At 53.6% G+C, this 56,901-nt stretch carries 54 protein-coding genes and 1 other RNA gene (2 of these 55 only partly in view); 22 read left to right on the top strand and 33 right to left on the bottom strand.

The window, feature by feature from the left end:
- From atpD to argC, 17 genes are all read right to left on the bottom strand, one after another.
- On the bottom strand, positions 1-1,052 hold the 5' portion of the coding sequence (atpD, locus tag ACT3T6_RS06500) for a F0F1 ATP synthase subunit beta (RefSeq protein ID WP_087107046.1). The gene continues 328 nt to the left of window position 1, outside the view; the window shows 1,052 of its 1,380 coding nt (coding positions 1-1,052); the start codon lies at positions 1,050-1,052; the stop codon falls past the left edge of the window.
- Between the two features lie 73 nt (positions 1,053-1,125).
- Complete coding sequence (atpG, locus tag ACT3T6_RS06505) at positions 1,126-2,013, bottom strand: F0F1 ATP synthase subunit gamma (protein WP_087107044.1); 888 nt, start codon at positions 2,011-2,013, stop codon at positions 1,126-1,128.
- Between the two features lie 65 nt (positions 2,014-2,078).
- Positions 2,079-3,623 carry a F0F1 ATP synthase subunit alpha gene (atpA, locus tag ACT3T6_RS06510; RefSeq protein ID WP_087107042.1) on the bottom strand — a complete coding sequence of 515 codons (1,545 nt, stop codon included), beginning with the start codon at positions 3,621-3,623 and terminating at the stop codon, positions 2,079-2,081.
- A gap of 16 nt (positions 3,624-3,639) precedes the next feature.
- On the bottom strand, positions 3,640-4,176 hold the full coding sequence (locus ACT3T6_RS06515) for a F0F1 ATP synthase subunit delta (protein ID WP_087107040.1): 537 nt from the start codon (positions 4,174-4,176) through the stop codon (positions 3,640-3,642).
- 11 nt (positions 4,177-4,187) lie between these two features.
- Positions 4,188-4,658, bottom strand: coding sequence for a F0F1 ATP synthase subunit B (locus ACT3T6_RS06520; protein ID WP_087107038.1), 471 nt, complete (start codon positions 4,656-4,658; stop codon positions 4,188-4,190).
- Between the two features lie 77 nt (positions 4,659-4,735).
- Positions 4,736-4,963: a F0F1 ATP synthase subunit C gene (gene atpE / locus ACT3T6_RS06525; protein WP_018918432.1), complete on the bottom strand. Its 228-nt coding sequence runs from the start codon at positions 4,961-4,963 to the stop codon at positions 4,736-4,738.
- Between the two features lie 67 nt (positions 4,964-5,030).
- Positions 5,031-5,858: a F0F1 ATP synthase subunit A gene (gene atpB / locus ACT3T6_RS06530; RefSeq protein ID WP_087107036.1), complete on the bottom strand. Its 828-nt coding sequence runs from the start codon at positions 5,856-5,858 to the stop codon at positions 5,031-5,033.
- 12 nt (positions 5,859-5,870) lie between these two features.
- The gene (locus tag ACT3T6_RS06535) at positions 5,871-6,269 is read right to left on the bottom strand and encodes an ATP synthase subunit I (protein ID WP_087107034.1); all 399 of its coding nucleotides are present in this window, start codon (positions 6,267-6,269) and stop codon (positions 5,871-5,873) included.
- Positions 6,270-6,476: 207 nt separating this feature from the next.
- Positions 6,477-7,406, bottom strand: coding sequence for a ParB/RepB/Spo0J family partition protein (locus ACT3T6_RS06540; protein ID WP_192526780.1), 930 nt, complete (start codon positions 7,404-7,406; stop codon positions 6,477-6,479).
- A gap of 27 nt (positions 7,407-7,433) precedes the next feature.
- Positions 7,434-8,201, bottom strand: a complete 768-nt coding sequence (locus tag ACT3T6_RS06545; protein WP_192526779.1) for a ParA family protein — start codon at positions 8,199-8,201, stop codon at positions 7,434-7,436.
- Positions 8,202-8,882: a 16S rRNA (guanine(527)-N(7))-methyltransferase RsmG gene (gene rsmG / locus ACT3T6_RS06550; protein WP_192526778.1), complete on the bottom strand. Its 681-nt coding sequence runs from the start codon at positions 8,880-8,882 to the stop codon at positions 8,202-8,204.
- Positions 8,879-10,783: a tRNA uridine-5-carboxymethylaminomethyl(34) synthesis enzyme MnmG gene (gene mnmG, locus ACT3T6_RS06555; protein WP_192526777.1), complete on the bottom strand. Its 1,905-nt coding sequence runs from the start codon at positions 10,781-10,783 to the stop codon at positions 8,879-8,881. The genes rsmG and mnmG overlap by 4 nt, the downstream gene beginning before the upstream one ends.
- A 580-nt stretch (positions 10,784-11,363) precedes the next feature.
- Positions 11,364-12,134 (bottom strand): amino acid ABC transporter ATP-binding protein, encoded by a 771-nt coding sequence (locus ACT3T6_RS06560; RefSeq protein WP_192526776.1) that lies wholly within the window; start codon positions 12,132-12,134, stop codon positions 11,364-11,366.
- Positions 12,135-12,148: 14 nt separating this feature from the next.
- A complete protein-coding gene (locus tag ACT3T6_RS06565) occupies positions 12,149-12,817 on the bottom strand; it encodes an amino acid ABC transporter permease (protein WP_192526775.1) in 669 nt (222 codons plus the stop codon).
- A 102-nt stretch (positions 12,818-12,919) separates the two neighbouring features.
- Complete coding sequence (locus ACT3T6_RS06570; RefSeq protein ID WP_192526774.1) at positions 12,920-13,687, bottom strand: transporter substrate-binding domain-containing protein; 768 nt, start codon at positions 13,685-13,687, stop codon at positions 12,920-12,922.
- A 156-nt stretch (positions 13,688-13,843) separates the two neighbouring features.
- Positions 13,844-14,197 (bottom strand): iron-sulfur cluster insertion protein ErpA, encoded by a 354-nt coding sequence (erpA, locus tag ACT3T6_RS06575; RefSeq protein WP_087107018.1) that lies wholly within the window; start codon positions 14,195-14,197, stop codon positions 13,844-13,846.
- Positions 14,198-14,300: 103 nt separating this feature from the next.
- Entirely contained in the window at positions 14,301-15,335 is a 1,035-nt protein-coding gene (argC, locus tag ACT3T6_RS06580) for an N-acetyl-gamma-glutamyl-phosphate reductase (RefSeq protein WP_192526773.1), read from the bottom strand.
- 134 nt (positions 15,336-15,469) lie between these two features.
- On the opposite strand from argC, the gene ACT3T6_RS06585 reads away from it, so the two are divergent.
- From ACT3T6_RS06585 to ACT3T6_RS06620, 8 genes are all read left to right on the top strand, one after another.
- Positions 15,470-17,296 (top strand): chloride channel protein, encoded by a 1,827-nt coding sequence (locus ACT3T6_RS06585; RefSeq protein WP_192526772.1) that lies wholly within the window; start codon positions 15,470-15,472, stop codon positions 17,294-17,296.
- 9 nt (positions 17,297-17,305) lie between these two features.
- Entirely contained in the window at positions 17,306-17,737 is a 432-nt protein-coding gene (hemJ, locus tag ACT3T6_RS06590; RefSeq protein WP_192526771.1) for a protoporphyrinogen oxidase HemJ, read from the top strand.
- Entirely contained in the window at positions 17,737-18,546 is an 810-nt protein-coding gene (gene thiD, locus ACT3T6_RS06595; protein ID WP_192526770.1) for a bifunctional hydroxymethylpyrimidine kinase/phosphomethylpyrimidine kinase, read from the top strand. The genes hemJ and thiD overlap by 1 nt, the downstream gene beginning before the upstream one ends.
- Before the next feature lie 36 nt (positions 18,547-18,582).
- Positions 18,583-19,863 (top strand): glutamate-1-semialdehyde 2,1-aminomutase, encoded by a 1,281-nt coding sequence (gene hemL, locus ACT3T6_RS06600; RefSeq protein ID WP_192526769.1) that lies wholly within the window; start codon positions 18,583-18,585, stop codon positions 19,861-19,863.
- A 42-nt stretch (positions 19,864-19,905) separates the two neighbouring features.
- Positions 19,906-20,514 (top strand): RdgB/HAM1 family non-canonical purine NTP pyrophosphatase, encoded by a 609-nt coding sequence (gene rdgB, locus ACT3T6_RS06605; protein ID WP_192526919.1) that lies wholly within the window; start codon positions 19,906-19,908, stop codon positions 20,512-20,514.
- Positions 20,507-21,673 carry a radical SAM family heme chaperone HemW gene (gene hemW / locus ACT3T6_RS06610; protein ID WP_192526768.1) on the top strand — a complete coding sequence of 389 codons (1,167 nt, stop codon included), beginning with the start codon at positions 20,507-20,509 and terminating at the stop codon, positions 21,671-21,673. The genes rdgB and hemW overlap by 8 nt, the downstream gene beginning before the upstream one ends.
- Before the next feature lie 31 nt (positions 21,674-21,704).
- Positions 21,705-22,379 carry an OmpA family protein gene (locus tag ACT3T6_RS06615; RefSeq protein WP_192526767.1) on the top strand — a complete coding sequence of 225 codons (675 nt, stop codon included), beginning with the start codon at positions 21,705-21,707 and terminating at the stop codon, positions 22,377-22,379.
- Positions 22,380-22,467: 88 nt separating this feature from the next.
- Positions 22,468-23,313: a 23S rRNA (adenine(2030)-N(6))-methyltransferase RlmJ gene (locus ACT3T6_RS06620; RefSeq protein WP_193053436.1), complete on the top strand. Its 846-nt coding sequence runs from the start codon at positions 22,468-22,470 to the stop codon at positions 23,311-23,313.
- A gap of 151 nt (positions 23,314-23,464) precedes the next feature.
- Here the strand turns inward: ACT3T6_RS06620 and mnmE are convergent, their stop codons facing one another.
- From mnmE to rpmH, 4 genes are all read right to left on the bottom strand, one after another.
- Positions 23,465-24,835 (bottom strand): tRNA uridine-5-carboxymethylaminomethyl(34) synthesis GTPase MnmE, encoded by a 1,371-nt coding sequence (mnmE, locus tag ACT3T6_RS06625; RefSeq protein WP_193053435.1) that lies wholly within the window; start codon positions 24,833-24,835, stop codon positions 23,465-23,467.
- Between the two features lie 100 nt (positions 24,836-24,935).
- A complete protein-coding gene (gene yidC, locus ACT3T6_RS06630) occupies positions 24,936-26,624 on the bottom strand; it encodes a membrane protein insertase YidC (protein WP_193053434.1) in 1,689 nt (562 codons plus the stop codon).
- A gap of 115 nt (positions 26,625-26,739) precedes the next feature.
- On the bottom strand, positions 26,740-27,141 hold the full coding sequence (gene rnpA, locus ACT3T6_RS06635) for a ribonuclease P protein component (protein ID WP_192526761.1): 402 nt from the start codon (positions 27,139-27,141) through the stop codon (positions 26,740-26,742).
- A 13-nt stretch (positions 27,142-27,154) separates the two neighbouring features.
- Positions 27,155-27,289, bottom strand: a complete 135-nt coding sequence (rpmH, locus tag ACT3T6_RS06640) for a 50S ribosomal protein L34 (protein WP_172118745.1) — start codon at positions 27,287-27,289, stop codon at positions 27,155-27,157.
- Positions 27,290-27,821: 532 nt separating this feature from the next.
- Between rpmH and dnaA the strand changes: the two genes are divergently transcribed.
- The 4 genes from dnaA to gyrB all read left to right on the top strand — a co-directional run bounded on the left by dnaA (position 27,822) and on the right by gyrB (position 34,108).
- On the top strand, positions 27,822-29,285 hold the full coding sequence (gene dnaA / locus ACT3T6_RS06645; protein ID WP_193053433.1) for a chromosomal replication initiator protein DnaA: 1,464 nt from the start codon (positions 27,822-27,824) through the stop codon (positions 29,283-29,285).
- Positions 29,286-29,343: 58 nt separating this feature from the next.
- The gene (dnaN, locus tag ACT3T6_RS06650; RefSeq protein WP_087106978.1) at positions 29,344-30,447 is read left to right on the top strand and encodes a DNA polymerase III subunit beta; all 1,104 of its coding nucleotides are present in this window, start codon (positions 29,344-29,346) and stop codon (positions 30,445-30,447) included.
- Positions 30,448-30,544: 97 nt separating this feature from the next.
- Positions 30,545-31,648: a DNA replication/repair protein RecF gene (gene recF, locus ACT3T6_RS06655; protein WP_193053432.1), complete on the top strand. Its 1,104-nt coding sequence runs from the start codon at positions 30,545-30,547 to the stop codon at positions 31,646-31,648.
- Positions 31,649-31,687: 39 nt separating this feature from the next.
- Positions 31,688-34,108: a DNA topoisomerase (ATP-hydrolyzing) subunit B gene (gene gyrB, locus ACT3T6_RS06660; protein WP_193053431.1), complete on the top strand. Its 2,421-nt coding sequence runs from the start codon at positions 31,688-31,690 to the stop codon at positions 34,106-34,108.
- A gap of 102 nt (positions 34,109-34,210) precedes the next feature.
- Here the strand turns inward: gyrB and gmhB are convergent, their stop codons facing one another.
- The 4 genes from gmhB to glyQ all read right to left on the bottom strand — a co-directional run bounded on the left by gmhB (position 34,211) and on the right by glyQ (position 38,862).
- Positions 34,211-34,774, bottom strand: a complete 564-nt coding sequence (gmhB, locus tag ACT3T6_RS06665; protein WP_193053430.1) for a D-glycero-beta-D-manno-heptose 1,7-bisphosphate 7-phosphatase — start codon at positions 34,772-34,774, stop codon at positions 34,211-34,213.
- Between the two features lie 11 nt (positions 34,775-34,785).
- Positions 34,786-35,526, bottom strand: a complete 741-nt coding sequence (locus tag ACT3T6_RS06670) for a hypothetical protein (RefSeq protein WP_193053429.1) — start codon at positions 35,524-35,526, stop codon at positions 34,786-34,788.
- Positions 35,527-35,836: 310 nt separating this feature from the next.
- Positions 35,837-37,903: a glycine--tRNA ligase subunit beta gene (gene glyS, locus ACT3T6_RS06675; protein ID WP_192526756.1), complete on the bottom strand. Its 2,067-nt coding sequence runs from the start codon at positions 37,901-37,903 to the stop codon at positions 35,837-35,839.
- A complete protein-coding gene (glyQ, locus tag ACT3T6_RS06680; protein WP_172118752.1) occupies positions 37,903-38,862 on the bottom strand; it encodes a glycine--tRNA ligase subunit alpha in 960 nt (319 codons plus the stop codon). Before glyQ ends, glyS begins: the two co-directional genes overlap by 1 nt.
- 111 nt (positions 38,863-38,973) lie before the next feature.
- Here glyQ and rfaD point away from each other — a divergent pair, with 111 nt between their 5' ends.
- Both rfaD and waaF read left to right on the top strand, forming a co-directional pair.
- Positions 38,974-39,930, top strand: coding sequence for an ADP-glyceromanno-heptose 6-epimerase (gene rfaD / locus ACT3T6_RS06685; protein WP_087106966.1), 957 nt, complete (start codon positions 38,974-38,976; stop codon positions 39,928-39,930).
- Positions 39,923-40,969: a lipopolysaccharide heptosyltransferase II gene (gene waaF / locus ACT3T6_RS06690; protein ID WP_193053428.1), complete on the top strand. Its 1,047-nt coding sequence runs from the start codon at positions 39,923-39,925 to the stop codon at positions 40,967-40,969. The genes rfaD and waaF overlap by 8 nt, the downstream gene beginning before the upstream one ends.
- Here the strand turns inward: waaF and ACT3T6_RS06695 are convergent.
- Positions 40,959-42,611 carry a sulfatase-like hydrolase/transferase gene (locus ACT3T6_RS06695; RefSeq protein WP_193053427.1) on the bottom strand — a complete coding sequence of 551 codons (1,653 nt, stop codon included), beginning with the start codon at positions 42,609-42,611 and terminating at the stop codon, positions 40,959-40,961. The genes waaF and ACT3T6_RS06695 overlap by 11 nt on opposite strands.
- Positions 42,612-42,965: 354 nt before the next feature.
- Between ACT3T6_RS06695 and ACT3T6_RS06700 the strand changes: the two genes are divergently transcribed.
- Both ACT3T6_RS06700 and ACT3T6_RS06705 read left to right on the top strand, forming a co-directional pair.
- Complete coding sequence (locus ACT3T6_RS06700) at positions 42,966-43,901, top strand: glycosyltransferase family 2 protein (RefSeq protein ID WP_193053426.1); 936 nt, start codon at positions 42,966-42,968, stop codon at positions 43,899-43,901.
- Positions 43,902-44,002: 101 nt separating this feature from the next.
- Positions 44,003-44,767: a glycosyltransferase family 2 protein gene (locus tag ACT3T6_RS06705; RefSeq protein ID WP_193053425.1), complete on the top strand. Its 765-nt coding sequence runs from the start codon at positions 44,003-44,005 to the stop codon at positions 44,765-44,767.
- Here the strand turns inward: ACT3T6_RS06705 and ACT3T6_RS06710 are convergent.
- Positions 44,747-45,787, bottom strand: coding sequence for a glycosyltransferase family 9 protein (locus ACT3T6_RS06710; protein ID WP_193053424.1), 1,041 nt, complete (start codon positions 45,785-45,787; stop codon positions 44,747-44,749). The two genes, ACT3T6_RS06705 and ACT3T6_RS06710, sit on opposite strands and share 21 nt — an antisense overlap.
- A gap of 84 nt (positions 45,788-45,871) precedes the next feature.
- Here ACT3T6_RS06710 and ACT3T6_RS06715 point away from each other — a divergent pair, with 84 nt between their 5' ends.
- Entirely contained in the window at positions 45,872-46,999 is a 1,128-nt protein-coding gene (locus tag ACT3T6_RS06715) for a glycosyltransferase (protein WP_193053423.1), read from the top strand.
- On the opposite strand, the gene ACT3T6_RS06720 is transcribed toward ACT3T6_RS06715, so the two are convergent.
- Positions 46,972-48,018, bottom strand: coding sequence for a glycosyltransferase family 9 protein (locus tag ACT3T6_RS06720; protein WP_193053422.1), 1,047 nt, complete (start codon positions 48,016-48,018; stop codon positions 46,972-46,974). The two genes, ACT3T6_RS06715 and ACT3T6_RS06720, sit on opposite strands and share 28 nt — an antisense overlap.
- Positions 48,019-48,124: 106 nt before the next feature.
- Complete coding sequence (locus ACT3T6_RS06725; RefSeq protein ID WP_193053421.1) at positions 48,125-48,868, bottom strand: 3-deoxy-D-manno-octulosonic acid kinase; 744 nt, start codon at positions 48,866-48,868, stop codon at positions 48,125-48,127.
- Between ACT3T6_RS06725 and ACT3T6_RS06730 the strand changes: the two genes are divergently transcribed.
- Genes ACT3T6_RS06730 through waaA form a run of 3 tightly spaced genes read left to right on the top strand, consistent with a single transcriptional unit; the run spans position 48,867 to position 52,679 of the window.
- Complete coding sequence (locus tag ACT3T6_RS06730) at positions 48,867-49,964, top strand: glycosyltransferase family 9 protein (RefSeq protein ID WP_193053420.1); 1,098 nt, start codon at positions 48,867-48,869, stop codon at positions 49,962-49,964. The two genes, ACT3T6_RS06725 and ACT3T6_RS06730, sit on opposite strands and share 2 nt — an antisense overlap.
- Positions 49,954-51,384, top strand: a complete 1,431-nt coding sequence (gene hldE, locus ACT3T6_RS06735) for a bifunctional D-glycero-beta-D-manno-heptose-7-phosphate kinase/D-glycero-beta-D-manno-heptose 1-phosphate adenylyltransferase HldE (RefSeq protein ID WP_193053419.1) — start codon at positions 49,954-49,956, stop codon at positions 51,382-51,384. Before ACT3T6_RS06730 ends, hldE begins: the two co-directional genes overlap by 11 nt.
- On the top strand, positions 51,384-52,679 hold the full coding sequence (waaA, locus tag ACT3T6_RS06740) for a lipid IV(A) 3-deoxy-D-manno-octulosonic acid transferase (RefSeq protein ID WP_193053418.1): 1,296 nt from the start codon (positions 51,384-51,386) through the stop codon (positions 52,677-52,679). Before hldE ends, waaA begins: the two co-directional genes overlap by 1 nt.
- Positions 52,680-52,683: 4 nt before the next feature.
- Here waaA and rpiA read toward each other — a convergent pair whose 3' ends face one another.
- Positions 52,684-53,355: a ribose-5-phosphate isomerase RpiA gene (gene rpiA, locus ACT3T6_RS06745; protein ID WP_193053417.1), complete on the bottom strand. Its 672-nt coding sequence runs from the start codon at positions 53,353-53,355 to the stop codon at positions 52,684-52,686.
- 181 nt (positions 53,356-53,536) lie between these two features.
- Between rpiA and ilvA the strand changes: the two genes are divergently transcribed.
- Positions 53,537-55,051, top strand: a complete 1,515-nt coding sequence (gene ilvA / locus ACT3T6_RS06750) for a threonine ammonia-lyase, biosynthetic (RefSeq protein ID WP_172118926.1) — start codon at positions 53,537-53,539, stop codon at positions 55,049-55,051.
- Positions 55,052-55,441: 390 nt separating this feature from the next.
- Here the strand turns inward: ilvA and ACT3T6_RS06755 are convergent, their stop codons facing one another.
- The 3 genes from ACT3T6_RS06755 to ACT3T6_RS06765 all read right to left on the bottom strand — a co-directional run bounded on the left by ACT3T6_RS06755 (position 55,442) and on the right by ACT3T6_RS06765 (position 56,611).
- Positions 55,442-56,068, bottom strand: a complete 627-nt coding sequence (locus tag ACT3T6_RS06755; RefSeq protein ID WP_192526742.1) for a 5-formyltetrahydrofolate cyclo-ligase — start codon at positions 56,066-56,068, stop codon at positions 55,442-55,444.
- Positions 56,069-56,074: 6 nt separating this feature from the next.
- Positions 56,075-56,258, bottom strand: a non-coding RNA gene (ssrS, locus tag ACT3T6_RS06760) — 6S RNA.
- A 53-nt stretch (positions 56,259-56,311) separates the two neighbouring features.
- Positions 56,312-56,611, bottom strand: coding sequence for a cell division protein ZapA (locus ACT3T6_RS06765; protein WP_192526741.1), 300 nt, complete (start codon positions 56,609-56,611; stop codon positions 56,312-56,314).
- Positions 56,612-56,772: 161 nt separating this feature from the next.
- Here ACT3T6_RS06765 and ACT3T6_RS06770 point away from each other — a divergent pair, with 161 nt between their 5' ends.
- Positions 56,773-56,901: the 5' end (the start) of a UPF0149 family protein gene (locus ACT3T6_RS06770; protein ID WP_087106933.1), read on the top strand. Its footprint extends 450 nt past the window's final position; the window shows 129 of its 579 coding nt (coding positions 1-129); it begins with the start codon at positions 56,773-56,775; the stop codon falls past the right edge of the window.

A 56,901-nucleotide genomic window follows, 5' to 3' on the forward strand; every position in this document is an offset into this window, starting at 1 on the left:
TGCTCATCACCCACCACCAGCGGATCCAACTGACGAGACGTTGAGTCCAGCGGGTCGATGGCCGGGTAGATACCTAGCTCAGCAATGGAACGGGCCAGTACAACGGTCGCGTCCAGGTGCGAGAAGGTGGTTGCCGGAGACGGATCGGTCAAGTCATCCGCCGGTACGTATACCGCTTGTACGGAGGTGATTGAGCCTGATTTCGTCGAGGTGATACGTTCCTGCAGAACACCCATCTCTTCAGCTAGCGTCGGCTGATAACCTACCGCAGACGGCATACGGCCAAGCAGTGCAGATACTTCTGTACCGGCCAGGGTGTAACGGTAAATGTTATCGACGAACAGTAGAACGTCGCGGCCTTCATCACGGAATTTTTCAGCGATGGTCAGACCGGTCAGCGCAACGCGAAGACGGTTACCGGGCGGCTCGTTCATCTGACCGTAAACCAGCGATACCTTATCGATAACGTTGGATTCGGTCATTTCATGATAGAAGTCGTTACCCTCACGCGTACGCTCACCTACACCGGCAAATACGGAATAGCCGCTGTGCTCGGTGGCGATGTTGCGGATAAGCTCCATCATGTTAACGGTTTTACCAACACCCGCACCGCCGAACAAGCCAACCTTGCCACCCTTGGCAAACGGGCAGACCAAGTCGATAACCTTGATACCGGTTTCCAAAAGCTCGTTAGAAGCTGCCTGGTCGGCATAGCTGGGTGCTTTACGGTGGATAGGCATACGCTCTTGCTCACCGATCTCACCCGCTTCATCAATCGGCTCGCCGAGTACGTTCATGATACGACCCAGCGTTTCCTTACCTACCGGTACGGAAATCGCGGCACCTGTGTTGGCTACGTCCAAGCCACGCTTTAAGCCCTCAGTGGAGCCCATGGCAATGGTGCGTACCACGCCGTCGCCCAACTGCTGCTGGACTTCGAGGACAGTCTCTTTCTCAGAGACCTTCAGCGCGTCGTAGACCTTGGGCACAGAGTCCCGCGGAAACTCTACGTCAATCACCGCGCCGATGATTTGTACGATACGTCCGCTCATCTTGGTTCCTCTCAAAAACCTGCAAATGAAACCTGTCTGCCGGGAGCCGCTTTATTGGGCAGCTCCCTAGGCGTTATACGGCTGAAGCGCCGCCGACGATCTCAGAAATTTCCTGGGTGATGGCGGCCTGACGGGCCTTGTTGTAAACCATCTCCAGATCGTCGATCAGGTTGCCCGCGTTATCAGTGGCACTCTTCATAGCGATCATCCGGGCGGCCTGTTCGCACGCACCGTTTTCGACTACCGCCTGATACACCTGCGATTCGATGAATCGAACCAACAGGCTGTCTAGCAACGCCTTGGCATCCGGTTCATACAGGTAGTCCCAGCTTTCGGGACGGGCGTTTTCTTCGTCATGTTTAGCGTCTGCGCCCATATCAGGCGACAGAGGAAGAAGCTGACGCACAACCGGCCGTTGCGTCATGGTGTTAACGAATTCGTTGTACACCACGTACAGGCGATCAAGACGTCCTTCATCGTACGCTTCGAGCATGACCTTGATACTACCGATCAGACCCTCGACCGTGGGTGCTTCACCTAATCCGCTCTTGGCTGCAATCAAGTTGCCGCCATAGTTACGGAAGAAAGCACTGCCTTTCGCGCCAAGGGCACAGAAGTCCAGCTCAGCGCCTTCCTGGCTCCAGACACGGGCATCTTTCACCACGGCCTTGAACAGGTTGACGTTTAAGCCGCCGCACAAACCGCGGTCGGTAGACACCACAATGTAGCCTACGCGATTCACCTCGTTACGCTCGATCATGTAATCGTGGCGATATTCGGGGTTAGCGTCAGCAATGTGGCCTACGACGTTGCGAATCTGCTTGGCATACGGCTGGCCAGCCTTCATCAGATCTTGTGCTTTACGCATTTTCGATGCAGCCACCATTTCCATGGCACTGGTGATCTTCTGCGTATTTTTGATGCTCCCGATCTGGGTGCGTATCTCTTTTGCAGCTGCCATAGCGATCTACCTTTCGTTCGTGACTCTCAGAAAGTAGGCAAGCCCGCCCACAGGCGGGCCGGACATTACCAGCTCTGAGTCGCCTTGAACTTCTCGAGACCCGACTTCAAGCCGTCTTGAATCTCGCCGTTGTAGTCGCCGGTCTGGTTGATTTTGTCGAGCAGATCGCCGTGTTCAGACTTCATGTAATCGTGCAGGGCACGTTCGAAGTCCAACACTTTATCGACGCTCACATCATCCATGTGACCTTCGTTAGCGGCGTAGAGAGACAGCGCCATTTCTGCAACCGACATCGGCGAATACTGTTTCTGCTTCATCAGTTCGGTGACGCGCTGACCGTGTTCAAGCTGCTTACGGGTCGCTTCGTCAAGGTCAGAAGCGAACTGCGAGAACGCAGCCAGTTCACGGTACTGAGCCAAGGCCAGACGAACACCACCACCTAACTTTTTGATGATCTTGGTCTGGGCAGCACCGCCCACGCGCGATACGGACAAACCTGCGTTAATCGACGGACGAATACCGGAGTTAAACAGGCTGGTTTCCAGGAAGATCTGACCGTCGGTGATCGAGATCACGTTGGTCGGAACGAACGCAGAAACGTCGCCACCTTGGGTTTCGATGATCGGCAGCGCGGTCAAGGAACCGGTTTTGCCCTTCACTTCACCGTTGGTGAACTTCTCAACGTAGTCGACGTTGACACGTGCCGCACGCTCAAGCAGACGCGAGTGGAGATAGAACACGTCACCGGGATAGGCTTCACGGCCTGGCGGACGACGCAGCAGCAGGGATACTTGACGGTATGCCACTGCCTGCTTGGAAAGATCGTCATACACGATCATCGCGTCTTCGCCACGGTCACGGAAGTACTCACCCATGGTGCAACCGGAATACGCGGAGAGAAACTGCATCGGAGCCGGATCGGCAGCGCCCGCAGCAACGACGATGGTGTGTTCCATCGCGCCATGCTCTTCGAGCTTGCGCACAACGTTGGCAATGGTCGACTGTTTCTGACCAATGGCAACGTAGACACAGGTAACGCCTTTGCCTTTCTGGTTGATGATCGCATCAATGGCAATGGCAGTTTTACCGATCTGACGGTCACCGATAATCAGCTCACGCTGACCACGACCGATCGGCACCATGGCATCGATGGATTTCAAGCCGGTTTGAATCGGCTCATCAACCGACTGACGGGTAATAACGCCAGGCGCTACTTTTTCTACCGCGTCGGTCATTTTAGCGTTGATATCGCCTTTGCCGTCGATGGGGTTACCCAACGCATCAACAACACGGCCAATCAGCTCAGGGCCAACCGGTACTTCAAGAATACGACCGGTGCATTTCGCGGTCATGCCTTCTTCAAGCAGCAGGTAGTCGCCCAGGACAACAGCACCTACGGAGTCACGCTCCAGGTTAAGTACCATGCCAAAAACGCTGTTAGGAAATTCAATCATTTCACCAAACATGGCGTCTTCGAGGCCGTGAATTTTCACGATACCGTCGGAAACACCTACGATGGTGCCCTGATTACGAGCTTCAGATGCGACGTCAAGCTTCTCAATTCGCTGCTTGATGATGTCGCTGATCTCGGAAGGATTCAATTGCTGCATGCCATGTCCCTCAGACTCAAGCGGTTAGCGCTTCGGAAAGGCGGTTCAGTCGACCACGTACCGACCCGTCAATGACGGTATCGCCAGCACGCAGGATGACACCGCCGATGAGCGACTTATCTACCTGAGTAGTAATGGAGATTTCGCGATTCAGACGTTTCTTGAGCGCGTTGGATAGCTTGGTCTTTTGTGCGGCTGTCAGTTTATACGCTGACGTTACCATTACCTCTACACGCTGCTCGTGTTCAGCGCGCAGGCGCTCAAACTGTTCAGCGATAAAAGGCAGAACCATTAAACGGTCCTGGTCAGCCACAGCCTCCAAAAAGCGAGACAGTGCATCACCCTGCGGTTCTGGAAGCATCTCAACCAGAAGGGCAACTTTCTTTGCATTCTCGATTTTGGGGCTACCCAGCAGACGTCGAGCGTCGCTATCGGCCACAACAGTGCCCAAAAAACCCAGCGCCTGTGACCAGCTATCAAGCACATCATTATCACGCGCGTGTTCAAACGCCGCCTTTGCGTAAGGACGAGCGACGGTAAGTAATTCCGCCATAATTCACCTCCTTACAGTTCGGCAGCCAGCTTATCAAGCAGCTCGCGATGCGCATTTTCATCGACAGAAGCTTCCAATACACGCTCAGCGCCGATGATGGCCAGATGAGACACCTGGGCACGTAACTCTTCTTTCGCTCGATTTACTTCAAGCTCGATTTCAGAGCGTGCGCCCGCCATGAGACGTTCACCTTCTGCGCGGGCCTGCTCGCGGGCTTCTTCGATCATCTGAGCAGAGCGCTTATTGGCTTGCTCAAGGATCTGTGAAGCTTGTTCCTTGCTTTCACGCAGCGTCTGTTCTGCCCGCTCTTGAGCTAGCTCAAGATCACGAGTAGCACGGCTGGCTGCATCCAAGCCATCAGCAATTTTTTTCTGACGCTCGTTAAGCGCGTTGCTGATCGGAGGCCACACGTACTTTATGCAAAACCAGACAAAGATCGCGAAGGCGATCGTCTGCCCGATAAGCGTCATGTTGATATTCACAGGGATGTACCTCTGACAAGTTCGTGGCGACCGGAGTGAAACAAAACCGAGCGGTTAACCGCCCGGTAAAGCAATCATTAACCGGCAACAACGAAGATCAGGTACATCGCAATACCAACACCGATCATCGGTACAGCGTCCAACAGACCTGCCATGATGAAGGTTTTGGTTTGCAGCTGGTCGCCCAGCTCCGGCTGACGTGCAGTAGACTCAAGCAGTTTGCCGCCCAGAATAGCGAAGCCAATACCAGTAGCCAGTGCGCCTAGACCGATGATGATGGCAGCCGAAAGATAAACCATTTCCATGATGTTGCTCCTGAGTTTAAGTTTTGGTTAAGGGTTGTGGGTTAATGAAAGCGTTAGCGTTGCTTGGTTAGTGGTGTTCGTGCGCCGCGCTCAAATAAACGATGGTGAGCGTGGTAAAGATAAAGGCCTGTAGCGTGACGACCAGGATATGGAAAATTGCCCATGGCACATCCAGTACCCAAATGGCCCAAAACGGCAGCATAGCAATCAAAATGAAGATAACTTCACCGGCAAACATGTTACCGAACAGTCGCATGGCCAAGCTGAACGGCTTGACCAGTAGCGATACAATTTCCAACACCAGGTTGAAAGGAATCAACGCCCAGTGATTAAACGGGGTCAGGGAAAGCTCTTTGACAAAACCGCCAACGCCTTTCACTTTGAAGTTGTAGTACAGAATCAGGCCAAATACGCCCAACGCCATGCCTAGCGTGGCATTTACGTCGGTAGTAGGTACAATTTTCATGTAATCCACACCGAGCTTGCTAAACAGTACCGGGAAGTAATCGACTGGAATTATCTTGAGACTATTCATCAGCAGTATCCAGACGAATAGCGTAATTGCCAGCGGGACAATATGCGGATTACGCCCATGGAACGTTGAGCGCGTCAGGTTGTCGATAAACTCGACCACCATTTCAACCGCGTTTTGCAGACCGCCTGGCACGCCAGTGGTCGCGGCTTTTCCCGCCTTACGGAATACCCAGAGAAACAGTACCCCCATAGCGATTGACCAGCCCATGGTATCCAAATGGATCGCCCAGAAGCCCATTTCGCCCGCTTCTTGAGCTGAATGCGCCAGCGACCAACCATTCACCGGGTGATGCCCAAAGGTCAGGTTCTGCAAGTGGTGCTGGATATAATAAGTCGTCGAGACTTCGTTTCCTGCGGCCATAGAGATATCACCTCAATAAAGTGTGCGATGTCTGCGCATAAACAACGGCGTTAGCCCATGCATCAGAACAATCGCCACATAAGCACTAAAAAAGAAAGCGGGGTTTGAGGGGGGCACTACTACGAACACTGCGCTAAACAGTGCCACCGTCAAACCAAACTTGCCTCCTTCGGCACGAAACAAATGAACAGCGCTGCGCGATGTTCGCTTACTGTGCAATATGCCCATTCGCTGTATAAAAAAAGCATGGGGTAGCAAGGCCACCAGCGCACCTGTTACCACGGAGAAAACGCCCGGCATGCGCGCTATAGGGTAGACCATCAACATGCCGACTACCGTCACGATTAGCTGTGCGGTAAAAAGCCGGATGACATACGCCTTCCTGCGCTGGGTTTCAACACGTTCTACCATTGCCCAGCACCCTGCCAGCGAATGGTTGCTTAGGCTGTTGATAAGCAACCTGCACAAATCTTGCGCGATTATAGGGAAGCGCTATCACACCTTCAACCGAAGTTGCTCGTATTTAACGTGTTTAAGGGACAACTTGCGACCAAAGGGTAAAAATTAGCTGCTTTTTAATGTTTTCTTAATAAGCCTGCTATTTAATTAATAAGCAGCCTATTTAATATGCGCCAGTATTCCGTCGAGTTCATCAAGGCTTGTATAGCGGATGGTCACTTTGCCTTTACCCCGATTACCATGGTCAATTGAAACGGGTGCGCCAAGCAGTTCCCCTAGCTGTGTTTCTAGACGCGAGACATCCGCCGTTTTATTTGGCCGACTTGGCGTTTTTTCAACGCTTTGGCTGGCCTGTACCTTTTTAACCAACGCTTCGGTGGACCGCACGGTGAGATCGTTATTCACCACTTCATGAGCCACTTGGCGCTGCTGAACGCTGTTAAGTGATAGCAACGCACGTGCATGGCCCATATCCAGGTCACCTCGCTCTAGCAGCGTTTGGACTTCTGGATCCAGCGCCAGCAAGCGCAGTAAGTTGGCGACCTGAGTGCGGGATTTACCGACCGCGTCAGCAATCTGCTGCTGGGTTAATTCAAACTCATCACCCAGCCGTTTAAGCGCCATCGCTTCTTCGATGGCATTGAGGTTTTCACGCTGAATATTTTCAATCAGCGCCAGTGCCAAGGCAACTTCGTCACTTACCTCACGAATAACCGCGGGGATAACGTCGAGCTCGGCCAGCTGCGCTGCACGCCAGCGCCGCTCACCAGCAATAATTTCATAGCGATCTTCGCCAATAGGACGCACCACAATAGGCTGCATAACGCCCTGGGCACGTATAGAATCGGCAAGCTCTTCAAGCGCTTCTGGCTGGATATCACGCCGCGGCTGATACTTGCCACGGGTTAATTGGCCAAGCGGAAGGCGCTCCAAACGCTCAGGAGCCACATCCGAGGCCACCACCACGGATGACACCTCATCATGGGCTTCCGACGTAGAGCTACCGGTAAGTTCCAGGCTGTCACGGCGACGAGCGCCCGCACCAATTAGGGCATCCAGGCCACGTCCTAGCGCGCGTTTACGCGTCATTCGCTTTCCCTCGTACGGATCAATACGTTATAGCGATAGTCGACGAATCATCTCTTTTGCCAGTACGCGGTACGCCTGGCTGCCTCGTGAGAAGCGGGCATATTGCGTCACGGGTATTCCGTGGCTTGGCGCTTCAGCCACTTTGACGTTGCGCGGGATCGTCGTCTTGATCAGCGCATCGCCAAAGAAGTCTCGCAGTTGCTTGTCCACTTCCCGCGTTAGGCTGGTGCGCTTGTCGTACATGGTGCGCAGGATACCGGCAATCGCCAAATCAGGATTAACGCTTTGCTTGATCTGTTCAACGGTATCCAGCAGCGCTGACAGTCCTTCCAGCGCGTAAAACTCGCACTGCAGCGGAATAAGCACGCTATCCGCTGCGGTCAGCGCATTAACGGTCAGCATGTTGAGCGAAGGAGGGCAGTCAATCAGCACCACATCGTACTTCCCAGCAACCGAGCCAAGCGCCGTAGTCAGGCAGCTTTCGCGCTTATCAAGATCCAGCAACTCGACTTCCGCAGCGGTCAAGTCACCGTTACCCGGCAGAACATCATATTTGACCGGCAGATCGCGCACGATGGTATCGGTGGCTGTTGCATCGCCGAGCAGTACATCCAGAACGCTTTTATCGAGTTCGTGTTTATCAATACCACTGCCCATGCTGGCGTGCCCTTGAGGATCAAGGTCCACCAACAGCACTCGACGATCAAGAGCAGCAAGGCTGGCCGCCAGGTTAACGGCTGAGGTGGTCTTGCCCACGCCGCCTTTTTGATTGGTCAGGGCAATGATCTGGCTCACTTACTCAACTCCTTCCTGGGGTTCAGAATCAACGTTCAGAATCAACAGCTGTCGCTCGGCCGTATCGAAGGGCACTTTTAGCAGGTGACGTGTTTGCAGTCGAATGCCGCTGGGCAGTTCACGCAACTCATCATCAGCACCTGGGCCTTTCATGGCCAACCACTGTCCGTTCGCTGTGGGTAGTTCACGGGTCAGGGTGACAAAGTCCACCAGGCTTGCGAACGCGCGTGAAATTACCTGATCAAACGGCTGGTCACTAAACGTCTCCACCCGCGCCTGGCTTGCAACCACGTTTTTTAGCCCAAGCTCCATTATAGCCTGACGCTGAAAACGGACTTTTTTGCCATTGCTATCCAACAGCGTAACGGACAGCGCCGGATCAAGGATGGCCAGCACGATACCAGGAAGGCCTGGCCCCGCTCCCACATCCAGCAATCTGGGGCCATGCACATAAGGCGCGACAGCCGCACTATCCAGTACGTGACGTGCCACCATATCATCAATATCGCGAACAGCCGTGAGGTTATAAGCCTTGTTCCACTTGTGCAATAGGGCGACAAACCCAAGCAGCTGTTCACGCTGGCTTGCCGTTACCTTTAAGCCGAGCTGCGCTAACCCATTATCGAGTCGAGCAGCGACGCTCGCAGGCAAGCTGCTTACCAACACTGTTAATCCGCTCATCCGTTAGCGACCTCGGGTGAGGCGATCAGGCGACGCTTTTTAAGATGCACCAGCAAAATAGACACTGCGGCCGGTGTTACGCCTGAAATACGCGCCGCCTGGGCCAGCGTTTCAGGCCGCACGTCGGTCAGCTTCTGACGAATCTCATTGGAGAGCCCTTCCACCCGCTGGTAATCCAGGTCGGCGGGAAGTGGCATTGCTTCATGGCGCTTAAGCTTATCAATTTCATACTGTTGACGTTCGATATAGCCTTCGTACTTCGCCTGTATCTGTACCTGTTCGGCAACGGCTTCGTCATTGATAACGCCGCTTTCCAGACCCGGCAGTTCAGCAAGGTCCGCATAATTTAGCTCTGGGCGCTTGAGAAGATCGCTCAAACGATACTCGCGGGAGAGCGGTTTGCCGGTTTTTTCAGCAATTTTTGCAGCAGCCGGGCTGCTTGGCTGAATCCAAACACTGGCTAAACGCGCGGTCTCCAGCGCAATCGCTTCGCGCTTTTTACTAAATGCCGTCCAGCGCTGGTCATTCACCAAGCCTAACTCACGGCCTTTTTCAGTCAACCTCAGGTCGGCGTTATCTTCACGCAGCAATAATCGGTATTCCGCCCTGGAAGTAAACATACGGTAAGGCTCTTTGGTGCCCATCGTGATCAGGTCGTCCACCAGCACGCCAAGATAGGCCTCGTCACGACGTGGATACCAGGCATCCTGCTGCATGGCACGCCGCGCGGCGTTGAGCCCGGCCAGCAGGCCTTGAGCGCCGGCTTCCTCATAACCTGTCGTGCCGTTGATCTGCCCGGCAAAAAACAGGTTGTGGATAAATTTGGTTTCCAGTGAGTGTTTTAAATCCCGGGGATCAAAGAAATCGTACTCAATGGCATAACCTGGCCGCGTGATATGCGCGTTCTCCAGCCCTTTAATCGAGCGTACTACCTGCAATTGCACATCAAATGGCAGCGAGGTCGAGATGCCGTTGGGATACAGCTCGTGGGTATCCAAACCTTCAGGTTCAATAAAGACCTGGTGGCTCGATTTATCGGCAAAGCGATGAACCTTGTCTTCAATCGATGGGCAGTAGCGCGGACCCACGCCTTCAATCACGCCGGAGTACATCGGTGAACGATCAAGATTCGCCAAAATCAGCTCATGCGTGCGCTCATTGGTGTGCGCAATATGACAGCTGACCTGCTGAGGGTGCATATCCCGCGAACCAAGGTAGGACATGACCGGCGTTGGCGTATCGCCAGGCTGTTCTTCAAGCTGGGAGAAATTCACGCTTTTGGCATCAATGCGCGGTGGCGTGCCGGTTTTGAGCCGGTCAACCCGAAACGGCAGGGCACGCAGACGCTCAGCCAGGGCATTTGAGGGTGGATCACCTGCTCGACCGCCGCGACTTTGATCCAAGCCGATGTGAATCACACCACCTAAAAACGTACCCGTCGACAGCACAACGGACTCGGCATAAAAACGAATACCGGTCTCCGTCACGACGCCACGAACCGTATCGTTATCCACAACCAGATCACCAGCCGCCTGCTGGAAAATCGTTAAATTTGGCTGGTTTTCCAACATGCCGCGGATCGCTGCTTTGTAGCGAACGCGGTCTGCTTGAGCACGTGTGGCACGTACAGCCGGTCCTTTTCGAGCGTTTAATACCCGGAACTGAATGCCGCCTAAATCCGTGGCAAGCCCCATCGCCCCGCCTAGCGCATCGATCTCTTTCACCAGATGGCTTTTGCCAATGCCGCCAATGGCAGGGTTACACGACATCTGACCCAAGGTCTCGATGTTGTGCGTGAGCAGCAGGGTCTGACAGCCCATACGAGCAGAGGCCAGTGCGGCTTCAGTTCCCGCATGGCCACCGCCGATGACAATCACGTCAAAGCGGTCGGGGTAATTCAAGAGACACCTCGTCTTGCGCCAATTGGCACGAATGATGTGGCCGTTTCGTCAGTTTCAGACGTGTCGGCGTAGTTAAACAAGCCCGCCAGTATAAACCCCCTGTGGGTAACCGTCAGGTTTTTCCACATCTCACACGCCCAGTCACTATTTATTAATAACAATATATAAATAAATAAGAGAAGTTCTGTTAATGCTGTAATTATTAGTGTGGACAGTTTCTGTGCATAACCCAATTATATTTATAAAATTCAACTTGTTAAAATGTTGGTATTTGCGTGGTTAAGCAGCGTATTACCTGAGTAGAAACGGTGCAGGCCCTGTGGATGGAAGTGCTACTTACCCACAGCACCACAAAACCACGTCTTATCCACCTGCTCATACCGACGTTGTTACCGCACCTGTGAACACACCAAAAAAGCAGTGTCTGGCAACCTTAAAGGCGCTCACTATGGGTGCTGTGGCATGTTGTAGAGTTATAGAATAAAAAAATTATCCACAGGGGAAAAAAATGGCCTGTCGCAAGGACAGGCCATAAAAAACGCTTTTAAGCGGGTAATTTTGCAGGTATTAGTGCTTAAGATTAGTGTTTAAGCACCCGGGCAAGAAACGATTGAGTGCGCTCATTTTGAGGCGAATCGAACAGCTGTTGTGGCGCTCCTTGCTCGGCAATGACACCTTTATGGATAAAGATAACGCGATCGGCTACTTCACGGGCAAACCCCATTTCATGCGTGACGATCACCATGGTCATGCCCTCTTTAGCCAGCTCACGCATGGCGTCCAGCACTTCACCAATCATTTCGGGATCAAGCGCCGAGGTAGGCTCGTCAAACAGCATAAGCCGAGGCTCCATGGCCAAGGCACGGGCAAGGGCAACACGCTGCTGCTGACCTCCTGAGAGCTGACTGGGGTACTTATCGGCCTGGTCGGCAATACCGACCCTATCCAGCAGGCGTTTTGCGGTTGCCACTGCGTCGTCGCGGTTCCAGCCACGTACCTTCATGGGCGCCAGCGTGATGTTATCGATCACGCTAAGGTGGGGAAATAGATTGAACTGCTGAAACACCATACCGACTTCTGTACGAATGGTTTGTAGTGCTTTACTGCTCTTGCCGTTAGGCGTTAGCGTATTGCCATCTACTTCCAGCATGCCCGACTGAAACTCCTCCAGCCCATTGATGCAGCGAATCAGCGTGGATTTACCGGACCCGCTTGCGCCAATAATGACGACGACTTCACCGGGGATAATTTCAAGGTCGATATCATTGAGTACGTGCAGGCTGCCAAAATGTTTATTCAGCTTTTGCATACGCACAATGGAGGGCGTTGTGGGTGACACGGTATCGGTCATTGTACGTTTCCTTATCAGCCTGCGATGCCTCTGCGCTCCAGCAGGCGCAGAAGAATAGAGAGGGTCCAGGTAATCGCCAGATACATCACCGCAACCATAAAGTAGACCTCTAGGGCGTTGAAGGTTGTCGCGATATAGATTTGCCCCTGGCGTACCAGTTCGCTGACCCCAATGACTGAAAATAGTGAGGTATCTTTAATGCTGATAATGGCCTGATTGCCAAGCGGAGGAATCATACGACGCAACGCCTGGGGCCAAATCACATAGCGAAATGCCTGAGCGCGCGAAAGCCCTAACGAGAGGGATGCTTCACGCTGGCCACGCTCAATGGATTGCACGCCGCCACGCACAATTTCAGAAATATACGCACCCGAGTTAACCGCAATAGCGGCAATGCCTGCGACCAGCGCATTGATAGGACTGCCCAGTAGCTGGGGCAGGCCGTAGAAGATAAACAGCACCTGCACGAGGATAGGCGTACCGCGGAATACTTCTATGTAGCAAAGGGCAACCCAGCGTAGCCAGCGGATCGGACTAATACGCAGCAGGCCAAAGAAAATACCGATGAAAAAGCCGATCGCCAGACCGCCAAATGAGATTAGCAGCGTCCAGGGGATGCCAGGCAGCAGGTAAGGGATCGACGCAAACGCGGCTGCCCAATCAAATTGAAAATCGAAATCCACGCCTTATCTCCAAAAAAACACGCGACGTATAACGTCAAAGGGCCGGGAGGGTGGCCGCCCGGCCCTGTGATAAATACCTGTTAGCTCTATAGCGCCGCTGGGTTACTCGCTGGTGGCTTCACCGAACCATTTTTTGTAGATTTCGTCGTAAGTGCCGTCTTCACGCATGGAGGCCAAGGCTTCATTGGTGGGTTCTACCCATTCGCTGCCCTTATGGAACACAATGCCATATTGCTGGCCTTCATAAAGCGGCCCCACCACTTTGGTACGTCCTTCGCCGCGGGTTTGGGAGAAGTAAGCAACGTTAGGGGCGTCATACAGTACGGCGTCTACGTTGCGGCCCAGCAGGGCCATGTACATGTCGGCGGTGCCTGGATAAGGCGTGATGTCAGCGCCTTCACCCAGCTCTTGCTGGAGGAAGTCGTAGCTTGTCGAGCCGATTTTGGTACCGATGGTCAGGCCCTGAAGGTCTTCCAAAGAGGAGACATCTTCGTTGTTGGCACGAACAATAATCTGTAGACCGGAATCGTAGTAGGGATCAGAAAAGTCGACGACCTGTGCACGCTCTTCGGTGATGGTCGTGCCTGCGATGGCAATTTCCTGACTGCCGGTTTGCACGGCGGGAATAATGCCCGAAAATTCCATGGTGGTGAGGTTGACCTCAAAACCGGCACGCTCGGCAACGGCATTGATAATGTCCATATCGAAACCGATCATCTCGCCAGTTTCTGGATCCATCATTTCAAAAGGAACAAAGCTTGGGTCGGTTGCGACATTAACAGAAGGCGTTTGGGCCATGGCGACAGAGGCGCCGCTTAAACCCAGAGCGATGGAGGAAGCGATAGCAGTTGTCGTTAGTATGGTTTTCATTGGTTTCCCCATGTTTTATAGCGCTGAAGCGGTGAAAAGAAGAGACGACGTTCTCTTCACACCGCGTTAGAGCAATTGTTGACCTTTTAACCTTGGCGAGAAACCACCAAGGCGTCAAGTCATGGGTACCAACGCTTTGCTTGCGTTATAACGCGGCTACACCATAAAAGAGGCGCCGCAGCCGCAGGTGGTAGTAGCATTGGGGTTTTGAATGCGAAAGCGTGCGCCAGCGAGGCCTTCTTCGTAATCCACCGTCGAGCCAACCAGATACTGGTAGGAGAGAGGGTCGACTACTAGGGTCGCCGTGCCAAATTCAATGGCCGTATCGTCTTCGGCGACCGTATCGGCAAAATCGAAGCCGTACTGAAAACCTGAACAGCCACCGCCGGTGACGTAGACGCGCAGTTTTAGCGCAGGGTTATTTTCTTCATCCATTAGGGCACGGATACGTTTACGTGCGCTATCGGACATCATTAATGGGGTTGGAACAAAGGCTTCTGCACCGCTCATGGGTACCTCCCGCGAGCTTTAAGAACGAATAATCAGCATTGGAAGATGATTATGGATAATTCCCAGCAAAAGGGTCAACTATTGCCGGGATTTTGTACGTGGCTTATGGCATCAAGGCAGGGGCGGTGAGGCCCATGTTCTCCTCGAATCCAAACATTAGGTTGAGGTTTTGGATGGCTTGGCCCGAGGCGCCTTTCACCAGGTTATCAATGACCGATAACACCACGACCGTGTTGCTGTTCTCCGGGCGATGTACGGCCAGGCGACAGGTGTTGATGCCTTTAACGCTGCGCGTTTCAGGATGGCTACCCGCAGGCATCACATCAACAAAGGGTTCGCTTGCATAACGTTTTTCAAACAGCGCCTGAAGGTCGTCCACCGAGGTGGTGAGCTGGCTATAGAGCGTGGCGTGAATGCCCCGTATCATCGGTGTTAAATGAGGAACGAAGGTCAGCCCCACCGGGTGCGCCTGCATATCGCCAAGGCCCTGGCGGATTTCGGGCAAATGACGATGCCCTGAGGCGCCGTAAGCTTTGAAGGACTCACTGGCTTCTGCCAGTAGTGAAGGCACCTTGGCCCCTCGGCCTGCCCCCGTCACGCCCGATTTACAGTCGGCAATCAGCTGTTGAGGATCAATCAGCCCGGCTTCCAGTAGCGGCAGGTAGCCTAGCTGTACAGCGGTTGGGTAGCAGCCAGGCACGGCCACTAGGCGCGCCGTTTTGATTTTTTCGCGGTGCATCTCGGGCAGGCCATAGACCGCTTTTTCAAGCAGCGAAGGCGCACCGTGAGGTTGGCCGTACCACTCGCTCCATACCTTGGCATCACGCAGGCGGAAGTCAGCCGACAGGTCGATAATGCGTGTGCCTTTGTCCAAAAGCTCACCTGCCAAGGCGTGGGCAACACCGTGGGGAGTGGCGAAAAATACCGCATCCATATCGCCCAACTGCTTTGCATCGGGCTCACTGAACGTCAATGTGTCGTAGTGGCCGCGCAGATTGGGATACATATCGCATACCTTTACGCCGGCTTCCGAGCGCGAGGTAATGGCTTCAACGCTGACATGGGGATGCTGGGCGAGTAACCGCAGTAGCTCAACGCCGGTATAACCGGTACCGCCGACAATGCCGACCTTAATCACAAACGACTCCTTACACGTTGCACATTCGAGACAGGGTAATAATTAACAGCCTAAACAGATTGGCGCAGGCTGTCGAAGCGTATCGGGCTATGATACACAAGAGAACTACACTACATGCGTAAAGGAAGGTCGTCGTGGCGCGTTTTTCCCGATCAGATTTTACCCTCGAGGGTTTTCGACGCCAGTTGGCCCATGTTGATGCGTTGCCTCAGCTGTGCGTATTGGGGTTAGTGTCGGGGATCATTACGGGGGCGGCGATGGTCGCCTTCCGGCTACTGCTCGAAGCGGGGGCAGTGTTTTATATGCCGGATGGAAACCCGGAAGGATTTGAAGGTCTGCCTCCGTGGCTGCGCTCACTGCTGCCTATTATTGCCGTTAGCGTGCTGGGTCTGCTGCTTTATCGGCAAAAAGCCACTGCCCAAAAGATGGGGGTAGGGCACGTTATTGAGCGCCTCTCTTATCACCAAGGCCGCTTTCCAATGCGAAACTGGCTGAATCAATGGTGGGTGGGGGTGGTGTCGGTTCTTGGTGGGCTCTCTGCCGGACGGGAAGGCCCGGCTATTCATTTAGGCGCTGCCGCGTCAAGCGGGCTGGGAGTTAAGCTTCGGTTGCCCAATAACAGCCTGCGCGTTTTGGTTGCCTGTGGAACGGCGGCGGGGATTTCAGCATCGTTCAATACACCGGTTGCCGGGGTCATCTTCGCCATGGAAGTCGTCATGATGGAGTATACCCTGATGAGCTTTATGCCGGTGATTTTAGCCTCTACGATGGCGGCGCTCATTGCGCAGATGGTGTATGGCAATGAGCCGGCTTTTCGTATCCCCGAGGTCGTGCTGGGTTCGCTCATGAATTTACCGTGGGTCATTGTACTCGGCCTTGTGGTCGGGCTATTGGCGGGGCTGTTTATTCATATTTCACGTAACAAACGCATGCAGGCATGGCCGTTATGGCTTCGTTTGGCTTGTGTGGGTGTGGCGACCGGGGTTGTGGCCTGGTGGTTTCCGCAGGTTCAGGGAATTGGCTACGACAGTGTAGCGGCGGCGCTTAATAATCAGTTGGACATTAACGTGTTGCTGGCGCTGATGATTGCCAAGCTTTTGATTACCGCCCTGACCGTATCGGGTGGCGTACCCATCGGGATTATTGGCCCCACGCTGGTGATTGGCGCAGCGACAGGCGCGCTGGGCGGTATATTGGGTGGCTGGCTATGGCCTGATAAAGCCTCAGACCCTGGCATTTACGCCATGTTAGGTATGGCGGCCATGATGGGGGCGGTGTTGCAAGCGCCGCTTGCGGCGTTAATGGCGCTGTTGGAGCTTACTCATACACCTCATGTCATGTTGCCGGGTATGTTGGTGGTGGTGGTTGCCTGCCTGACGTCCCGCCAGCTTACCGGTTGTGAAGGATTTTTTATTAGCTCCGTACGCTATGGGCTGCACCCGCTTCAACAGCCCTTAATGCAGGCGCTTTCCCGCGTGTCGGTGCCTGCGGTGATGGAGCGAAGCCTGGTACGTACTGAGCGCAAGGTGACGTTTGAGCAGGCACGCAAACTACTGGAAACCAACCCTGTCTGGCTGATTATTGAGCGTTCAAATGAAGAAAAATCGGTACTTGCGTTAAAAGCGTCGGCGCTGGCGCGGTGGCTTTTGGAGCACGATGAAGCGCTTGATGGCGATGCTCCTCCCGATAATGAATCCGTCGATTTACTTGAAATTCCGGGCCAGCGCCTGGAACTTGCGCCGATTGGCCTACAGGCCACCCTGTCAGAGGCGTTTATAAAGCTTCAAGACGATGCCTTGGGCGCGCTTTATGTAGTGCACGGTTATCGGCCAAAGCGGCAGCGAATTTCAGGTATCATCACCCGTGGTGCCATTGAGCGTTATTATTACTATTCTGATCCCAATACCGACGCTGACCCAAATACCCGTACTGACCCGAAAGCGAATGATTCGCCCGTATAAGGAGAGACAATGTATCTATGGTTGAAGGCCCTGCATTTAATGACCATGGTGACTTGGTTTGCCGCCCTGTTTTATTTGCCGCGGCTGTATGTGTATCACGCCATGGCACGGGATAAAGGCGACGATCAAGCTATCGCCTATTTCAAAACCATGGAGCGTAAGCTTTATCGCGGCATCATGACGCCTTCCATGATACTGGTGCTTATCTTTGGCGGGGCGATGCTGTACCTGGTGCCCGGCTGGTTAAGCCAAGGCTGGATGCACGTTAAACTCACCTTTGTGGTATTGCTGATCGCCTATCATCACGTCTGCCTGATTTACTTAAAGCAGTTTGCCCAGGATCGCTGTACGAAAAGCCACACGTTCTTTCGCTGGTTCAATGAAGCGCCGGTGATTGCGCTAGTGGCGATTATTCTACTTGCCGTTGTGAAACCTTTTTGATGCACCAACCTCTTTCACCGGTTGTTTTAGTACTGGCGGGCCATGACCCGACGGGCGGAGCGGGTTTAGTGGCAGATAGCGAAGCCATTGCCGCCTGTGGCGGTTGGGCAGTGACGATTCCCACCGCGTTAACGGTGCAAAACTGCCATAACGTGAGCCATGTCGTTCCGGCCGACCCCGCGTTGATGCGCCAAATGGCAGAGGCGCTTAGCGGGATGCAGGTTGCTGCGATCAAGCTGGGCCTGTTGGCAGATGAAGCAACGCTAAGAGCAGCCGAGCAGATTATTCGCCGTTTCCCAGGCATCCCGGTTGTGGCCGACCCAGTACTTAAAGCCGGTGGCGGTACTGAGTTATCCACACCCCAATTGCAACGCCTCTATGCGGCTCGCCTGCTACCGCTTGTGGATATCTTAACGCCCAACCGTTATGAGCTTAAGCAGCTCACCCCAGAGATTGACGGCCCCCTGGATGATACGGCGCGCGCCGTCGCACTTTTATCCCAGGGTTGCCAGGCTATTTTAGTAACCGCGACCGATGAGCCTGTTCCAGGTAACGAGCAGCAGGTTGTTAATACACTGCACTCGCCGGATACCACGCGCCAATGGCAGTGGCCACGCCTGCCGGAACCGTTTCACGGCTCAGGCTGCACCTTGGCATCTGCCATTGCGGCACGCCTGGCCGCCGGTGAGCGTTTGCCGACGGCCTGTGAACAGGCTCAGCACTTTACCTGGGAGAGTCTGTCTCATGGATATCAGCCGCCTAGCGGGCAGTGTTTACCTAATCGCTTGCCACGGCCGGTTCGCTTTTGATTTTATTCGCGCTACGCCATTGATATTGAGGACGCCATGACCACATCTGCTGAACTGTTTGAGCTTGCTAGCCGCCATATTCCAGGTGGCGTAAATTCGCCGGTACGTGCGTTTAAAGGCCTGCACCGTCCGCCGGTATTTATGGAGCGCGCCCAGGGCGCTTATCTGTTTGATGTGGAAGGCAACCGCTACGTGGACTATGTAGGTTCCTGGGGCCCAATGATTACCGGTCATGCGGACCAGGATGTGTTGGCAGCGGTACGTGCTCGTTTGGACAACGGTCTCTCGTTTGGTACCCCGACCGCGGTGGAAACCACCATGGCAGACCTGATCTGCGAAATGATCCCCACCATGGAAATGGTGCGCATGACCAGCTCCGGTACGGAAGCCACCATGTCGGCGATCCGCTTGGCACGCGGCACCACCGGGCGCGACAAGATCGTTAAGTTTGAAGGTAACTATCACGGCCATTCAGATTCGTTGCTGGTAAAAGCGGGCTCTGGCGCGCTCACCCATGGCGAACCCAGCTCGCCAGGTGTTCCCGCGTCACTTGCCGAGCACACCATTACGCTCTCCTATAACGATATTGAAGGCGTTGAGGCGTGCTTTGCTGAAATCGGTGACCAGATTGCCTGCATTATTGTTGAACCTGTTGCAGGTAACATGAACTGTATTCCTCCCCAGCCGGGCTTTTTGGAAACACTGCGCCGGGTGTGTAACGAGCATGAAAGCATCCTGATTTTCGATGAAGTCATGACCGGATTCCGCGTTGCGCTGGGCGGGGCTCAGGCGCATTACGGCATTACGCCTGATTTAACGTGCCTGGGTAAGATTGTTGGTGGTGGTATGCCAGTCGGTGCGTTTGGCGGCAAGCGCGAGATTATGCAAAATATCTCCCCCATGGGGCCGGTTTATCAGGCAGGTACGCTGTCGGGTAACCCCTTGGCGATGGCGGCAGGTATTGCGTTATTAACCAAGCTCCAGGTCCCCGGCTTTCATGACGCGCTTTCTCAGCGGGTTGAAACACTCTGCAGCGGCCTGAAAGAGCGCGCTAATGCGGCAGGTGTCTCCATGATGACACAGTCAGCGGGTGGCATGTTTGGGCTGTTTTTCACCTCTCAACGCCGTGTGGATAACTTTGCCCAGGCAACCGCGTGTGACCCGGAGGCGTTCCGCCGTTTCTTTGGCGCGATGCTGGATCACGGCGTTTACCTGGCCCCTTCAGCGTTTGAGGCAGGCTTTATGTCGAGTGCTCATACGCCCGAGGATATCCAATTTACGTTGGATGCTGCAGAAAAAGCCTTCTCAATAATGTAGTCAGGCAGCCTGCCTGCCATATTTATGCCGGGAGAAAATATGATGGTCACGGTAAATACCCTTGTTCTGGCAAGCGGCAATGCGGGAAAGCTGAAAGAATTCAATCAACTGCTGGCACCGTTAGGGCTGGATGTACGTCCACAAGCAGATTTTGGGGTACATGATGTTGAAGAAACGGGGCTAACCTTTGTTGAAAATGCCCTGTTAAAAGCGCGTGAGGCGAGCCGGGTTAGCGGCTTACCGGCGCTTGCTGATGACTCCGGCCTTGAGGTCGATGCGCTTTCAGGGGCGCCAGGGATTTACTCCGCACGCTACGCTGGTGAGCCGAAAAGCGATCAGCGTAACAATGAAAAACTGCTGGCCGCGCTTAGTGACTGTGCAGAAGGTCAGCGCACCGGTCGCTACTGGTGCGTGCTGGTCTATTTGCGCCATCCTGCTGATCCGGTACCGGTTATTGTTCAGCACAGCTGGGAAGGGGAGTTACTTGCTCATCCACGTGGAGAGGGTGGCTTTGGCTATGACCCGCTGTTCTGGCTACCCGACCAGGGAATGAGCGTGGCGGAATTACCCAGTGAATTAAAAAATCGGCTAAGCCACCGTGGGCGGGCGCTTCAAGGGTTGGTTGATATACTTAAGGTGGCACATGGCTAAGCCATTACCTCCGTTATCGCTCTATATTCATACGCCCTGGTGCGTACGCAAGTGCCCTTATTGTGACTTTAACTCTCATGAACCTGACGGTGAGTTACCCGAAGCGACTTACTTAAAGGCACTACTTCATGATCTGGATGGCGATCTGGCGTTAGCCGCTGGGCGTCAGATTCAGACCATCTTTATTGGCGGTGGTACGCCAAGCCTGATGTCGCCCACGTTCTTTGAACGGCTGTTTAATGGAATACGCCGACGCTTACCCTTCGCGCCCAATATAGAAATCACCATGGAGGCGAATCCTGGTACCACCGAGCAGGCACGCTTTACGGGCTACCGTGAGGCGGGTATCAATCGTCTCTCGTTGGGTATTCAAAGCTTTCAGCCCGCTCAGTTGAAGGCTTTGGGGCGTATTCACGGCGGTGAAGAGGCTATTACTGCGGTAGGCCAGGCGCGTGCGGCGGGGTTTGATAATATTAATATCGACCTGATGCATGGCTTGCCTGGCCAGACGCCCTCCCTGGCGCTTGATGATATTGACCAGGCGCTTGCGCTGTCACCGGACCATCTCTCCTGGTATCAACTAACCCTTGAGCCCAATACCGCGTTTCATTCACAGCCACCTGTTCTGCCGGAAGAGGAGGCGCTTTGGGATATTCAGGAGCTTGGCCATCAGCGATTGGAGCAGGCGGGCTTTGAACGCTACGAAATTTCAGCCTATGCAAAACCTGGCAAGCAGAGCCAGCACAACCTCAACTATTGGCAGTTTGGCGACTATCTGGGCATTGGCGCCGGTGCACACGGTAAGCTGACGACGATTGACCCGCAAGGGCAGTGGCATATTGAACGGCGCTGGAAAACGCGCCAGCCGGATGCTTACTTACGGCGTGATAATGACCCACGCGGTTTCGTGGCGGGCAAGCAGCCTATCGCGGCGGACGAGTTGCCGCTTGAGTTTTCCATGAATGCGCTTCGCTTAACCGAAGGGGTTGCCATGCATGCCTGGTCGGCGCATACCGGCCAGCCGCAGGAAGCACTTTTAGCGCGTTTACACACGGCCGCCAAAAAAGGACTTTTGATGGAAATGCCCGAAAAGCTGCGTGCATCGCCTCAAGGTCTATTATTCTTGAATGAGTTGCTGGCCTTTATCAGCGACGAATAATTCAAGCGCAAAAATATACAAGGAGTGAGTGATGCGTATTTCTCGACTACTGACCCCGTTGGCTGCTGCGATCTTAGTGGCGGGCTGTGCCACCTCTGACCCTTATGGTGGCCAGACGCAACGTTCATCGACCGGCATGGGAACAGGGATTGGCGCGGCGGTAGGCGCTGCTGCGGGTGCACTTTCGGGTAGCGGAAGTACCAGCCGTCGTGATCGTGCCTTGATTGGTGCTGCCGTGGGTGCTGCTGCGGGTGCCGGTATTGGCGCTTACATGGACCGTCAAGAACAGCAGCTTCGCCAGAACCTGGAGGGCTCGCGCATTGAAATCGACCGTCGCGGCGACGACATCGTACTGAATATGCCCAGCAGCGTGACGTTCGGGTTTGACTCCTCAGATCTAACCGGCGATGCGCGCAGTGCGCTTAATGAAGTGGCTAACGTGCTCAAGCAGTATACCGATACGCGGGTTAATATTGCCGGCTTCACCGACAGCACCGGGGATGCCAGCTACAACCAGCGTCTCTCTGAGCGCCGAGCTCAGTCAGTGGGCAACTACTTAAGTCAAAACGGGGTATCCTCCTCGCGTCTTAACACCATGGGATACGGCGCTAACCAGCCGGTTGCCAGCAACGATACCGAGCAGGGCCGGGCGCAAAACCGCCGGGTTGAAATCACCCTGACGCCAATCGGTAACGGCCAGGGCTAAGTAAGACATAACTCCCCCGCGCATTACCGTTTAAAGCCCGCTATGATCCCATAGCGGGCTTTTTTCGTTCACTTATCTGCGAGTTACCATGCTGTCTTATCAACACGCCTATCACGCCGGTAATTTTGCCGATGTACACAAACACTTGACGCTTTACGCCGTCGTTGATTATTCATTACGTAAAAAAACACCCATTACATATATAGATACGCATGCGGGAAGAGGGCTTTACCCACTCGCCACCAAAGAGACGCAGCGGCTTCAGGAGTATCGTGAGGGTATTTGGCCGCTATGGCACGAACGCGAGGTACTCACCGACCCGTTACTCTGTGATTGGTTAAATGCTGTCACCAGCGTTCAGCCCAGTACCAGTGCGTTAACGCACTATCCCGGCTCCCCATGGTGGCTAAGCCAATCATTGCGCGAGCACGATAAGCTGCGCCTTTTTGAGCTTCATCCGGGTGAGCATGAGCACTTGAACACGCAGTCTCTTCCTCCTCAGGCAAAACGTATCTATGGCGATGGTTTAGCGGGTTTAACGGCCATGCTGCCGGTGTCTACCCCGCGGCTTTGCGTATTGATTGACCCTAGTTTTGAGCGTAAAGCGGAGTACCAGGAAGTGGTTGATACGGCGATATACACGCTTGAAAAGGCGCGCCACGCCATACTACTGATGTGGTATCCCCTGCTACCCGCTGGGCATCATCACGCGTTATTGGACGGGTTAAAGGCAAGCGGTATTCGCAAAATGTGGCGCAGCGAGCTTTTGCTGCGCGCGCCAGGCGAGCAAACGCACGGTATGTACGGTAGTGGTATGTTGGTCGTTAACCCGCCCTGGGGGCTTGATGAGCGCCTGAAGACCGCAATGGCAGAGGTAACCCGTTGCCTTGGAAGTGAAAGCCGCGTTGAGGCGCAGTGGTGGGTTGAGGAGTAGGGTGGCACAAAAACGTTGAGTGAAAGCCGCCCGCTAGATGATCTCTAGCGTGGTTTTAACACGCTCCACTACCACCACTATTCTAAACCATTTGACGTTAGGATTACGGTGGAACAACAGCGCCGCCCCGCCGATCCATAAAGTGAGCGTATTACTTGCCGATGCAGAAACTGCCAAAAATCTCGCCCAGCAAGTCATCAGCGCTAAACTCGCCGGTAATTTCACTCAGCGCTTGCTGCGCGTCGCGAAGGTCTTCGGCCAGCAGTTCTCCAGCGCCGTAGCCATCCAACTGGGCACGGCCGGTATCAAGCGCTGCCATTGCCCGGTCGAGGGCATCCAGGTGACGCCGACGTGCGGAGAAGCGTCCTTCGGTGGTCGCCGCAAAGCCCATCACGGTTTTCAAATGGGTTTTTAGGTTATCCACACCCGCACCGGTTTTGGCGGAAAGGCGAAGCGTGGGAGTGACTGTGGATAAATCAATTCCAGCCTGCTCAGCGCTGGTATCGATTTTGTTACGTACCAACGTTAAACGGCTTTGATCGGGAAGGCGGGCGACAAACTCGGGCCAGATCATCATGGGGTCGGTCGCCTCGGTGGTAGAGGCGTCCACCAATAGCAGTACCCGGTCGGCTTTCTCGATTTCTGCCCAGGCGCGGGCGACACCGATTTTTTCAACGGCGTCCGGGGTATCGCGCAAGCCCGCCGTATCAATAATGTGCAGTGGCATGCCATCAATATGGATGTGCTCACGCAGCACGTCCCGCGTGGTGCCTGCAATATCAGTCACAATGGCGGTCTCTTGTTCGGTCAACGCATTAAGCAGGCTGGACTTACCCGCATTGGGGCGACCGGCAATGACCACGTTCATGCCTTCGCGTAACAGCGCCCCTTGGCCGGCGGCTTTGCGCACGTCGCTGAGTGCTTGCTGAACACTTTCCAAACGCTGGGCGACATGACCATCCGCCAGAAAGTCGATCTCCTCTTCAGGGAAGTCGATGGCGGCTTCTACATAGACACGCAGCTCGATAAGCCGCTCAACCAGATGGGAGACGCGGGTAGAAAACTCGCCCTGTAGTGAGCGCACGGCATTTTCCGCCGCTGAACGCGAGGTGGCATCAATCAAGTCGGCAATCGCTTCGGCTTGGGCAAGGTCGAGCTTGTCATTGAGAAAGGCCCGTTCGGAGAACTCACCAGGCCGCGCCAACCGCGCGCCCAAGGCCACACAACGCTCAAGCAGCATGTCCATGATAATGGGGCCACCGTGCCCCTGTAGCTCCAGCACATCTTCGCCGGTAAAGGAGTGAGGGCCGTTGAACAGCAGGGCGATGCCTTCGTCAATAATGCTATCAGCGCCCTTAAAGGGGCCGTGATAGGCATGCCGAGGCGCCGGGCAGTGGCCGAGTACGGACTCTGCAATATCGCGACAGGCAGGCCCTGAGACGCGAATAATCCCTACGCCGCCACGCCCAGGCGGTGTCGCCAGAGCAGTAATCGTATCCTGGGTATAAAGTCGTTCAGCCATGGCGCGCCTCATTAATGGATGCGTACATTGTGAATTTGTCGTCTCTAAAACGCCAGACCCCCGCACGAGGGCGGGGGTCTGGGAGCGTGGTTAACAAGGATTACTTGGTTCGCATTCCTTTACCCACACTGGGGTCTTTTTCGATACTACGCGTAATAAAGTACTGTTGCGCGACCGAAATGATGTTGTTGGTTACCCAGTAGATGACCAGACCCGCCGGGAACCACAGGAAGAAGAAGGTGAAGATAATCGGCAGCATCTTCATGATCTTCGCCTGCATGGGGTCCGGAGGTGTCGGGTTCAGCAGCTGCTGAACATACATGGATATACCCATCAGTATTGGCAGGATGAAGTAAGGATCCTTCACCGATAGATCGTGAATCCAGAAGATAAACGGCGCATGGCGCAGCTCTACCGACTCCAGCAACATCCAGTAAAGCGCGATAAACACCGGCATCTGTATGACGATGGGTAAGCAGCCACCTAAAGGATTGATCTTCTCCTTTTGGTAGAATTTCATCATCTCTTGAGACATTTTCTGACGATCATCGCCATAGGTCTCTTTAAGACGCTGCATTTCCGGGCCCAGTTTCCGCATGCGTGCCATTGACTTATAAGCCTTGGCAGACAGCGGGAAGAGCACCAGCTTAACCACAACCGTCAGCAGAACAATTGACCAGCCCCAGTTGCCCACGATGTCGTGGATCTTATCCAGCAACCAGAACAGTGGGTTGGCAATAAACCACAACCAGCCATAGTCAACGGTCAGGCGCAGATTGGGTGCCACTTGCTCAAGGTGATCCTGAACCTTGGGGCCCATGTAGAGCGTGGCGCCCAGTGTCGCTTCACCTTCCGCCGCAATGTTGCTGGTGGGGCCTGCAAACGCCACCACGTTACGGTCACTTGAGTCAGTGGTAACGTAGTAAAGGTTTTGCTGATCTTGGGGCGGTGCCCAGGCAGAAACAAAGTAGTGCTGGATAAGCGCAATCCAGCCGCCCTGGGCTTCACGATTTTCAAAGTTACGGTTTTGAATGTCTTCAAAATCGATCTTTTCATAACGTTCGTCTGGCGTTGAGTACGCTGCCCCAATATAGGAGTTCATACCCATGGCAACGCCGCTTGACGGGTCAGGGCTGTTATCACGCGCTAATTGGCCAATAAAACGAGCACTTACCGGCGCATCGGTATTATTGGCAATATAGTAATCAACATTGACCGCGTAATTCCCACGTTCGAACGTAAGACGCTTGATAATATCAACGCCGTTAACGTCTGCCCGTAAATCAACGACCAGCTGGTCATCATCATCTGCCAGACGATAGGCATTGCTTTCCGGAGTAAATTCAATACGACTTGCTTGCCCGTCCAGCTGTAGGCCGGAACGTGCAACATAGCTACGCGTTGAATTATCCGAGAGCAACACATAGTTGCGTTCAGTATCCAGCGTCATTTTATGCTGAGGTAACGCAGCATAAATAATGTCGCCGCCGTGCGGGTCAATGCGCACGTCGAGAACATCGGTAGCCACCGCAATAAAGTCACGGCTAGATGTTTCGCTTTCAGTACTGCTTGCCAGCCCATCGTCTACCGCACTGTTGGGTGCCGACGTTGACGGAACCGTCAGGTCGTTACTGCTTTCAGCATTGGCTGAGGGGGCGTCACTACTGCTTTGCGTAATTTCAGGCGTCGAGTCGTAATCTGTCGGCCCATAATCCTGATTCCACTGGATCACCAGTAGATAGGCAAGTACTGCCATTGGAATCAGTAAGAGAAGTCGTTTTACGTCCATGAGGGTTCTGCCCGCTGGGTGATGAACATGCTAATGGCGCAGTGTCATTTACTCGACCCATGACACACGAAAGCCTGCCAAGCGGCAGGCCGAGGTCGAGCGGCGAGGTGTGTCGTCAAGTGTCACGTGTTACGCCATCAAGCGGTGGTGCAATTGATACCGTTTGCGCGTCACGCTGAAGGCGTTTCCACATACCATGCAACTGCCGACTAAGCGTTTCATTGTCGATATCCTGCACACCGCGCTTGGCTAATATCACAATATCCATGGAGGGAAGGTGATCCTGGCGAAGCCTGACGGACTCTCGGACTAGACGCTTAAAGCGGTTGCGATCTACAGCGCGCTTTGCATTTTTCTTGCTGACGATTAGTCCAATGCGAGGATGCCCTCGGGTAGTCATGCGCGCTAACGCCATCATACCTTTGCCATGAACTTTAAGGTCAGCTTGTTCAAACACGTGACTAAAATCCCCAGCGTTTAAAAGACGCAAACGCCGGGGAAAGCCTTGAGGCGGCACACGCAATCCGAGATCAGGCGCTCAGACGCTTGCGGCCTTTCGCACGGCGGCGAGAGATAACGGCACGGCCGTTTTTGGTTGCCATGCGAGCACGGAAGCCATGCATGCGCTTGCGTTTGAGAACGCTGGGTTGAAAAGTGCGTTTCATAACTCGTAATTCCCACGTGGTTTAGGACGGATGTGAATCCAAAAGACCCGGCCCAGTGAGGAAACTAGCCGGGGAGTTTCAATTCAAGACCGGAAATTGTAGAGGCTTCCCGCGCCGGGTGCAATTTTTCCTTGCATAAAAACCAACAAAAAGGCAGTGGGCATGGGGCCTGCCGGCTTTTTTACGCGAAAATCAAAACAGTTATTATTACTAATGAGGTTTTTAAATCTTGTTGTTATTAATAGTAGGGATACTATTTGTGGATAAGTGAATAATAAATAGGTTAATCAATATGATAAAATCATAAAAACAATGTGCATAAGTGTCGTATAAGCGGTCTATAAACTGTTGTTTTGATGTGCGTAGAGATGTGGAAAAACGCTAAAAACGGATCTGTCCCCACTCCATCAGCGGGTTGTCCCACGTGCTTACGATAAGTTGTCCACAGGCATAATTGTTAGCCAAACCCGTGTGGATAACCAAGCTTTAGAGCGCTACAATGGTCGGCCGTTTTCAACTGATGGTGAGATGAGTGTCACTCGCGCTTTGGCAACAGTGCCTGGACTACCTGCAGGACGAATTGAATTCTCAGCAATTCAATACCTGGATACGTCCCTTGCAGGCAGAAGAAGGAGAGTCCAATGAGTTGCGCTTACTGGCGCCTAATCGCTTTGTGCGCGATTGGGTGAGTGACAAGTATGCCAAGCGAATCAGTGAGCTGATCCGCGAGCTTGCGCCGTCTAAACCACCCAAAGTAAGCCTGACCGTAGGTAGCCGTCGTCCAGTAGCGGCAGTCCCCCAGCCGCGTGATTTGGGTAATCCTGTTTCCGCTTCAACCTCGGCGCCTTCAGTGCATACGCCCCCGCGCGGTGATATTGCCGATGAGCGTGAAATTGATCAGCTGCGTGAGCGTGAAGAAACGCCGCGCCGGCGGACTAATGAGCGTCAGGTCCAGGTCGAAGGTAGTCTTAAGCACGGCAGTGGGCTGAACCCAAATTTTACGTTTGATACCTTCGTGGAAGGTAAATCCAACCAACTGGCGCGTGCGGCGTCTCGGCAGGTTTCAGAAAATCCGGGTGGCGCCTATAACCCACTATTTCTATACGGTGGGGTAGGTCTGGGTAAAACGCACTTGATGCACGCCGTAGGCAATGCGCTGGCTGGCCGCCGGGAAAATGCCCGGGTGGTGTATCTGCATTCTGAGCGTTTTGTTGCCGATATGGTCAAGGCACTTCAACTTAATGCGATCAACGACTTCAAACGCTTTTATCGCAGTGTTGATGCGTTACTCATTGATGATATTCAATTTTTTGCTGGCAAGGAGCGCTCCCAAGAGGAGTTTTTCCATACCTTTAATGCGCTTTTGGAAGGCGGCCAGCAAATGATTCTCACCTCTGATCGTTATCCAAAGGAGATCAGTGGTGTTGAGGAGCGCCTGAAATCGCGCTTTGGATGGGGCTTGACGGTGGCTATTGAGCCGCCCGAACTTGAAACCCGCGTAGCCATCTTGATGAAAAAAGCCGACCAGGCCAAAGTTTATTTACCTCATGATGCGGCCTTCTTTATTGCTCAAAAAATTCGCTCGAACGTACGTGAATTGGAAGGGGCACTGAAAAAAGTGATTGCTGACTCACACTTTATGGGTAAGCCGATTACCCAGGACTTTATTCGTGAGTCGCTAAAAGATTTACTCGCGCTACAAGATAAGCAGGTGGGTGTAGATAATATCCAGCGCACAGTCGCCGAGTATTACAAAATCAAGGTGGCAGATTTATTATCCAAGCGACGCTCGCGCTCAGTCGCTCGCCCCCGGCAGGTGGCCATGGCGCTAGCCAAGGAATTGACCAATCATAGTTTGCCGGAAATTGGCGATGCGTTTGGTGGCCGTGATCATACAACGGTACTTCACGCTTGCCGCAAGGTGAAAGCCTTGCAAGAGGAGAGCGCGGATATTCGCGAAGATTACAAAAATCTGTTGCGCCTTTTAACCAGCTAAATCATCCATGGGATTGGCCTGCCGTCTGCAGGTTTTCAGGATATAAACCGGAGTGTTGATGAAATTTTCCATTTCCCGAGAGGCATTGCTGCGTCCGCTGACTCTGGTGGCAGGCGTGGTAGAACGGCGCCAAACGCTACCTGTACTGTCTAATGTGCTGATTCAGGTCGAAGGTGACCAGGTCGCACTAACCGGTACGGACCTTGAGGTTGAACTCATCGGGCGTACTGTCGCAAGCCAGGTTGACCAGCCAGGGGCGGCAACCGTGCCTGCTCGTAAGCTGATGGATATTTGTAAATCGCTGCCTGATCAGTCCGATATCCAACTGACCGTTGAAGATGGCCGAGCGGTGCTGCGCAGCGGTCGTTCACGCTTTACGCTCTCGACATTACCGGTCGCTGAATTCCCCAATATTGAAGATGCCGATAGCAGTCAGGAGTTAAGCGTTCCACGGGGCACGTTAAAGCATCTTATTGAAACCACATCATTTGCCATGGCGCAGCAGGATGTTCGCTACTATCTCAATGGCATGCTGTTGGAAATTCAAAGTAACTTGCTACGCACGGTGGCGACAGACGGCCACCGCTTGGCGATGTGTTCACGTCCTGTTGATGTCGCGGTTAGCCAGCCGCAGAAGCTGATTGTACCTCGTAAGGGTATTCTTGAGCTTTCGCGCCTGTTGGATGATAGCGATGAGCCGGTAAGCCTGACGTTGGGTTCAACCCATGTGCGTGCTCATACCGGTGATTTCACCTTTACGTCCAAGCTGATTGACGGGAAGTTCCCTGACTATGAGCGCGTCGTACCACGCAATGGCGATAAGGTGCTCATTGCTGAACGCGCCGAGTTGCGTCAGGTGCTGTCACGTACAGCGATTCTCTCCAATGAGAAGTATCGTGGTGTGCGCTTATACCTGGAAGAGGGCAACCTTAAGGTCATGGCGAATAACCCTGAACAGGAAGAAGCCGAAGAGAACGTGGCCGTCGAATATAACGGCTCTGCGATGGAAGTCGGCTTCAACGTGGGTTATTTGGTTGACGTGCTTAGCGTGCTAAATGAAGACAGAGTGCAAATAACGCTGGCCGACCCTAATAGCAGCGCGCTGCTTGAAGAGCCGGGTGGTGGCGATGCGCTGTATGTTGTTATGCCCATGCGGTTGTAATATAGCGTTTTATAAATGCCAAACGGGGCGGCGCTTCTGGTAGCAGGGGCGCCGCTTTCTCTTAGGAGGTGGTTACGCCTTTTACCCGAGTGTTTACATGAGCTTGAGTCAGCTTAACTTCCAAGGGTTACGGAATTTAGCGCCGCTGGATATGCATCCTTCTCGGGGGATCAATATCATCACTGGGCTGAACGGAAGTGGCAAAACCAGCCTGCTGGAAGGCATTCATGTTTTGGGAATGGGCCGCTCGTTTCGTACCCGTCAGCTAAAGCATGCCATCCAATCTGATGTGGCGCATATGACGCTCTACGGGCGCCTGAAAGGGGAGCCAGAGATTTCCATAGGGGTGCGCCGGTTACGGGCTCAGCGTGAACTAGAGCTGCGTTTGCGTGGGGATAAGGGGGTACGCTTGGCCGAGTTGGTCGAGGCGATGCCTTTGCAACTAATCAATCCTGACGCTTTTAGGCTTCTTGAAGGGTCTCCAGCCGGGCGGCGCGAGTTTCTTGACTGGGGAGTGTTTCACGTGAAACATCACTTTCTGGAAGCATGGAAGCGTACACGTCGAGCAGTGAAACATCGGAACGCATTACTCAGGCGTGGTAGAATAGACCCACAGGAAATGGCGGCCTGGGAACAAGAATTGGCGCTATGGGGCGAGGTAGTCGATAGGTTGCGGTTTGAATGGTTTAGTGAGTTTCTGCCTGTCTTTGAAGAAACGCTGAATGTACTTCTTCCATTACCTGGCTTAAAACTTAACTACGCTCGAGGATGGGACAAACAGAAAACGCTGGCTGATGTGCTTCAGGATAACCGAGTCACCGATCAGCAAAAGGGGTTTACCCAACAAGGCCCTCAGCGTGCCGATTTGCGTATCAGGCTTAATAAACAGCCTGCTGTTGAAGTACTTTCCAGAGGCCAGCAAAAGCTTGTGGTAAGCGCACTCAAGCTTGCCCAGGGGCGGTTTCTGGAAAGAACGGCACAGCGTCACTGCATTTATTTAATTGATGATTTGCCAGCAGAGCTGGATGTGCAACACCAACAGCGTTTCTGTCAGTTGCTTGAAGAGATGCAGTGTCAGGCATTTATTACCAGCGTCGACCCCGCCGCATTACAACCTATGTGGCAATCTAAAACCCTGGTTAGCATGTTTCACGTGAAACATGACCCGCAAGGGCTTGGCCAGTTGGTGCAAGATGGGTAGACGATACGGGACAAGACAGACTTCACGACGGAGTGGTCAATGAGCGAACAGGCTTACGATTCATCAAGCATCAAGGTGCTCAAAGGACTGGATGCAGTACGCAAACGTCCTGGTATGTACATCGGTGATACCGACGACGGCACCGGGTTGCACCACATGGTCTTCGAGTTGGTGGATAACTCCATCGATGAGGCTTTGGCGGGCCATTGTAGTGAAATTCGCGTGGTTATTCATGCCGATGAGTCGGTAACCGTTAGCGATAATGGTCGCGGTATTCCTACCGAGCTGCACGAAGAGGAGGGCGTCTCTGCCGCAGAAGTCATCATGACCGTGTTACACGCGGGCGGTAAGTTTGACGATAACTCTTATAAAGTATCTGGCGGTCTTCACGGTGTGGGTGTCTCCGTGGTTAATGCGCTTTCTGAAGAGCTACGCTTAACCATCTGGCGCCAGGGCGAAGTGTTTGAGCAGATTTATCACCATGGCGTGCCTCAGGCACCGCTTAGCGTGGTGGGTAAAACGGAAAAAACCGGATCACGTGTTCATTTCCGCCCTTCCCAGAACACCTTTGCTAATATTGAATTCCATTACGATATTTTGGCCAAACGTCTGCGTGAGCTGTCGTTTCTGAACTCTGGCGTTGCCATTCGGCTAATGGATGATCGCAGCGGTAAGGAAGAGCTGTTTCATTACGAAGGCGGCTTGAAAGCCTTTGTTGATCACCTCAACTCCAATAAAACGGTTCTGAACCCTGTTTTCCACTTTACTGCCTCGCGGGAGGACGGTGTTGAAGTCGAAGTGGCAATGCAGTGGAGCGACGTCTTTACGGAAAGCATCTTCTGCTATACCAATAATATCCCTCAGCGTGATGGCGGTACTCACTTGGCCGGCTTCCGGGCAGCACTGACGCGCACGATGAATAACTACATCGAAGCGGAAGGCCTGCTCAAAAAAGCCAAGGTAAGCACGGCGGGTGATGATGCTCGTGAAGGCTTAACGGCGATTGTTTCTGTCAAAGTGCCTGACCCGAAATTCTCTTCACAAACCAAGGACAAGCTGGTGTCCAGTGAAGTGAAAACAGCCGTTGAGCAGGAAATGGGCCGCCTGTTTTCTGACTACCTGATTGAAAAGCCAAACGAAGCCAAAGCAATCGTTAATAAAATGCTGGATGCGGCACGTGCGCGTGAAGCGGCACGTAAGGCCCGGGACATGACGCGGCGTAAAGGCGCGCTGGATATTGCAGGCCTGCCGGGCAAACTTGCTGATTGCCAGGAGAAAGACCCCAGTCAGTCAGAGCTTTACCTGGTGGAGGGCGACTCGGCCGGTGGCAGTGCCAAGCAGGGGCGTGACCGTCGCACGCAGGCCATTTTGCCGCTTAAAGGTAAAATCCTGAACGTCGAAAAAGCACGTTTTGACAAAATGCTTTCGTCAGCTGAAGTGGGTACGCTCATCACCGCGCTGGGCTGTGGTATCGGTCGCGAAGAGTTTAACCCCGATAAACTCCGTTATCACTCCATCATCATCATGACCGATGCGGATGTCGACGGTTCACATATTCGTACCTTGCTACTGACCTTCTTCTTCCGCCAAATGCCGGAGCTGATTGAGCGCGGCCATATTTTTATTGCCCAGCCGCCGCTCTATAAAATCAAGCGAGGCAAGCAAGAGCTCTACCTTAAAGATGAGCAGGCCATGGTCGATTACTTGACCACGACAGCGCTGGATGGCGCAGGTCTATACGTAAATGCGGACGCGCCGGGTATCTCCGGTTCGCAGCTGGAAGCCCAGGTAAACCAGTATCGCAACGTGATGAAGCGTATCGATCGCCTGGCACGCGTTTACCCGATTGAAGTATTGAAGCAGATCATCCATGTCACAGGATTGCAGGGCGAGGCGAGTCTTAAAGATCGTGTCACCATGGAAAACTGGATTGCTGAACTGCAAAAAGTCATGGATGACATGGTGGCCTATGAAGGCGGGCCGCGTTACACCTTCTATCTGAAAGAAGATGAGGAGCGTGGCTTGTTACTGCCTACCGTGTCGCTTATTGCGCATGGCGTGACTACCGAGTACGACTGGGGCCTGGACTTCTTTGAAAGTGCGGATTATCGGGCTATTTCAGCGCTGGGTGATACTCTTAATGGGCTGCTTGAAGAGGGCGCCTTTATTTCCCGTGGCGAGCGTCAGAAGCCTGTGGCTCACTTCTCCGAGGTGTTGCAGTGGCTAATGCAGGAAGGTCAGCGTGGCCTTTCGGTACAGCGCTATAAAGGGCTGGGCGAAATGAACCCAGATCAGCTTTGGGAAACCACCATGGACCCGGATAGCCGCCGTATGCTGCGTGTTACGGTTGAAGACGCCGTCGCCGCCGATATGATGTTTAACACCTTGATGGGTGATGATGTAGAGCCACGGCGTAACTTTATCGAAAGCAATGCCTTGGTCGCTAATCTGGACGTATAAGGCACCGAGCGAAGCTCGCATAACATGTTTCACGTGAAACATTGTTTGAAATGAAAAATGCCGCTGGCTTAAAGCCAGCGGCATTTTTTTGAGCTATAAAATTCAGCCGGATGAACGGGATAACAGCCAATCAACAAACTCGGCTAAATCTGTATAAACGTGGGCATTTTCCAGGCCTACGCCCTTGGCCAGTGTTTTCTCGCCTTTGCCAGTTTTTACTAATACCGACTGACAGCCACATGCTTCGCCCGCTTGCAGGTCGCGCAGGCTATCACCTACCATCCAACTGCCGGATAAGCTCGATAAACTTAGCGCACGCTGAATATCATGCAGCAAGCCCGGTAAGGGTTTGCGGCACTCGCAATCATCGGCGGGTCCATGCGGGCAATAAGCGATATGCGCAATGGTTCCTCCTGCGGCATTGACCAACGCATTTAGACGGTCATGCATTTGACCGAGAACGCCTGCATCGTAATAACCGCGGCCAATGCCCGACTGATTCGTGGCTATCGCAACGGTGTAGCCGGCTTGGGATAATTTAGCGATAGCATGGATGGAAGAAGGGTAGGGCAGCCACTCTTCGAGTGACTTTATATAGGCGTCAGAATCCTGATTAATGACGCCGTCACGATCAAGAATAACCAGCTGCTCGGGGGAGATAGGCATTGCGCGTTCCATTAAAGACGCTGATTAAGCATCGCCAACGCCTGCAACGTGACGCTAATTTTGCGGCCATCACTACCCAGGTATTTAAATGGGATTTTTTGCAAGCGGAGTAGTTTGGGCAGCGTTTTTTTAAACTGCTCTCGAACTTCCTGCCGGGCGCTGTGCAATCCATCAATCAGCGCAGGGGTTAAACGTTCGATTTGCATCGGTGATTTAGAGAGTTTGCCATAGAGTGAAAAGATAAAGCAGTACCAATCGCGCACCATACAGTTGATTGGGGTATGTACTTTACCTGGATCCGTTTCAAAATCGATAAAGACAGTTTGGTCGTGGGTGATAAGGATATTGCGTGCGAACGCTTCACTCAGGTAGCAATTGCGCTCATGAACCGCGTTGAGTGCCTGAATGCTTTGACTAAGCGCTTTATCCACTTCCTCAACACTGCTCGCCTTTTTGAGCTTTTCCAGCAGTGTCACCGCGGGTTGTTCAGGCGACCCTGCATCCGCTAAAAGAAGGGCTTGAGGATTTTCGGCCAGGATGACGGGAACGGAGATACCTGCTTCACTTAAGGCTCTAATCCGTTGGGCCTCGGTGAAAATACTTTGCTCGCCGCCCAGGTTGGGGACCGGCTTTAACGCTTCAATATTAAACCATGCAGCCAATAACTTGAGCGGCGCATAGGCAAGCTGCGAGTTCCGTTTGGCGGCACGTTTTAACCACACCTTTTGGCCATTCAGCGTATGGGAAGCCATGCTAGCCTGTTGCTGGGGAAATGACGTACACAGGGCAACTCCAGAGTGCTTATGCACCCAAGCAATAACACGCATTACGTCTACAAAGGGGAATTAACGCATCAGGAAAACTTTATTTTAGTAAAAATCGATTATTTTTTCACGGTGTTTCACGTGAAACAAACCAGCAGCGCGTGAAGAGACCTTCAAAGAGGAGCGTCACGATTATACGTCACAGCCAGAAATGAGCGCGCTAAAAGGCAGGTAGGGGAAGGAGTGATAAGCGTGCTGCCGGTGGCATAAAAGCCACCGGCAGACGGTCGAGAGAGCGTTATTGGGGGAGCAGCGAAATATCAGCAACTTCCAGGAACAGTGCCTGAAGGCTCGCCAAAAGAGCAAGACGGTTATTGCGCACTGCTTCATCATCCGCCATGACCATCACCTGATCAAAAAATGCATCAACGGGTTCACGAAGCGTCGCCAGTACATCCAGCGCTTGCTGATAATCACCGGTACCAAACAGCGGGGCTACCTGCTCCTGGCGGCTGGTAACGGCCTTGAATAGTACCTGCTCGGCTTCCTCTTGCAGCAGGCTCGGGTCAACCTGAAGGTTGCCGTTGTGATCCTGCTTGCTCAGAATATTGGTCACGCGCTTGTTAGCGGCGGCTAACGCAGCTGCCTCTTCACGTTGAGCAAAGGCTTTCACCGCGCGCAGCCGGCGAGCGAAATCGAGCGGGTTGGTGACCGGGCGTGCACGCACCGCTAGGTACATCTCGGCGCTAATGCCTTCTTCCTGACCCCAAGCGCGGAAGCGATCCAGCATATAGGTCAGCACGTCCTCTACCAGCCCCTCAGCCTTGGGCAGCCCCTGATGCTGCTGAGCGGCGGCATCTAAAAGCTCGCGCAGATCAAGATTCAGCTCGCCCTTGATCAGGATATTCAACACGCCAATTGAGGCGCGGCGCAGGGCGAAGGGATCTTTTGCGCCGGTTGGACGCTGACCAATACCAAAGATACCTACCAGGGTGTCCAGGCGATCCGCCAAGGCCAGCGTTTGCCCGGTCAGGCTTTGCGGAATAGCATCGCTGGCAAAGCGTGGCAGGTACTGCTCTTCAATCGCTTGAGCAACATCCGCAGGCTCGCCGTCCTGCTCGGCGTAGTAGCGACCCATAATGCCCTGTAACTCAGGGAACTCGAGCACCATTTCGGTGACCAGGTCACACTTGGCAAGTGCCACAGCACGCTGTGCATTGGCAACGTCACCGTTGATCTTCTCAGCAATGAAAGTGGCAATAGCGGTGGTACGACGTGCTTTGTCGGCCAGTGTTCCCAACTGCTGCTGAAACACTACGCTTTCAAGTTGCGGAATGCGCGAAGCCAGGCTCTGCTTACGGTCGGTATCGTAGAAGAAGGCGGCATCCGCCAGGCGCGGACGAATGACTTTTTCGTTACCCGAAATTACCTGTTGTGGATCAGCGCTATCGATATTGGAGATAGTGATAAACAGCGGTTTGAGCTTGCCCTGGTCATCCAGCAGGTGGAAGTACTTTTGATTGGCCTTCATGGAGGAGATCAAACACTCCGCCGGGACCTCCAAAAAGCGCTCATCGAAACTGCCGGTAAGTGCGACCGGCCACTCCACCAAACCACTGACCTCAACGAGCAGGGTTTCGTCGATAACGGCATTGGCGTCCTGTACTTCCGCTTCGGCTAGTACTTGCTCGCGAATGCGTTCGCGACGCAGCTTGCGGTCCGCCAATACGTAAGCGTTTTCGAGCGTGGCCAGATAATCATCGGCGTGCTCAAGCTGAATCGCATTGGGGGCGTGGAAGCGGTGGCCATAGGTGGTGCGGCTAGCCTGTAATCCCAGCACTTCTGCGGCAATGACATCGCTGCCGTAAAGTGCGACCAACCAGTGCACCGGGCGGGAGAACTCAATACGTGATGCCCCCCAGCGCATATTTTTAGGTACAGGCAGGCCCTGAATGGCTTTACGCAGAATCTCGGGCAGAAGTGCTTGAAGGCTCTCACCCTGCTGCTGTTCGCGGTAGCCAAGCCAAGTGCCTTTGTCTGTTTCCAGGTGAATTAGCTCATCGACGCTAACACCACAGGAACGAGCGAAGCCTTCGGCTGCTTTGCTTGCAACACCGTCTTTAAAGGCGGCGGCCAGCGCCGGACCACGACGCTCTACCTCGCGGTCCGGCTGTTTATCGGCAAGCTCGCTGACCTTGACGGCTAAACGGCGAGGTGTGGCGTAAGCGGTCACGTGCTGGAAAGGAATCTCGGCCTCTTGCAGGCCTTTTTCAATCCCCGCAGCAAACGCGTCAGAGAGTGCATCCAGCGCCGCGGGTGGCAGCTCTTCGGCGCCCAGTTCTAATAAAAGCGTATCAACAGCCATTATGCATCTCCCTGATCGGCAAGTAGTTCGCGGCGAAGCGCTTCTGGAGCCATGGGGAAACCTGCTGCTTTACGCGACTCAAAGTAGGTATGGGCAACATCCCGCGCCATGGTGCGCACGCGCAGAATAAAGCGCTGACGCTCGGTTACCGAAATAGCGTGACGGGCATCCAGAAGGTTAAAGGTGTGTGATGCCTTGAGTACCTGCTCATAAGCAGGTAAGGGCAGGTTGGCGGTCAGCAGCTTGGCACACTCACGCTCCTGGTGATCGAAGGAGGCAAACAGCTGATCGACGTCGGCATGCTCGAAGTTATAGGTCGATTGCTCACGCTCGTTCTGCAGATACACATCGCCATAGGTGACTTGGCTACCGTCCGGGGCAATCGCCCATACCAGGTCGTAAACGCTGTCAACGTTTTGCAGATACATGGCAATCCGCTCAAGACCATAGGTCAGCTCACCGGTAACGGGGTAGCACTCAATACCGCCCGCTTGCTGGAAATAGGTGAACTGGGTAACTTCCATCCCATTGAGCCATACTTCCCAACCCAGGCCCCAAGCGCCCAGTGTTGGCGATTCCCAGTTATCCTCAACAAAGCGCACATCGTGGATCAGTGGGTCCAGGCCTAAACGCTTTAGTGAGCCAAGATAAAGGTCCTGCAGATTACTTGGCGATGGCTTCATGACGACCTGAAACTGGTAGTAGTGCTGCAGGCGATTGGGGTTTTCGCCATAGCGGCCATCGGTTGGGCGGCGAGAAGGCTGAACGTAGGCCGCGTTCCAGCTTTCCGGGCCGATTGAGCGTAGGAAAGTAGCGGGATGAAAGGTGCCCGCGCCAACTTCCATATCAAGAGGTTGGAGAATGACGCAGCCCTGTTCTGCCCAGTACTGTTGCAGAGCAAGGATCAAGCCTTGGAAGGTCGACACATCAGGTGTCGATTGGTTTGTCGAGACACTCATCGCAGAAAGCACCGTTGGCCATGAATTCATAAGCCGTCAAGTATACAATCCTAGGCAGATGGGTTATAGGCACATAAGCCAACAGAACCGCTTTTGGTTAAGGAGAGCAAAATGATCGTTGTAACAGGCGGTGCCGGTTTTATTGGCGCAAACATCGTGAAAGCACTGAATGCGCGCGGCCGTAATGATGTCATGGTGGTGGATGACCTGCGCGACGGCACTAAATTTGTCAATTTAGCCGACTGTACGCTGGCCGATTACCTGGATAAAGATGACTTTCTTGCCAAGGTAGAGGCCGCGTTGCGCGGCGAGATAACCGACTTGCCAAACATCGAGGCGATTTTTCATGAAGGGGCGTGTTCCGATACCACGGAGTGGGACGGCCAGTACATGATGAAAAATAACTTCGAGTACTCGAAGGTACTGCTGAATTATTGTGAGAAATTCGGTATCCCTTTCCTCTACGCATCATCCGCCGCGACCTATGGCGGCAGTGACGTCTTTAAAGAGGCGCCCGAGTACGAAAAACCGCTTAATGTCTACGGTTACTCCAAGCTGCTGTTTGATCAACATGTGCGCTCACGCTGGGAGTCGCTGACTACCCAGGTCGTTGGTTTCCGTTATTTCAATGTTTACGGCCCTCGTGAACAGCATAAAGGCAAGATGGCAAGTGTCGCTTACCATAACCATCTTCAAATCCGTAACGGCGAAACCCTGAAACTGTTTGGCGCCTATGGTGGTTATGAGGCTGGCATGCAGAGCCGGGATTTTGTGTACGTGGGCGATGTCGTCGACGTCAATCTATGGTTTTTGGATAACCCTCAAGCGTCTGGCATTTTTAACCTGGGAACTGGCCGAGCAGAGCCCTTTAAAGCGATTGGCGAAGCAGTCATCGACTTCTATGGTAAAGGCGAGATCAATTACATCGATTTTCCTGAAGAGTTGAAAGGCCGTTATCAAAGCTACACGCGTGCCGACATCAGTCATTTGCGTGAAGCCGGCTGCGATGTTGAGTTCAAAACCGTGGCCCAAGGGGTTAGCGCTTACCTGGAGTGGCTAAATGGCTAATTCCGCCAAGCGTCTGCTGGTGGTTGGCCCGTCATGGGTGGGCGATATGGTCATGGCGCAAAGCCTCTTTATGACGCTTAAAGCGCGTCAGCCTGATGCGACCATTGGGGTGGTTGCGCCCGCGTGGTCACAGCCCATTTTAGAGCGTATGCCGGAGGTAGACGAAGTGCTCCCCTTGGCTGTTGGTCACGGCGAGTTTGGTTTGGCTAATCGCCGTGAACTCTCCAGCCAGCTAAAAGGGCGCTTTGACCGTGCCATTGTGCTGCCACGCTCCTGGAAAGCCGCCCTCGTTCCCTTCATGGCTCGCATTCCTGAGCGGGTGGGCTTTTTGGGCGAGCATCGCTATGGGCTTTTAAAAGAGCGCCGCAAGCTAGATAAGCAGGTTCTGGACCAGACCGTAAAGCGGTTTGTATCGCTGGGTTTGCCTCGTGATGAAGCGCTAAACGGGGATTTTCCGATCCCCAGGCCGCGTTTAATGATCGACCGGGATAACCTGGTTAATTTGCGCCTGGCTCATGCGCTGTCATCGCGGCCCGCCATTGGCATGATGCCCGGTGCAGAATATGGGCCTGCCAAGCAGTGGCCGCTGGCCTATTTTCACAACCTGGCCGCACAACTTATCAGCGACGGTTTTGAAATTCGGGTACTGGGTGGGCCAAAAGATCATTCGGCAGGCGAGAGCATTGTGAAAGGGCTTCCCCATGCGCATAATTTATGCGGCAAAACGCAGTTAGCCGATGCGGTAGACCTGTTGGCCGACTGTCGGCAAGTGGTAACCAACGACTCAGGTCTCATGCATGTGGCCGCTGCCGTCGGCGTGCGCATTCATGCGCTTTACGGCTCTTCGTCACCGGCCTATACGCCGCCCTTGACCAACAACGCTGTCGCTCATTATTTGGGGCTCTACTGCTCGCCCTGCTTTAAGCGTGTTTGCCCGTTGGGGCATACCAACTGCCTTAATCAGTTAGCGGTAGAGCAGGTCTATCAGGCGATGCAAGCCGACCCGCAGCGTGCCAGCGGCTTGATCATTAATGGGTGATGTTTACTTCGTCGGCCTGATCCGCTGGCGTTTCTGTCACTTGAGTTGCTGAGGTATCTTCTGCTTCGCGGCGTTGGGGCGTTAGCCCTTCCCATAAGCGGTGCTGCAGGGCGGTTTCCTCACGCAAGCGCTCGTTGAGTGTTTCGATACCATGCACCTCAGCCAGCGTGGGTTTTTCACTGAGTAGTGAAGCACCCAGCCCTGCTCGGTGATCGTTCAAGGTAAAGCCAAGCGCTTCTAATATCGTTGGAAACACATCCAGCATCGTGGCATCGCGGCGAATACGCTGGGGCTCAATATAGTCGCCTAGCATAATCAGCGTGTTATCGCGGTCCAGGGCTGTCAGTTGGTCCCATACGGAGACTCGCATGGTGAGGTGATCGCTGAGTACAACTACCAGCGTATTATCCAAAAGCCCTTCGCGCTGTAACTGCTCGATAAATACCCGTGCTTCATGAGCCGAGCACTCCACTGAGTACAGAATATCCTGGCCATCAAATATGCCCTGGCGGTCCTGGCAGGATTGGGACGGAAACCCGCTCGGCGCATGGGCTGCCAGGTTAAGATTCACCACTGCCCAGGGGCCGCTATTCTCTTCATTTAACCGGCGTATTTCATCAGCGGTAAACTCATAAAGCGTGTCGTCATGGAGTCCCCAGTTATTTAAATACTCTGGATCTTCCATGTCGGGTAAAAACGCTTCTTTACCCATTACGCGATTAAACTGATGACCACGATAGAAAAGGCCTTTACCCGCGAACTGCGTACTAGCGCCCCCCAGGTAGCTTAATTGATACCCTTGAGCCGCTAAAATATCACCCAGGCAGTCAACGCCAGGCACCACCTTTTTCAATGGCTCAAACTGTGTATCGTGTAAAAGCCCGGCAGGCATTAGCGGAACACCGCACTGACTGGCGATCATTCCCGCCATGGTCCAGCCGGTGTTTTCCATTTGTCGGATGCCTTCGAAAACCAGACCCTGTTCGCCCAGCGTGTTCAAGTCGGCATAAGCGTCATCAAAAACCTCGTTGCTATAGGTCCGCTCAAGGCTCTCCAGGTACATGATTAGCAGATTAGGCGTGTGTGACTGCTCGCCGGTCATGGGCGGCATATAACGTCGATTTAACCACTCTCTATCATCAGCCACGACGGCAACGCTGCGTTGCCCCAAGCCATAAAGTAACGGGTTGGTCGCCAGCAAAATAATCGCAAAATAGCGCTCGGCTAGTCGCCAGCGCTGGTCATGGCGGGAAAGCCACGTAATGGAGCATAAAATGCCCAGCATAGTCAGCGTATAAAGCACCGCGACCACCATTTTGCTGGCGCCGCCGTGCTCCGCGATACCGGCCTGTAAATGAAAAAACACAGCGCCTAAATCGACATTGCCGAAGCTGTCAGCTAAATAAACGTACACGCCCATCAAGCTTAGCGGCACTAATGACCAGGGCCATACTTTGCGGTAGCGAGCATTTGCTGGGCGACCCCAGCTCAGCTTCAACCCCGTGCCGATCCAACCAGCGGCGATGAGAAAGAGCGCCCACCAGGGCAGGCGAGTTAACACGGTAGCGGCATAGCCCAGGCTAAGGCCAATGGTCGCTAGTGGCAGCCAGGGAGTAAGTTTCAGTATCCTTGAAAAGGGCATGCCATATCCTAATGCTATTGCAATTTTGGTAAAATAACGTTGTTGGTGCTAGTGCAATGTTACGCTAAAGCGCCGCTGAAAAACCATCTGCCTTCTTATGCCCTTGATCGGCAGGGGGGGGAAGTTTGATTTTCTATATGGCAGCACGTTGAGGCAGCCTACTGTGGCTATATGAATGAGCTGTTGGTTTTTATCGATCCAGGGTGGGTTGGCAGCGATGTTTAATAGTATGGCGGCTTACGGTAGAATTTAAATAGTTGACTATATACATCTATCTGCAACCGCTATCAGAAGTATTCGTCATTTATTGTAATGAAGCATTCTTTAAATTGAACTCAACCACAGTGGTTCCTTATGAAAAAAATAGAAGTGTCATTTATTACGATAAATTATAATTCTTCACAATATACAGCTGAATTAATTAATAGCATTTTATCGAATACTGATAGCGTATCTTACGAAATTATTGTTGTTGATAATGCCTCTGAAGATAAAGATTTTTTAAATCTGAAAGAGTTTCTGAAAGATAAAAATGACGTGAAATTAATTAGGAACTCCATCAACAGCGGGTTCTCAAGTGGCAACATGCTAGGGGTAAATCATGCGAGTGGACAGTATTACTTTTTTGTTAACAATGATTGTAAACTTTTAAATAATACGGCAGGTGTATTAAAGACATATCTGGATTCAAACGCAGAGGTGGCGTTGGCAACTGCTCAAATAGTCGATGCCAACAACAATTATTCATCTTCGCACAAACAGTTTCCCCATCTTTTAAAACAGCTGTTTGGTAACAGCGTGCAAAGAAAGTTTTCAAAGGTTAAATTTCCAAGCAATCGTGTGAAGCTAGATAAACCCACACAGGTTGAAGTTGTTAGTGGCTCTTGCATGTTTTTTAATGCAGATGCTTTCTGCGATATTGGTGGTTTTGATACCGCCTTTTTTCTTTACTGTGAAGAAGAGGATATTGCTAAAAGAGTTTGGGAGTCTGGTAGTAAAGTTTTTTTTATTCCTGAAGCACAGGTATTTCACGAAGCGGGTGGTAGCACAGAGCAGGGGTTTCTAATGCAACAAGAGTTTTATATTTCCTATTACCACTTGCTAAGTAAACACTACAATCGCACCAGTCGAACTCTACTTAAAATAGCATTATTCTTTAAGCTGTTTTTTAGAATGTTTAAGAAGAAAATGGGCGTCAGAATGTTCCTGTTAATGCTAAGTGGATTTCCGCAAAAAAACAGCTTGAGATACTCTCAAAAAATAAAGAAGCACCACGAAGAGGTCGTTTAGAAAACAGCAAGATGCTAATTAAAAAGATGCTAATTTTTACATGCGATTTGTGAAAGCTATGATGCTGCTACCTTGAAAAATTCTTAAGCTGAGAAATCCTCTTGCCAATTTCTGCTGTGTTGATTGTTAAAAATGAAGCGCACCATCTGCGTGAATGCCTTGATACGCTCACCTGGGCCGACGAAATTGTCGTGCTGGATGCGGGGAGCCAGGATGAAACCTGCGCGATTGCGCGCGAGTATACGGATAACGTAAGTGTTAATACGGATTGGCAGGGCTTTGGCGTACAGCGTCAGCGCGCCGAGGCGCTGGCCAGCCACGAATGGATATTGATGGTGGATGCCGATGAGCGCATTACGCCAGCGCTGCAAAAAAGCATTCAGGAGGCTGTGCAGGGGGGGCCAGCCGTTTTTAGTCTCGGGCGGCTTTCCTGGTGTTTCGGGCGGTTTATTCGTCATTCTGGCTGGTACCCGGACTGGGTCGCGCGTCTCTATCCCAAAGGGCAAGCATCCTATAATGCAGCGCTGGTACATGAAAAACTGGTGGTGCCCGATGGTCTAGCGGTCAAACGCCTATCAGGTGATTTGCTGCACTACACTTACCGTGATCTGCGCCATTATCTGGAAAAATCTGCCCACTATGCGCAGGCGTGGTCGGAGCAACGGGCCGCTCAGGGTAAAACAGCCACGCTGGCGAGCGGTTTCACACATGGGCTTGCCTGCTTTGTGAAGATGTATCTGCTAAAAGCGGGCTTTAAGGATGGCAAGCAGGGGTTCTTGCTAGCGCTTTTGTCAGCGCACTCTACGTTTAATAAGTACGCTGACTTATGGATCCGCACCCGAACATCACCCCCGCATAAACGCTGAAAGGAGAAACGTTGAAATTTGCTGAGCGGCAGCGTCAATATCAATCGCCGACATGTCCTGCTGATCAGCAGTGGCTGGAGGGCTAAAGGCCAGCCGCTTTTCAGCGCTGTTGCACGTTTGCCAGCGCAGTGGGGTGGCCGAGCGTTTAGCCGGGTAGAATCCTGCGGTGGCGATGTCCAAGCATCCAGCAATATGCAGCGGACCAGTTGAGCCCGCAATCAGCATATCGGCCTCGGCCAGCCGGTGGGCAAACTCAGCGATGTTGCTGCTCTCGGGTAGATGCCTGGCCGTGACGCCAGCGCTGGCAAGCCGGTCGATTAACGCTTGGGCAGGTGCCTCTTCTCTAGGGCCGGCGCTGATCAACCAATTAATAGGTGGCGCTTCTTTCACCTGCTGGTCTATTTGAGCAATAAGCCCCGCGTACTGATCAATTGAAAGATTAACCGCCGAGCCACCGCTGCCTGGATGCACAACGATAGATACTTCGGCTGTCATCTCCTCTGTCGGCGTTTGGCCCTGCATTTGTGTTCTGGGCAGTGGCCAAAAGGGCGGTTCGGGCAGTGCAGGCAGCTTAAGCGAAAGCCTGGATAACAGCTCGCACGCTAGGTCCACGTTGTACTGATATTCAGGCTTTGCCGATTGAGAGCGGCGCTGGCGAATGCGCACGTTGTAAAACAGTTGAGCCCACTTGGTCGCAGGAGCAACACGAAGCGGTATACCTGCCCGCCAGCCTAGCCAGCCAATGCGTGGCGTTGAAAACAGGGTCAGCAGCGCATCAAACTGGGCGGATTTTACGCGCTTAAGCAGTGCTTTCTGGGCGTGTTTGTCAGCATGGCTACCAGGGTCGATAATCACCTCATCCACCCAAGGGCATTCGCTAGCCAGCGGTGCAGTGTAAGCCGGTACCAGCACCGTAATATGCGGCGTAGGTGATGCGCTTTTTAGGCAGGCCAGCGCTGGCCAGGCCAGCATGAAATCACCAATTTTATCATTACGTACGACCAGCACTTTCTGCGCCATTTTGGGTGCCCCGTTAATTGCAGTCTGTATACTACAAGAGAATGAAGGGCTTGTTTAACAGTGCGTGGCGAAGTGAGGGATGCGATGGTAAATAAGGTGGTGCAACTTTGTCTGTCGAAGGGTAACGGCGGAATGGAGTTTTATGTTGACCGTATAACCGAGGATTTAAAAGCGGCCCAGATTGACGTCATCGGCATCTGCCTTGAGGGCACGCGGATTAATACTTATATGCAGCGTCATCAGATACCTTACCTGGCATTCAAAAGCAGTACCCAAGCGCTAAAGCACGTGTTACGCATCCGCCGATGGTTGATCGAAGAGAACGTTCGCGTTATCCACTGCCATAAATCGAGTGACCTGCGTTTAACTGCACTTTTAAAACTGGTTATGCCGAGTGTTCGAGTGTTCTACACCGACCACATGGGCGGGCAGCGCCCCAAAAAAAGTCTTTACCACCGCTTCGCTTATGCCAATGTAGAACGCGTCCTGTCGATTAGCCAGGCGACCCACCTTCGTAACATTCGCAATCTTCCGCTGCCCAGCGAAAGGGTTGTCTGCTTACCTCACGGTGTCGATATCAATAAGTATCGCCCTTGCAATGATGAGCGTTTTATTCACACCAAACGTGCAGAATTAGGAGTGCCTGAAGAGGCCGTTATTATCGGATTGCCTGGGCGCGTGACGCCAGGTAAAGGCCAGGATGTCTGGGTTAAAGCACTACTGGAACTTGATCCCGCGTTGCCCTTTTACGCCGTGTCGATAGGCGGTACTGACTATGCGTCCGGGGGGGAAGAAAGTTTCTATAGCGAGCTACAAGTGATGATTGCGGGCACGCCGCTTGAGAAAAGAATCAGTTTTCTCGGCCACCGCAGTGACCTACCCGAGATCTTGCCCGCGCTGGATTTGGTATGTATCCCCTCAGAAAATGAAGCGTTTGGCTTGACCATTATTGAGTCGATGGCGTGCGCATTGCCGATTATTGGCTCCAACACGGGGTCGCTACCCGAACTGGTCGATGAAGCCTCTGGCGTGCTCGTGGGCCCGCACGATATTAACGCGTGGGCCAAAGCGATGGAGGCCATGGTGCGTGATGAAACAACGCGTCATGCCATGGGTAAGGCTGCCCGCGCGCGCGTTGAACAGCATTTTAGTAACCAGCGGCATGTAAAGCGCTTGATTGAGTATTACAAAATCTCGGCAGATGAAGGGTAGACCCGCTTGAATGCGTCAGCCAGCCGCTCGGGTGTCAGCCCCTGCTCAACATGATTCGTTGAATGGATGATTTCATGGAGCGTTGCCTGGGGTTGCCATGCGCTGTCGATAACCGTATACACGCCCACCGTGGGGCGATTATAGGCGCTGGCGATATGCACAATAGAGGTGTCGGGTGAGAAAACGACGGCGGCATATTTGACGAGAGCGGCTGACACCAACAGTGAGCACGGGCCAGGAAACGTGTGAACAAATGGAAACGGTTTGGCTAACTGCACGGCTTTTTGTTCACCACTGGGGGCATAGGGAATAACCAACGGTAACCCTGTGGTTTTGTGAACAATATCCATAAGCGCCTTGGCTTTAGCCATGGAAATACAGCGATAGTCAGCGCCGCCATCAAGATTAAACAGTACATAGGGACCAAGCACGCTCGCCCACTGATGGACTTCCTGATCGATATTGGCAGGGATCGGCAGCTCAAAGCGCCCTTCGACACTACCTAACCCGACTTTCTCAATCAGCTTGGACCAGCGAGTGGGTAGCGATGTGTCATACGTGATTGGCTGGCCAAAGTCAGCGAATGCCTGCATGTTGTAAGCGCTATAAGTGAGGTTCATACGGGCTTTCAGTTTGCCCACAAAATAGATGCCGGGAGAGGTGGCGTGTCCCGTTGCATCTACGCAAAGATCAATACTTCCATGGCGCTTTCGAAGGTTCCTCGCGAGCGTTTTGACCGCTTTATAGTCCCTGTCTCTGGGGACAGTTTGAACTTCAACTCCCTCACTTTTCAGTGTTTCGAAGACCGGGGCGTTTCTGTGCGATGCTACGACACAAAGCCAATCAACATGGCGCGCCTGTAAGGCTCTGATGATGGGGTAAATAGCCATTCCGTCGCCAACCGATTTTGGGCAGAGAATGACTGCCTTGCGCACCGTGTCGGGTTGCCAGCTGTCGGGAGTGTAGTCGTACCAGCGTTCAAGCAGCCTGCGCCCAAGCGCCTTGTTCCATCTTGGCATTCGATTATTTTCCTTACGCGCTCATTATAATTCGATAATCAGTATTTTATAAGAATAAGGCGTTAGTAAGGAAGATACTTTAGGTCATTAGGCTTGGCGGATATATTTAGCTTTCCCTGCCAGTGAGTGCCCTTTCAGCATAGCCTTGTCGGATAGGGGTTATGGCGTGAGGTGCGTTAAACTTCGCCACTGAGCGGGAAAGGCGCGCCAGATTAGCAGCTTGCCATTTGCCTGGAGGGCGTAGGCGGCAGCGGTCCAGGTCAATCAACCAGGGTTTTCCTGCCGGGTCGACCAGTATATTGCGTGCGTTAAGGTCGACATGATCAAGCCCTGCATCATGAAAGCGTTTGATCATCGCGCCTACCCTTGCAAGCAGCGCATTATCGGCGCTGTTTTCAGTAAGCAGCGAGGCTAACGCCTGAGCGCCGGGGACCCTTACCGTTAATAGCGCCGCTTCATAAGTGACACCATAGCGGGTGACGCAGCAGGCAACCGGGGCTGGAACGGGCAGGCCCTGTTCAAACAGCGTGGCGGTTAAGCGCAGTTCTCGAAAGGCGCGGGTATGCTCGGCACCTGTCCATAGATAGCGCTTTTCACTCAACCTGGCGACCATGCCGCCGCGTCGATAGGGGCGCAGCACCCACTGCTGGGTCGGCGTTGCCTGTAGGAAAAGGCTGCTGCCCCGGCCGGGCGCTTCACCTACCACAAGGTCCTTGCCGCGCCAGTAATTCGCGCTGAACAGCTCAGGCCCAATCGGGTGTGATAGTTGGTGTGATCCCGGTGCGTCACTTAAACTGTCTGCATCATGTAACATCAGACTATTTTTTTGCCGGAGTGCCGTTAAGCGCATGAAGCCCTCGTTGCCTGCTGAACCCAACCACATTGCCATTTTGCGCCTCTCCGCCTTGGGAGATGTGTGCAATCTCGTGCCGACGGTACGCGCATTGCAGCGCCAGTGGCCACGAGCGCGTATTACCTGGATTATCGGCAAGGGGGAGCATAGTCTACTGGCGGGGCTTTCCGGGGTCGAGTTTGTCGTGTACGACAAGTCGACCGGCCTTGCTGGAATGCGCCGCTTGTGGCGCGAGCTTGCCGATACACGCTTTGATGTACTGCTGCATATGCAGCAGGCGATTCGCGCCAGCGTGCTCTCTCTGGGCCTAAAAGCCAATGTACGCGTAGGGTATGACAAGGCTCGCGCCAAGGATGCCCAGCACTGGTTTACCCAGCATCAGCTGGCGCCGCATCCCAAGGCGCATGTGCTGGAATCCTTTATGGATTTTGCTCGCCTTCTGGGTGTGAAGGACGACCACCTGGAGTGGAACATGCCGGTACCCGCGATGGCCTATGAAGAGGCGCGGGTCATCAGTGGCGAATCGCCTTATCTTGTCATCAACCCATGCAGTAATGCCCGCTTGCGCAATTTTCGCAATTGGTCGGTGGAAGGTTACGCCAGCGTTATCGAACACGCCTGGCGACACCATGGTCTAAAAAGCGTGCTGACCGGGGGAAGCAGTACGCTTGAGCGCGAAATAGGCGAGCAGATTGAAGCCTTGTGCCAGCCGGGCAGCGTGATTAATGCGATAGGCGGCACGTCATTGAAAGGCGTGTTGGCCCTGATTGGCCAGGCGCGTGCGGTGATCGCGCCGGATACCGGCCCCGCCCACATGGCCAATGCGATGGGAACGCCCACCCTAGGGCTGTATGCCACCACGAATCCGCAGCGGGCGGCGCCTTATTGCTGGCGTGATTTCGCCGTCAATGCGTATCCGGATGCCGTGCATGCCTACCTACATAAGTCGGTGGGCGAGGTCGCCTGGGGGCAGCGGGTGCGCCATCAGGATGCGATGCAGCTCATTAAAACCGAGACCGTTATTGCCCAGCTGGATACGCTTCTTGCGCATACAGCGTCAGACACAGTTGCAGGATCTATTCATGAAAGTTGATTTAACCGCGTTAGAACATGCCCATATACTGGTCGTCGGCGATGTCATGCTTGACCGTTACTGGCACGGTGGCACGTCGCGCATTTCTCCTGAAGCCCCGGTACCGGTCGTGCGTGTTGAAGAGGCCGACGACCGCCCCGGGGGGGCGGCCAACGTGGCGCTGAATGTGGCCTCTTTAGGCGGCCATGCAGCCCTGGCAGGCGTTGTCGGGGATGACGACAACGCGGTGTTATTGGAAAACCGGCTGCATACAGCCAATGTAAATACTCACTTTCAGCGCAGCCCCGACGTGCCCACGATTACCAAGCTGCGTGTGATGAGTCGTAACCAGCAACTGCTGCGGCTGGATTTTGAACAACGCCTGGATAACATCGACACTGGCGATTTATTGGCCCAGGTGGAACAGGCGTTGCCGGACTGCGATGTTGTGATCCTTTCAGACTACGGTAAAGGCACGCTCAACCAGGTGGAGCGGCTGATTGCCCAAGCGCGTGCGCATGGCAAGCGCGTTTTGATTGACCCCAAAGGGCAAGACTTCAGTAAGTATCGCGGAGCGAGCTTGATCACGCCTAACCTTGCAGAGTTTGAAGCCGTGGTAGGCCACTGCGCAAGCGATGCTGAGCTTGCCAAGCGCGGCGAAGCGCTGCGCGCCGAGCTTGAGCTGGAAGCCCTGCTGGTCACCCGCAGCGAAAAAGGCATGACGTTGATCTGCGAAGGCCAGCCGCCTATTCATTTACCTACGCGCGCTCAGGAAGTGTTTGATGTCACCGGGGCCGGTGACACGGTCATTGGCTTAATGGGCCTCGCGTTGGCCGCAGGCCATGCCTTGCCCGAAGCCATGATGCTGGCGAATCTGGGCGCGGGTCTGGTGGTTGCCAAGCCAGGCACCGCGACACTCTCAATAGCCGAGCTTTATACCGCGCTACACGGCGATAGGCTCGCCGAGTTTGGGGTTATCGAGCCGGCGCCTCTCGTTGAGGCTGTGCGTGCGGCACAGCTACGCGGTGAAAGGGTCGTCATGACCAATGGCTGCTTTGATATTCTGCATGCAGGGCATGTGGCCTATCTGGAGCAGGCAAAACGCCTCGGTGATCGCCTGATTGTGGCGGTAAATGACGATGCCTCCATTGGCCGTCTTAAAGGGCCCAAGCGGCCGATTAATCCGCTCAATCGACGTATGCAGGTGCTGGCTGGCCTGGGCGCGGTCGATTGGGTTGTGCCGTTTAGTAACGATACGCCGCAAGCGCTGATCGAAACCGTTCTGCCTGATATCCTGGTAAAAGGCGGTGACTACCACCCAGACGATATTGCCGGTGGAGACGCCGTTCGAGCCAATGGAGGAGACGTTAAAGTGCTCGGGTTTGAGGACGGCGTATCCACCTCGGCGATGATTAGCTCCATTTTGGACCGCGAGGGATAATGGGGCGAATTAACTGGCCGCGCCTTGGCTATTCTGCGGCGCTCTATGCGCTTTCATCACTGATTGGCTGGCGCATCTGGCGTGAGCAAGTACCTACTTACTCACGTTGGCAGCGGCTGGGCAGGCGCCTTGGTAAGCTGCCTACGCCGCCGCGTATTTGGTTGCACTGTGCCTCGGTAGGTGAGGTCCGTGCGGCCCGCCCGCTGATAGAGGGCCTGCTCGTCCGCTACCCTCGCCATAGCCTGCTGTTAACCACCATGACCGCTACGGGCGCACAGCAGGCGCAGGCATTGATCGAGCAGCAGCTTGATCACCGCCCCCGACTCGCGCACTGCTTTCTACCCCTGGATTTTCCCGGTGCGGCCAAACGGTTTGTGCACCGCGTAGCGCCTGAGCTTGCCATCATGTTTGAAACCGAGCTTTGGCCTAATCTGCTTGATGCGTGTCAGCAACATGGCACGCCGGTTGCGGTGGTCAATGGGCGGCTCTCGCCTCGAGCGTTCAAGCGCTATCAGAAAGTTGCCCCGCTAATGGCCCGCACACTGGCCAATGTCGATTGGCTGGCAGCCAAGTCTGCTGACGATGCCAGGCGGTTTGAAGCGCTAGGCGCTGCGCCCGATAAAACGGCGGTGGTGGGGTCGTTAAAGTTTGAAGTAGGTCTGCCATCAAGGGGGTCGGTTGAAAGTGAGCGCTTACTTTTAGAGTGGGAAGGGCGACCTGTCTGGGTCGCCGGTTCTACCCGTGATGGCGAAGAAGCGCTACTGCTGGAAGCGCACCGGCAATTGCTACATCAATTTCCTGACGCCCTGCTGGTGCTTGTACCGCGCCACCCTCAACGCTTTGATGAGGTCGCAGCACTGTGTGAAGCAAAGAAATGGGAGACAAGTCGGCGCAGCCAGGGCGAACCTGTTACCCCTGCTACCCAAGTGTATCTAGGCGATACGCTGGGTGAGCTGGCTGTTCTCTATGGTGCAGGCCAGGTGGCATTTGTTGGCGGCAGCCTGGTGCCGCTAGGCGGGCACAACGTGCTCGAGCCCGCAGCGCTGGGTAAACCCGTGCTCAGCGGTCCTTTTATCGAAAACTTTGCTGATGTGGTCGAGCCGCTGGAAACGGCTGGCGCACTTACTCTGGTGGCGGATGTCGATGCGCTGGTCGATGCCTTGCAGTGCCGCTTCGTCGACCCCAAACGTTGCCTTCAAGAAGGCCAGGCTGGCCAATCCGCTATCAAAGCGCAGCAGGGTGCGCTTGCACGCACCCTGGAGGGCCTCGAGGCGCTCTCACGCGCTGAACGATAAGCCCTTAACGCACGATACGCTCAACACCACCTGCTTTACCCAGCAGCAATACATCGGCCCCGCGCGCGGCAAACAAGCCATTGGTCACAACGCCGACAATGGCGTTAATGCGCGCTTCCATGGCAACCGGGTCTTCAATCATAAAATCAAAACAGTCGATAATATGATTGCCGTTATCCGTGACGACGCCCTGACGGTAGACCGGGTCGACACCCAGTTTCACCAGCTCACGGGCCACGTAAGAGCGTGCCATGGGAATGACTTCCACCGGCAAAGGGAAATCGCCCAGCGTTGCCACGTACTTTGAACCATCGGCGATGCAGATAAAACGCTCGGCACAGGCCGCCACGATTTTCTCACGAGTAAGTGCGGCGCCGCCTCCTTTAATCATGTGTAAGTGAGCATTTACTTCGTCGGCGCCGTCGATGTAGAAGGGGACGGTGCCTACGCTGTTGAGTTCAAACACTTCAATGCCCAGGCCTTCCAAACGCTTGGCACTGGCTTCTGAGCTTGCCACCGCGCCTTTAAAACGGTCGCGAAACGGCCCTAATCGATCAATGAACAAATTAGCCGTTGAGCCAGTGCCAATGCCCAGTACGGTGTCCTTTTCCAATCCTGATTCAATCTCTTTAATTGCCGCATCTGCGACGGCGGCTTTGAGTTCATCTTGAGTCATGTGTTTTTCCAGGTCAGAGGAGGAGGGTTATTGCGTTAGTATACCGACCAAAGCGCTGGCTGCCGATGGAAACACAGTAGACGTCAGTAGGCGTAATCTGCTACCAATACAGGCTTTGTTAGTGTTTTAACCCCTCACCGTAACGCGTACTCTCACTCACGATTTTCCATTGGATACCTGCATGCTTGAAGCTACCGTCAAAAAGATTCTCCAGGCCAACGTTTACGAAGCCGCTTGTGAGACCCCGATCTCCCCCGCTCCCTTTTTGTCGCGTCGCTTTAACAACCAGATTTTGATTAAGCGTGAGGACCTACAGCCGGTGTTCTCGTTCAAGATTCGTGGCGCCTATAACAAAATGGCTCAGCTCACCGAGGCGCAAAAGGAAAAAGGCGTCATTGCGGCGTCTGCGGGTAATCATGCACAAGGTCTTGCCATGGCGGCAAAACTGATGGGCGTGAAAGCGGTGATTGTGATGCCGCGTATTACGCCGGAAATCAAGGTCCAGGCGGTACGTGCTCGAGGGGCAAAAGTCGTGCTGAAAGGCGATGCGTTTGCCGCCGCTGCCGAGCATGCTCACGAGTTGATCAAAGAGCACGGCTACACCTATATTCCGCCATTTGATGACATTGATGTGATTGCAGGCCAGGGCACGATAGGTGTCGAGATTCTGCGTCAGCACAGCGGGCGTCTGGACGCTATTTTTGTGCCTGTCGGCGGCGGCGGATTGATTGCAGGCGTGGCGGCGTACGTGAAGTACTTGCGTCCTGATATCAAGATTATCGGTGTAGAGGCGGAAGACAGCGCCTGTCTAAAAGCCGCTTTGGCGGCGGGCGAGCGCGTCGTGCTCGACCAGGTCGGTGTATTTGCCGAAGGTGTCGCGGTTGCTCAAATTGGCGAGGCACCGTTCTCGCTGGTGAAGGACCTGGTTGATGATGTCATTACGGTGAATACCGATGAGATGTGTGCCGCCGTCAAGGACATCTTTGACGATACCCGTGCCGTTGCTGAAACTTCCGGAGCGCTGTCGCTTGCCGGCTTGAAAAAATATGTACAGCAAACCGGCGCTGAGGGAGAAACGCTGTTATGTATTAACTCCGGCGCTAATACCAACTTTGATCGACTACAGCATATTGCCGAGCGTACCGAGCTTGGCGAACAGCGCGAAGCTATTTTAGCGGTGACCATTGATGAAAAACCCGGCAGCTTTAAAAAGTTTTGCCGGGCGCTGGGTAAGCGCATGGTGACCGAATTCAGCTACCGCTATGCGGACGAAAGCGACGCGCATATTTTTGTAGGGATTCAAGTAAAGCCGGGCGGCGAAGATCGTCAGGCCGTGATCGCCAAGCTGCGTGATGGTGGTTATCAGGTGGAAGATTTAACCGATAACGAACTGGCCAAGCTGCATATTCGCCATCTAAGCGGTGGCCGGCCCAGCGAGCGCTTTGAAGAAGAAGTGTACCGTTTCGAGTTCCCTGAACGCCCGGGGGCACTGATGAATTTCCTGACTCAACTGCCCCATGATTGGAATATTTCACTGTTCCATTATCGTAATCACGGTGCGGCTTATGGTCGCGTCTTGGTGGGTATGCAGGTTCCCGGCAGTGACCAAACTCATGTGGCAGATTATCTGGATGCGATTGGCTATCGTTACTGGCGTGAAAGCGACAACCCGGCTTACCAGCTGTTCATGGCCTAGGGTGTTTTGATAGGTGGGTAAGTGCTCGCTAACTGCAAAATTCAGGGCCAATAAGGGCTCATGAGTTACCAAAACGTCTAAATAAGCAAAAAAACAGCCTGTTTTGTCGTTGTCATTGATGCCCTTATGGCCCTATAGTCGTCAACGATATTTATGTGGTGCGTCGCCCTTTCTAAAACGCAGGTGGGTGATGCATTAATGCATTGGCGAAAGGCGTTGGAGAATCGGCATGCGGCGGAAAAAGCCTGATATGGTAATGGCATTAACAGTAGTGTTCTTGTTAGGCGTACTCGCCACTGGCTATGCACAGGCGTTATCGGGAAGTTAAACGTAACGCTTAAGGCATCGCAGCCATTTGCCAAAAGGTAGTGTGAGCTGACTTTACGAGAGTCAGCTCTTTTTTTTGCCAGCACGCACGATACTCTCGTCGCTAACCACGGCGGTTAGCGGCACATCCCAGGGTTCAACTGGCAGCGATTCGACACGCTGACAGGCGTGGGCAACGCCAATTAAGGCAGGCGCCGGGCCTTGCCTGCGCATAAACGCAAGACTGCGGTCGTAGAAGCCGCCCCCCATTCCCATGCGGTTCGCCTCGGCATCAAACCCTACCAGCGGCACAATGAGCGTATCCAGCGCCCAAGCGGGCAACCGATTGTGGCGGTGAGCGCCAAACCGGGTATCCGGTTCAAGAATCCCAAAGCGGTTTTTTACCATGGGCGTCGTCGCGTGGTAGTTAACGAACCACAGTGAGTTATCGCTTAGCGGGCGCAGAACCGGGAGATAAACGTCGACATTACGCTGGCGGAGCCAGGGTAGTAAAAGCGTAGGGTCGATTTCACCGTTAACCGGTAAATAGAGGCTGATGCGCTTGGCGCGCTGAATTTCAGGCAACCGTTTGAGCTGTTGGCAAAGGCGTAGAGCGGCTTGGCGCTGCTCATGTTTTGAAAGGGCGAGGCGTTGTCGGCGTAACGCAAGGCGCAGGGTGCGCTTGGCCTCAGGATGATGCAGGCTTTCCATAAATAAGAGTTCCCCAGAGTGCCGCTGTCATTCTGGCCCTGAACCTACTGGTTCAGAGTGGGTGGCCGCAGCCAAACCGTCAGGCTTTCCGACGCACGGACATGCACACGGGTCTGGCTAGCAATTGGCCCCCTGGGTACTGCGCATAGGCTCGAGGGACTATAACGACTGGCGTACACCCCAGAGAACCCCGCTATTCTAACAGAGCCCGCGGCCATGCCAAAGTATTGAGTGAAAGGTTGGCTAAGGCTGGCGGGTTTTTTCCAACGCCCGCTCAAGACGGTCATTTAGCTTGTTCAAGTTGGCTTCGCTTTCCCGGTGCTCATCCAGCGCTTCAAGCAGTTCATGAGTGATATTAAGCGCCGCGATCAACGTGACACGCTCACTGCCTAGGGTGCCGCTTTGCGCTTGGATACCGTTCATGGCGCGGTCCAGATAGCGAGCGGCACGATCAAGCTTGGCTTCTTCCCCGGTATCGCAGGCAATGACATAGCTGCGCCCGAGAAGGGTAATTTCTTTCGTTGGCCGCTTGGCGTTACTCATTTAAAGCTCCAGCGCGGGCCAGCGAGGGGCCCAATGCGTTAACATCATGGCATAGGAAAACAGTCGTCGCTCACTATAAGAGAGGCGCTTGTACGGGGTCAACGCGCAAGTGTCCAGGGCGCATTAACGTATGAATCATTATTACACAGCGAGTTATTACTATGTCATTGATTGATGAGCGCCAGGACTTTTCTGACGTAGCCGATGTTTTTTTGCTGCATGGAAGTATGCAGTCACCGGCCTTTTTAGACGGACGTTTAAGCGCCCTTTTAGCGCTGCGCGATGTAAGT

Source organism: Halomonas sp. 72 (assembly GCF_052379785.1).
Lineage (GTDB): Bacteria > Pseudomonadota > Gammaproteobacteria > Pseudomonadales > Halomonadaceae > Vreelandella > Vreelandella citrativorans.

Bases quoted from the DNA above. Each gene is read 5' to 3' on its own strand.
- atpG (WP_087107044.1), bottom strand. From the start codon at position 2,013: ATGGCAGCTGCAAAAGAGATACGCACCCAGATCGGGAGCATCAAAAAT.
- atpA (WP_087107042.1), bottom strand. From the start codon at position 3,623: ATGCAGCAATTGAATCCTTCCGAGATCAGCGACATCATCAAGCAGCGA.
- ACT3T6_RS06515 (WP_087107040.1), bottom strand. From the start codon at position 4,176: ATGGCGGAATTACTTACCGTCGCTCGTCCTTACGCAAAGGCGGCGTTT.
- atpE (WP_018918432.1), bottom strand. From the start codon at position 4,963: ATGGAAATGGTTTATCTTTCGGCTGCCATCATCATCGGTCTAGGCGCA.
- atpB (WP_087107036.1), bottom strand. From the start codon at position 5,858: ATGGCCGCAGGAAACGAAGTCTCGACGACTTATTATATCCAGCACCAC.
- ACT3T6_RS06535 (WP_087107034.1), bottom strand. From the start codon at position 6,269: ATGGTAGAACGTGTTGAAACCCAGCGCAGGAAGGCGTATGTCATCCGG.
- ACT3T6_RS06540 (WP_192526780.1), bottom strand. From the start codon at position 7,406: ATGACGCGTAAACGCGCGCTAGGACGTGGCCTGGATGCCCTAATTGGT.
- rsmG (WP_192526778.1), bottom strand. From the start codon at position 8,882: ATGAGCGGATTAACAGTGTTGGTAAGCAGCTTGCCTGCGAGCGTCGCT.
- ACT3T6_RS06560 (WP_192526776.1), bottom strand. From the start codon at position 12,134: ATGACCGATACCGTGTCACCCACAACGCCCTCCATTGTGCGTATGCAA.
- ACT3T6_RS06570 (WP_192526774.1), bottom strand. From the start codon at position 13,687: ATGAAAACCATACTAACGACAACTGCTATCGCTTCCTCCATCGCTCTG.
- erpA (WP_087107018.1), bottom strand. From the start codon at position 14,197: ATGAGCGGTGCAGAAGCCTTTGTTCCAACCCCATTAATGATGTCCGAT.
- hemJ (WP_192526771.1), top strand. From the start codon at position 17,306: ATGTATCTATGGTTGAAGGCCCTGCATTTAATGACCATGGTGACTTGG.
- thiD (WP_192526770.1), top strand. From the start codon at position 17,737: ATGCACCAACCTCTTTCACCGGTTGTTTTAGTACTGGCGGGCCATGAC.
- hemL (WP_192526769.1), top strand. From the start codon at position 18,583: ATGACCACATCTGCTGAACTGTTTGAGCTTGCTAGCCGCCATATTCCA.
- rdgB (WP_192526919.1), top strand. From the start codon at position 19,906: ATGGTCACGGTAAATACCCTTGTTCTGGCAAGCGGCAATGCGGGAAAG.
- hemW (WP_192526768.1), top strand. From the start codon at position 20,507: ATGGCTAAGCCATTACCTCCGTTATCGCTCTATATTCATACGCCCTGG.
- ACT3T6_RS06615 (WP_192526767.1), top strand. From the start codon at position 21,705: ATGCGTATTTCTCGACTACTGACCCCGTTGGCTGCTGCGATCTTAGTG.
- ACT3T6_RS06620 (WP_193053436.1), top strand. From the start codon at position 22,468: ATGCTGTCTTATCAACACGCCTATCACGCCGGTAATTTTGCCGATGTA.
- mnmE (WP_193053435.1), bottom strand. From the start codon at position 24,835: ATGGCTGAACGACTTTATACCCAGGATACGATTACTGCTCTGGCGACA.
- yidC (WP_193053434.1), bottom strand. From the start codon at position 26,624: ATGGACGTAAAACGACTTCTCTTACTGATTCCAATGGCAGTACTTGCC.
- rpmH (WP_172118745.1), bottom strand. From the start codon at position 27,289: ATGAAACGCACTTTTCAACCCAGCGTTCTCAAACGCAAGCGCATGCAT.
- dnaN (WP_087106978.1), top strand. From the start codon at position 29,344: ATGAAATTTTCCATTTCCCGAGAGGCATTGCTGCGTCCGCTGACTCTG.
- recF (WP_193053432.1), top strand. From the start codon at position 30,545: ATGAGCTTGAGTCAGCTTAACTTCCAAGGGTTACGGAATTTAGCGCCG.
- gyrB (WP_193053431.1), top strand. From the start codon at position 31,688: ATGAGCGAACAGGCTTACGATTCATCAAGCATCAAGGTGCTCAAAGGA.
- gmhB (WP_193053430.1), bottom strand. From the start codon at position 34,774: ATGCCTATCTCCCCCGAGCAGCTGGTTATTCTTGATCGTGACGGCGTC.
- ACT3T6_RS06670 (WP_193053429.1), bottom strand. From the start codon at position 35,526: ATGGCTTCCCATACGCTGAATGGCCAAAAGGTGTGGTTAAAACGTGCC.
- glyS (WP_192526756.1), bottom strand. From the start codon at position 37,903: ATGGCTGTTGATACGCTTTTATTAGAACTGGGCGCCGAAGAGCTGCCA.
- glyQ (WP_172118752.1), bottom strand. From the start codon at position 38,862: ATGAGTGTCTCGACAAACCAATCGACACCTGATGTGTCGACCTTCCAA.
- rfaD (WP_087106966.1), top strand. From the start codon at position 38,974: ATGATCGTTGTAACAGGCGGTGCCGGTTTTATTGGCGCAAACATCGTG.
- waaF (WP_193053428.1), top strand. From the start codon at position 39,923: ATGGCTAATTCCGCCAAGCGTCTGCTGGTGGTTGGCCCGTCATGGGTG.
- ACT3T6_RS06695 (WP_193053427.1), bottom strand. From the start codon at position 42,611: ATGCCCTTTTCAAGGATACTGAAACTTACTCCCTGGCTGCCACTAGCG.
- ACT3T6_RS06700 (WP_193053426.1), top strand. From the start codon at position 42,966: ATGAAAAAAATAGAAGTGTCATTTATTACGATAAATTATAATTCTTCA.
- ACT3T6_RS06710 (WP_193053424.1), bottom strand. From the start codon at position 45,787: ATGGCGCAGAAAGTGCTGGTCGTACGTAATGATAAAATTGGTGATTTC.
- ACT3T6_RS06715 (WP_193053423.1), top strand. From the start codon at position 45,872: ATGGTAAATAAGGTGGTGCAACTTTGTCTGTCGAAGGGTAACGGCGGA.
- ACT3T6_RS06720 (WP_193053422.1), bottom strand. From the start codon at position 48,018: ATGCCAAGATGGAACAAGGCGCTTGGGCGCAGGCTGCTTGAACGCTGG.
- ACT3T6_RS06730 (WP_193053420.1), top strand. From the start codon at position 48,867: ATGAAGCCCTCGTTGCCTGCTGAACCCAACCACATTGCCATTTTGCGC.
- ACT3T6_RS06725 (WP_193053421.1), bottom strand. From the start codon at position 48,868: ATGCGCTTAACGGCACTCCGGCAAAAAAATAGTCTGATGTTACATGAT.
- hldE (WP_193053419.1), top strand. From the start codon at position 49,954: ATGAAAGTTGATTTAACCGCGTTAGAACATGCCCATATACTGGTCGTC.
- waaA (WP_193053418.1), top strand. From the start codon at position 51,384: ATGGGGCGAATTAACTGGCCGCGCCTTGGCTATTCTGCGGCGCTCTAT.
- rpiA (WP_193053417.1), bottom strand. From the start codon at position 53,355: ATGACTCAAGATGAACTCAAAGCCGCCGTCGCAGATGCGGCAATTAAA.
- ilvA (WP_172118926.1), top strand. From the start codon at position 53,537: ATGCTTGAAGCTACCGTCAAAAAGATTCTCCAGGCCAACGTTTACGAA.
- ACT3T6_RS06755 (WP_192526742.1), bottom strand. From the start codon at position 56,068: ATGGAAAGCCTGCATCATCCTGAGGCCAAGCGCACCCTGCGCCTTGCG.
- ACT3T6_RS06765 (WP_192526741.1), bottom strand. From the start codon at position 56,611: ATGAGTAACGCCAAGCGGCCAACGAAAGAAATTACCCTTCTCGGGCGC.